Genomic DNA, 57,671 nt, shown 5'->3' with positions numbered 1-57,671 from the left:
CACTGGAATGCAGCTTTTTTATCTTCTTTAACACCATCACCGGTCACATACATTAGGCCAATGTTTCTTTGCGCGATCGCATTTCCTTGTTTTGCTGACTTCATATACCATTTAAATGCTTCTGGAAAATTTTGCTTTACCCCTTGGCCCAGATCATACATAAACCCAAGACTGAGTTGTGCCAAGGCATTATTTTTATCGGCGGATTTTTGATACCAACTCATTGCTTCAGTAAAATTTTTAGTTATACCTTCACCGTATTGGTACATACGACCAATTAAATACATGGCTTCGGGATTTCCATCCCTTGCCGATTTCATTAAATAAGGGTAAGCAGTGGAGTAATCTCCATTTTCATATGCTGCAAAACCAACAATTTCTTCACCTGCAAAAGCAGTATTTACTACCAGCAATGCAGCCAAAATTACCCTGCGCATGCCGCGACTCCAATTTCAATCCCCTTACCTAAAGCGTAGAATAAAGAATCAACAAAGCAAGTTCACTACCTTGATTAAAAGCATGATATTCTTTGAATATTATATAAATAAGCGACTCACAACGATGTTGACCCCCAAAATTCTTGATTATATAAAATACAGCATCAAACGATTCTTACGCTATCTATTAATTGGTACGTTTGCAGGATGTGTCACGTTTTTGCCTCTTTTTTTGACGGTTATCTTGCCCTTTTTGATTCAAGTAAGTTGTGTACTCGCACTGCATGATTTGATCATGGCAAAAGTAACCGGAACGTTTCTACCCTCCTTTACTCCTATGTATGCTTATTTACTCAGTTGGACTTTTACAATCGCGATTGGATTGTTTCTATTGATTTTAATTTATTTAGCAATTACAGGTGCACTATGAAAAATATGCAAATGATTCACTTTGGCTTAAAGAGGTTTTTGCGTTATTTTTTGATCGGACTAATTTGTAGTGTCACACCGATGCAACTGGGTGGTTTGTCAATTGTTTTCCCTGCTTTAATTTTATTCTGTATTATTTTATCAATCGATGATGTGAGCCAATATAAGCAATCAGTGTATCCACCTACTTTTCCATTATCTTATTGGAGCATTTGTATTTTTGCTTTATTTCTGGATTGGATTATCTGGTATTTTAAACTCGTATAGGCTGAGCTTACTAGCCCAGCCTATCCTTCTCCTGCTATGACGCAAAGAGTTTTATTTTCCTTTTACTTCCCAGCGACCATCATTTTTTCGATTAATACGGAGCCGCATCGTGTTGCAATATTTGGATTAATATCGTTACCCACAGCAAGAATAGCTTTGAACATATCTTTTAGATTTCCTGCAATAGTAATACCATCAACTGGATATTGAATTTTGCCCTCTTCAACCCAATAGCCACTGGCACCTCGTGAATAATCACCTGTTACAATATTTACTCCTTGTCCCATCAATTCGGTAACTAATAACCCCTTACCCATTTTTTTTAATAAATCGGCAAGATCACCTGCTGTTGGATCGATCGTTAAATTATGAACCCCATCAGCGTTTGCTGTGGTTTTTAATCCCATTCTTCGAGCGGAATAACTACCTAATACGTATTGTTTCACACGCCCTTTTTCAACCAGGAGATTAGGCCGTGTTGGAACCCCTTCACTATCAAATGCCGAACTACCCAGAGCACCTAATAAGTGTGGTTGTTCATAAATCCGAATAAACTCAGGGAAAATTTGTTGCCCTATAGAGTCCAGCAAGAACGTATTTTTTCTGTAAAGATTTGAACCACTGATTGCACTAATAAAACTTGAAAATAACCCACTAGAAATACGCGATGAAAAAATAACTGGAGTTGCTTGGGTTGCAATCTGCTGTGCACCCAAACGACTTATCGCACGATCAACAGCATTTTTAGCAATGACATGAGGGTCTACTAAATCTTGTGAATCACGAACCGTTGTATAGTCATAATCACGTTGCATTTCCTCACCATCTTTCGCAATTAAAGAGCAACTTAAACCGTGACGTGTGCTATGGATAAATCCAGATCCACCATGTGTATTGGCAAATCCATGGTGTGACTCGTATGAAGATACATTTACTCCATCTGAATTAGTTATTCGTTTATCCAGTGATAATGCATACTTCTCGCATTTTAAAGCCAACTCAATTGCTTGTTGAGGATTTATATCCCAAGGATGAAACAAATCAAGATCTGGATGATTTCGAGACATCAACTCTTTATCAGCTAATCCAAAGCATGGATCTTCAGCACTCACTCGAGCTATATCACATGCTGCTTTTACCATTGCCTCCAACGCAGCAGGCGATGTATCTGTGCTGCTGGCCCCTCCCTTGCGTTGCCCAATATAAACAGTCAAACCAACGCCCTTATCCTCGCTAAATGCAACCGTTTCAACTTCACCCATGCGCACATCCACTGAAAAACCCTTATCATTATTTACTGCGACCATTGCATCAGTTGCGCCTTCTTTTTTGGCGAGTTCAAGTACATCATTCATCAAGCGAGTTAAATCTATTGTTGACTTATGTACTTCACTATTGTTATGTTGCGTTCTAATTTGCATAAGAGATTCCGTGGTATTGAATGATGTACATAAGGATACAATAACATGTCTTCACAAACCAATGTTTATCCTGCAAACAAATCATATTTGTTCCATTTATTATTTGTTTTTTGCATCACCCTTATGCCATTCCATTTTTCCTATGCTGAAGGGTACTGGCGTAAATTAAGTCCCGGTATTGAATATCAGGACCTTTCTGGAGGTATCCTTTCACCCTGGTCACATATTTATGTATTTCGTATCGATCTCAATAAAAATAAACTCGCCTTGGTCAACGCAAAAAAATTATCGTTAAAAAATGCTTCTGCGGATCAATTTGCTGAACACAGCAAAGCACTGTTAAGTATTAATGGAGGTTTTTTTGATCATGAATTTAAGCCATTAGGTCTTAGGATCAATAATAAAAAATTGATCAATCCTTTGAAACGAATTAGTTGGTGGGGAATTTTTTATGTAAAGGATAATAAAGCGTATATTTCCAGCTTAAACCGTTTTAGCCATGACAATGATATTGATTTTGCCATTCAAAGCGGACCCCGATTATTAATTAAAGGAAAAATTCCATCCCTCAAACCAGGTATTGCTGACCGTTCTGCTCTTGGAATCACTGAGGATGGGAGAATAATTATTCTGGTTTCAACTAATGCAGCGATGACTACGAACAAGCTTGCTCAGTTACTCAAATCACCTCCCTTGTCATGCATCGATGCAATTAATCTGGATGGAGGAAGCTCAAGTCAACTTTATGCGCATATTGGCTCGTTTTTGCTAAATGTTCATGGTTTTTCTAATGTCAGTGATGCAATTATTGTAAAAAAACGAACATAGAACGTAGCCTGGGTGCAGCGCAGCGGAACCCGGGTTTGCCTAACACCTTTTTTCCCGGGTTCCGCTGCGCTGCACCCAGGCTACAAAGCTGTTATCGGATACATTTTAGTAAATCCTGGTTGCAAGCAACTAGGCTACGATGCGTTTATAAAGAATAATTGTGTATAAACCCACAACTTATCCACAAAATACTCCCATATTATTCTCTTGACCAATAAGCAAAAACACATTATCTTGTTATTTTACACCCAGAATAACCCAATATATTGTGCTATAATCTGTTTAGTAGTGAATAAATTTAACTGCCTGTTAATAATAAAATAACAATAAAAAAGCGTGGAGGAAAAATGTCCGCAATCCTTGATCCGGTAAATGATGTACCGCAAACGAGTCAACTGGAATTGACCGCTAATGCCCCTGGTTTATTAAAAACCATTAAGCGCAATGGTAAAGTAGTAAATTACGATGATTCGAAAATTAAAGTTGCAATCACTAAGGCATTCATTGCCGACGAAGGGGGTACAGCCTCTACCTCAGATCGTATTCATCAACAAATTGAAGAGCTTACCCGTCAAATATCCCAAGTGTTTAAACGCCGCTTGCCCAGTGGTGGTGCAGTTCATATTGAGGACATTCAGGATCAAGTAGAGTTAGCACTCATGCGCAGTGGTCACTACAAAGTTGCTCGCGCTTATGTGTTGTACCGAGAAGAGCATCGTAAAGCACGCGAAAATGAATTAAAACAACAGGCGAGTGATAGTAAAACCCTATTAATTACGATGCCTGATGGTGAATTAAAGCCATTAGATACTGAGCGTATGAACACGATTGTTAATGAAGCATGTCGTAATTTAGAGCATGTTCAAGCAGATCCTGTGATTAAAGATGCAATGCGTAATCTTTACAATCAAGCGAAATTTGAAGATGTACACAAAGCATTGATTATGGCTGCGCGCACATTAGTTGAGAAGGAACCAAACTATACCTATGTCAGTGCTCGCTTGCTATTAGACAGCTTGCGTATGGAGGCACTAACTAAATTAGAAATCCAAACAGATGCAACCTTTGATGAAATGAGTAAACTCTATCCAGCTTACTTCAAAGTGTATATTGCTCATGGTATCAAACAAGGAATGCTGGATGTGAAAATGGCCGATTTTGATTTAGAAAAACTCGGCAAAGCACTGTTACCCGAACGTGATATGAAGTTTAGCTATTTAAGTTTACAAACCTTATATGATCGTTACTTCATTCATGATCATGGCGTACGTTATGAATTGCCGCAGGCATTCTTTATGCGTGTTGCTATGGGGCTGGCTCTACGCGAACAAGATAAAGATAATAAAGCCATTGAGTTTTATCAATTGCTGTCTTCTTTTGATTACATGTCATCAACACCTACTCTGTTTAATTCAGGTACTGTTAGACCTCAATTATCCAGTTGCTACTTGACCACTGTTCCTGATCATTTGGACGGTATTTACAGTGCCATTAAAGATAATGCCCTGCTTTCCAAATATGCTGGCGGTTTGGGTAATGACTGGACTCCAGTACGTGCAATGGGCTCACATATTAAAGGTACCAATGGAAAGTCACAAGGCGTAGTTCCCTTCTTGAATGTTGCTGATGCAACTGCTGTCGCAGTAAACCAAGGAGGTAAACGCAAAGGGGCAGTCTGCGCTTATCTGGAATGTTGGCATAAAGACGTAGAAGAATTCCTTGAGCTAAGAAAAAATACTGGGGATGATCGACGTCGTACACACGATATGAATACCGCATTGTGGATACCCGATTTATTTATGGCGCGTGTACGTGAAAATGGTGATTGGACTTTATTTTCACCTGATGAAGTGCCTAATTTACATGATCAATATGGTAAAGCTTTTGAAACACTCTATCGCGAGTATGAAGAAAAAGCACGTCAAGGCCTCATCAAAAATGCAAAAACGCTATCTGCAGTCAAACTGTGGCGTAAAATGCTATCCATGCTTTTTGAAACCGGCCATCCATGGATGACCTTTAAAGATCCATGCAATTTACGTTCACCACAACAACATGCGGGTGTAGTTCATAGCTCTAATTTGTGTACTGAGATTACACTAAACACCTCAGAAGAAGAGATCGCTGTATGTAATCTAGGCAGTGTCAATCTTCCTGCACACATCAAAAAAGGCAAACTGGATACTGAAAAATTAAAGCGTACCATTAGAACAGCTATTCGTATGTTGGATAACGTGATTGATATTAACTACTATTCTGTACCACAAGCACGTAATTCCAACTTGAAACATAGACCTATTGGTTTAGGTTTAATGGGCTTTCAAGACGCATTGTATGAATTAAAAATTGATTATGCTTCCCCAGAAGCAGTGGAATTTGCTGACTCATCCATGGAATTAATCAGTTATTATGCAATCGAAGCCTCCTGTGATTTGGCTAAAGAACGAGGCAGTTATTCCAGTTATGAAGGTTCTTTATGGAGTAAAGGCATACTGCCAATTGACTCAATTAACCTGTTACAGCAAGCTCGTAACAAATACTTGGAACAAGATCGTTCACAACGCTTGGATTGGGAAAGTTTGCGCATTAAAGTTCGTACACAAGGAATGCGTAACTCCAATGTGATGGCTATAGCACCTACAGCGACAATTTCTAATATTTGTGGCGTATCACAATCCATTGAACCTACATACCAGAACTTATATGTCAAATCCAACTTGTCAGGCGAATTCACTGTAGTGAATCCTTATTTGGTTGCTGATTTGAAAGCATTAAATCTTTGGGATGAGGTGATGGTCAATGATTTGAAATACTTTAATGGCAGCGTACAACCAATCAGCCGTATTCCTGCTGAATTGAAACAACGTTATGCCACTTCATTTGAAATTGACCCAATCTGGCTGGTTGATGCAGCTTCTCGCCGTCAAAAATGGATTGATCAGGCACAATCGTTGAACATTTATATGGCTCAACCCTCAGGTAAAAAACTGGATCAACTCTACATGCATGCTTGGATACGTGGATTAAAAACCACTTATTACTTACGCAGCTTAGGTGCCTCCAATGCTGAGAAGTCTACTGTAACTGATGGCGCACTCAATGCAGTAAAAATAATAGCTGAGGAACCTAAGGTATGCTCCATTCTCGATCCAGACTGTGAAGCGTGCCAATAATCAGGAGAATTTAAATGTCAGAAAATATAATACAACAACAGGATATAATTCATACTGGTGCAACAGGATATGAACCTCTTGAAATGGGAGCTGCACGTATTCACGTTGATGATAAACGTATCATTAACTGCCGTGCTGACTTAAACCAACTCGTCCCCTTTAAATATAAATGGGCTTGGGATAAGTATTTAACTGCTTGTGCAAACCATTGGATGCCAAATGAAATCAATATGAGCGCTGACGTAGCGCTCTGGAAAGATCCTAAGGGTCTTACAGAAGCCGAGCGTTTGATTATCAAACGTAATTTGGGATTTTTCTCAACAGCAGATTCATTGGTTGCCAATAATTTAGTGCTCGCTGTTTATCGACATATTACGAATCCTGAATGCAGACAATACTTGTTACGTCAAGCCTTTGAGGAAGCATTGCATACTCATGCGTACCAATACGTCATTGAGAGTTTGGGACTTGATGAAGCAGAAGTCTTTAATATGTATCGTGAGATCCCATCTGTAGCGACCAAAGCAGCCTGGGCATTACCCTATACTCAAAGCTTGGGTGACGAAACATTCCATACCGGTACTGTAGAAAATGATCAGCGTTTATTGCGTGACTTAATTGCCTTCTATGTAATATTTGAAGGAATCTTTTTCTATGTTGGTTTCACACAAATTCTCTCTATGGGTCGTCGGAATAAAATGGTAGGAACTTCAGAACAATTCCAATATATTTTACGTGATGAATCCATGCATATGAATTTCGGTATTGATGTCATCAACCAAATTAAAATTGAGAATCCTCATTTGTGGACACCTGAATTTAAAGAAGAAATGATTCAATTGATTCGCCAAGGGGTTGCTCTGGAGTATCAATATGCCAAAGACACCATGCCTCAAGGCATTTTGGGAATGAATGCAGAAATGTTTGAAGAATACTTACACTTCATTGCCAACCGCCGTTTAAATCAAATTGGACTTCCAGATCAGTACCCTGGTGCTGAAAACCCATTCCCTTGGATGAGTGAAATGATGGATTTGAAAAAAGAGAAAAACTTCTTTGAAACGCGCGTCATTGAATATCAAGCAGGTGGAACTCTCAGCTGGGAAGATGAATAAGCGTTTAAGTATGCGATTCGTATGTTGGAATATTAAATCCAACATACGAATCTTCCGACGCACCTTTATAATCAAATAACTCAATTGCATCTCAATTTTTCTTCCCATCCCCTTCCAAAAAATAATCTTAACTAATATATTTTTAGCAAAAATAAACACATGAACCGGCTTCAAATAGATCTTTTTAAATACTTAATGATCAAATAATAAACTAATGGTACAATATTAATGAGAAGAGTTTTTCCTATTGGAGAATGTGATGCCATTGACACTAACTGAATGGTGGAAAAAACTAGACGAGGAGACCCGACACCTTGCAGCAAAATATGGAGACATTAGTTATCCGGCTGCTTTGACAACACCTTACACAAATGTAGATGTAGATACCGACATGACCCCTTGGGAAGCAGTCCATAAAATGGCAAGTCTAGGGGCCGCAATTGAAGGCAATGTCTATAGTGGCCAAGGTATTGCAACTAAGATAGACGCAGCTGGAAAAAAACTTGGGGAGCCCCTACCGAACTCTTCACATTACATTCCCAAAATTACTGATGAACGAAGTTTATTACTCGCTGTGCTCTATTATCGTTCTCAATGCCGGTTTCAAGACATTCAATCAAGTAGCAGCCTTGTCCAAAATGGTGCTTTTGGAAAACCAGGTATTGAACAGAATAAGCCTGGGGTTGCAAACGAAGCAGAAATTTTAAGGACAAAAATTAAAAGCTATTGCTCAACTAACAAAGACATTGCCGCAGCCGCCCAATTAAAATTTGCTGAGCTCTTTCCACATACAAACGAGGTAGGCCATGACCTATTTAAACCAAAAAGTTTCATTGAACAACATAGAGATTTTGCAAGTAGGTTGATAGGTCAACTTGTAGAGAATATGGACGTTGACTCACATGCTGAACTGCACAAAAAAACTTTAGACAAAACAGAGACCATCAAGAGAGCTCTTAAGGATACAGAAAAACAATTAGAAACTTTATATATCTATAAGAGACTAAAGGAATTCATAGCAAACGACGTTAAAGAATATCCTGATGCAACTTTTGAGCGTTTTAAGGTTGGTCTGGATCCCAAATATCAAGAAAATGGAAAAGTCAAAAAAATATGGGATGCAGCGATGCAATTCGCTAATGGAAAAAAATCGAATCTGGAAATAGTGACTGAGGGAGTTAACAATTATACGCCTGGTTTCCTCCAATACATTATGCATGCTCGACTTAACCCAATAGCTTATTTTCCTTGGGCATTAGGTGTGGATGAGAGTTCTAGACTTAAAAAATTTAAAGAACGTGTAAATAAATATGTAACAAGTGAAATAGAAACTTCCAGTCAAACCTTATCCCAAGACACCCAGATCAACGTAGATGATCTCAAGACTGTTAGTCCTGAAGTTATTTTAGACACAATCAAGGAGAGTCATAAATTACGGCTCGAAATAGAGGCTTTAAGAACGTCCGTCCGCTCCTATGTGCAAGAGGTTAGCAAAAATTATATTATTAAATTTTCAACAGCTCCGTTTATTGGATGGTTTACCAAAAAACTCGCAGAGTTTCAACTCACTAAAGGCTTGCTGCATGACAATATTCATTACCTTTACCTAGCCGAAAATTTTACACAACAATTAGAAGCAATAAAAAAAATGCAGGATGATGAAAATCCAGGTGAAGCCCTTAGTGAACTTAAAAAGTCAATGCGTGAGGGTATCGCAAGCGTCAGAAAAAGCAGTCATTATTTACTCTTTCAACGAGAGAGAGATTTAGCGCATAAAAACTTTAGCAACATTGTTGAGGAAGAGGATGAGGGTATTGAACCGGATAAACAAAACCAGGTAAATCCCTAATTCTAAGATTAACATTTGATTTAGAATATAAAGGTGTTCTGTTACTATTAATAAACCTTTTCTCTTTTTCTCTAACCTATAAGTGATGTCATCTTGTTTTATCAAGTAAAAAAATTAGATGATATTTTTCTAGCCTATAGTAAAATCTTAAAGAGTCGAAAATGACATTTCGACAATTGCACTCAATAAAATATCTTTCAATTCCAAGTTTATTTTAATCTGGTACAACACAGGAGGTGACGTATGGCAAAAAATAAGGAAGATGATACCAATTATAGCTTTTTACTTAAATGCATGGCAGCACTAACTGCTGCAGCTATAGTAACCGCAGGAGTTATTGCCGCAGTAACACTAAAATCTGCTGCAGCAACGACAACAGCAATAGCCGCGAAAACATTACTTACATCAGTCCTTATGTTTGCACCTGCCGTATTTCCAATTGCATTTGTCGCGATTGGACTTGTTTTCGTATTGCCCTTTTTATTCAGTTGTAACAATAATACGTACACTACAGTAAGAACGACCACAACTCCTGGGTATAGAGGGTATGGAAACTATAGTTTTTATTCCCCTGCCTACGATGATACCCCTAATCCTTATTATGGTGCCAGTACAGTATATGTCGGTAGCGATCACTCACATGGGCATCCTTCAACTCAAGGTACAGTTCAAGTACATGATAGTGCGCATTCGCATGGACACGATAGCGGCCACAACAGACATGGACATTTTTAATTAATTTTATCCCCCAATCTGGGGGATAAATTGCCTGAGTAAATTCATTTAACCCTTTGATTTGTCTAATATTTTAACTTTTTGTACTATAATTAATAGGGCATCATAATAAGGATAATTTTTTATGAGTCAATGAAGGGAGGGAGGGATCCAAAATGAAAAGCATATTACTTACAGCACTACTGTTAACATTCACTACAGCAGCATTAGCAGATGACAGTGTTATCATCACACAAACTAAATCTTGGCAAAGTGTTCCCGTCACTGTAGATGAACAAGCACATACTTATACCATTGAAAAAGGAGTAACATTACCTGAAGGTGATTATTATTATACTTATCCAGGTTATCGTTGCTTAAAAGAAAAAAAAGATATTGTCGGTGTCAATGCAGTCGTATTCCAAGCGGGCATTCCTGGTGGAAGCGATATATATTGTTATGCAGAGTAGAATCAAGCTCTACAATGTAAGCTGAATATAAAGCGTAATCGAGTGTAACATCTCGATTACCCTTTAATTTAAGTCATTTTCCATTTTATAGAACCATCCCATTAACTTGACTGTCCCAAAGCATTTTGAAATAGCTCTGTTTGTTATTTACTAATTCGTTAAAAGTCCCTTCTTCAATAATCGCCCCACCCTCCATCACTATAATTCGATCCATATGTCGAATGGTAGACAATCGATGAGCAATTGCTATGACCGTGGCTTTATTTTGCTCGAGCATAGCATTAATCGATTGTTGAATTTCTTGTTCTGAGAGCGTATCCAGACTTGAAGTCGCTTCATCCAGAACAACAATTGATGCATTTTTCAAAAAGGCACGTGCAATCGCAATACGCTGGCGCTGTCCCCCAGAAAGCTTTACACCACGCTCACCAACCAGGGTATCGTATTTTTCTGGCAATAATTCAATAAAATCATCTATATTCGCCATAGCAGCAGCGCGCTTAATCTCTTCAAGTGTTGCATTTTCTTTTGCATAGCCAATGTTCTCTCCAATAGAACGATGAAAAAGCATAATATCTTGGGGAATAAGCGCTATTTGCTGACGCAAAGAATCCGAAGTAATCTCGAAAATCGACTTATCATCAATTAAAATTTGCCCCTCAGTAGGCTTAAAATTCTTGAGCAATAAAGAAATTAGAGTTGACTTACCAGCACCCGAATGACCAACCAACCCAATCTTCTCACCAGGTTTGATTAATAAATTAAGATTTTTAAATACAGCTGTTCCTTCGCTGTATGCAAAAGAAAGCTGCCGAAACTCAATTTTACCCTGCTGAATCTGATAAGTTTGAGCATTAGAATCATCAATCTCATCATGCGGCATAGCTAAAATACTAAACGATGATTTGAAATCTCCTATTTCTTTTAAAAAAGTACAGAGGCTGCTCATGAGTGCCCATAAGTCAAAAGAAATAGCAATGGCAGTCAGCATGACAAACAGGAAGTCTCCTGTAGAGATCGCACCATGTGTCCGTAGATAAATCATAAAGATAAAAATGGCAATCAGCATAAACCAATAAAGTAGTGATCCAACGACATTAAATTTAAAATCATACTGATAAAGTGCAATTTGCCGAGGCACGAAATCATCTGACATCAGCTCATTCACACGGCGATGCTCAGCACGTCGTTTTGCAAAATAAAATAAAGAGAAAATATTGGTAATATTATCTGAAAAAGAACCTATAACTTGGTGTTTGCTCTCAGCCATATCATTAGAAAGCTGATTCAATTTAAGCGCCATGGGAAGCATGATGACCATAACTACCACACACCAAGCCAACATGAAACAAAACACGCTGAAATTGACAATCAGCAGGACAAAAACGGAAACAACGACCACGCAAAGATGTTTTCCAACAATATGATGGAGATTAGCGAACACACTATCGTATCCATCCAATAAGCCTTTTAGCTTACTAATTACCGTGCCACTAGGGGTATTTTGAAAATAGTTATAAGAATGGTGTTGCACGTAATTGTATGCAGAAGATAATAATCTTTGCCGAGCATGTGGCTCAGCCTTCCACTCAGCAAAATCACTAATACGCCAAACAACATCCAACACAATTTGTGCTGTGATAAACAGCACAATGGGAAACACCAATTGATAGTACGAAGTGATTGATTCGTTAGAAAACGCATCAACCAGAAGTTTAAAGGTGTAATTATTAGCAAAAATATAAAACGCTGTGAGCACTGGCGCCTGAAACATTAAAACATACCACCATCGATAAGGCTTAATGACTTGCCATAAAAAATTCCAGGCAGAATGAAATGGATATTTTAAATCTAAAGTGTCCATTACGCATACTCAAAATAAAATGGCATTCTAGTATACCATAATAAACACTCATAATGCTCATAATTAACTCATTTTTCATCTTAAATCAAAATGATCACAACATGCTGAAGTTGTTATTTTTCAAGGATAACGGTAGACTTACGCCGTCAATCAAAGTCCCGGTGGCACAGCTGGATAGCGCAGCCCCCTCCTAAGGGGCAGGTCGGAGGTTCAAATCCTCTCCGGGACGCCAATAAATAAGGGTCTATTCCGAAGACAGCGGGGCCGTTCTAGCTCTACGTGCGACAGTCATTTTTTTTGTCAGCTTTTCTGTTTATTTTGGCGAACCGCGGCATGAAATCATAACCAAACAAAGACATCAGAGCCAAAGTAACTCGGTTTATACTATGCATGTCTCCAGATACTGCTGTAATCTTTAAATCGCTGGTATTATTATAAACACTCAACGGGGGATTAGCCCTGAATCACCTCTACACCAACGGTTTTTATTTAACCTCACCTATATTGCATAAGGATATAAATATGAAACGATTATGTTTAACGAATCAAGGATTTAGCTTAGGTGTCTTTTGTATTATCACAACAACAATCCATGCAGGCATTCCTGTATGGAGTTTCAGCCCCAATGGAAGCCCTGTGGTGACCGTGAGCGCTATGGGAACAGCTACGGTAAGCTACACCGTAACCAATAACTCAAAAAAACCACACCAGTTAGTGCTTTCCGCCAAGACCCCAACTGGAATTAGCCAGTCAGGAGGTCCGTGCGTGCTTGCGGCTAAAAGCCCTACAAACCCTAACCCCACGTGCACACTTACCTTAAGCATTAATGGGAGTGCCTTGCCTGCAAATACTGTCTCAGGAGGGCCTATTCTGTGCCAAGCTAATGGCACCCCAAATCCTAATCAATGCTATCAACCAAGCCCCGGTGACACTTTGGTTATTACGCGTACAACCAAACCAGGCGCTACGACATTAAGTACCAGTATTCCGTCTCCATCCATATTGGCACTATCAGTCAATAATCCATCACTCAACTCAGCCCTAACGGGAAATGCACGACAAATTACGATTAAAAACACCGGAACAAATGAGGCTACTGGCTTAACCATTGCCTATCCGACCTGGCCAGGAGGAACACTAACAACTACAGCGACATCCACCTGCGGAACTACTTTAGCTGCAGGTGATGCATGTACTATTACAATTAACCCAGGTAGCAATGCCACATCGAGCTGCAATACAGGGATTGCGCCGACACCAGACACGATTACAGTGAGCGCCACTAATGTTGCCACGGCAGTAACGAGCCATATTGTAGTATTGAGCTATGGCTGTATTTATCAAGGTGGTTATGTCTATGCTTTAGATGACACAACGCCCAGTACAGGCAGTGTGGGCGGTAAAGTCGTCACAACATCCGACCAAGCCCTTCCTTTTCCAAATGGTATTGTATGGACCTCAAATGGAGGCACTGGTGGGGGAAGTGGGGGTTCTGACATTGTTGATGTAAGCTATGATACACTTCCTGGAATTGATCAGACATCCACGTCCTCAACCGGCTCACCCACGTATGCCATATTTGCTTCCTTTTTTGCAAGTACCTACACCAATTCAAACCCTTTTACCGCTGCATTCTTTTCCATGTGCAATGGAAGCACCGATGGTGCCTGTAATACAGGTAATATCCTAACATTTTATAATCAATTCATTACCAATAATACACTAGGAAACGGAGGCTCCGCTCTCTTTATGGCATCTGCAGGACCAACCAATATTGCTTACTATGCCGCAGGATTATGCAAGCAAACGATTGCTAATTATTCCGATTGGTACCTGCCCGCGATTTGTGAGATGGGTTATGGAGTCAGTTTTCCTTCCTGCGGCACTTCAACTACACCGACGTTGCAAAACATCCAATCTAGCTTAATAGATATTAGTGGTTTTAGTACTCCTGTAGGCGTCTACTGGAGCTCCACTGAAGCCGCATTCGGTGCACAGGTCGGTGCATGGTATAACTTATTTGCCTCCGGTGGTGGAAACGATCAGCTCATCACCGGCAAGGACAATCAGAATGGAGTCAGGTGTTCTCGGGCTTTAACATTTTAGCCCTTTATCCTCTTTTTCTTTCGGACTTGTTTTAACTGATCCGCAAAGCAGGTCATTATTTTGGTTTCACAAACACTCAACAGGGGGACGGTCCGGGACGGACCCCTATAAAAAAGAAACAAATTGCTATTAATCCCTACAACAAAAGGGACTGGTTATTACATAAGGACTGGATTTTTCTGATATCCTGCTCAGATTTATTTGATATTTGCTACTTTCTGTAGGGGTCCGTCCCGGACCGTCCCCACCATAGTTTCCTTTTCGATACTTCATCTAAGTAATAGCTATAAATTTATTTATGGCGTGTATAATATTTTTTCTATCTGTCTTTAATTTTACTTTAATGTAAATTTTGTAATCTATTAACACGGATTATTAGATATGTAGTTTTTCACCATGTCTAGAGATTCAGATTACATATTGATATTAAGGGGTGTTAAAGATGAAACTAAAAATGTGGTTGAATCCGGGTAGCTTTTTCGAACGTAGTGCTACTCATAATAGTCTTCGAATTGTTGGAGCAGCTTATGACTCCCATAATGTCTCGGCTTTACGACTTTTTAAACAAAAACATGGTATTCGCTTGATTGCAGAAAACAAGCCCACAATTTTCAGAGGATTCTCAGTAGAACATTGTCTTGGTAGTTTAGACTACCCAGGATTAGGAGTAAGGGCAATGCGCCCTAGTCTTGCTCGCTTTTTGAAAGCTAAAGGACTTACCTGTACTGAAGATTTAAGTCCTGTGCTCAAAAGAGAGCTTATGGATGCGCATGTTAATGGTTTCTCTATAATTAAAGGAAACACAAAAGTAGCCCATTCATTTACCTATTGTCCTAGTGTTGCTCTAGGTTTTGGACTTGATGCAGCAAAAAAATCAAAATTTCCGGGCATTGCATTAATTGGTGCGGCATACAAAGTTTTATGTAACGACGCATGGGATGTTGAATATGATATCGCCTTGGATGGAGAGGAGTATGGTACCTCTATATTTTCATATCAATGTGAAACGATAGTGCCTCATCTAAGTTTTCCGATGAATCATTGTATCATCATAAATCAAAAATCATCCAATATGATTCACGTTGATGATTTAACTCAAGCAAAAAAAATTGATGTCACAGGACAATCCATATTTGAGCTAAGCATTATCCCATCCGAGAAGATGAAACAATATCAGCAACTCGAGATTGATAAAGTAATCGCTTTTGATGATTTTGCCACCTACGTCAGCGAAAATTCCCAAAATATAGATATCTTAAAAGCAGATGAACTGTATGCTAAATATAAAAACATTTTGAAAAAGCAGTCTGAATTATTGGGTTTACCGCTTTATGAAAGAGATTTATGGGTTAGTGTGGCAAATGAGGTAGCTCCTAAAACGTATACTTGTATTTCTGCACATAAAGATGGTTTTACTCTTGAAGTGCCAGCAAAAAGTGGTGGAGTACTTACAATTGCTATCTCGAATGTTCAAGCAACAATCTGTCTTGCTCCATTATTTGAAAAGGATCCGACACTCACTTTAGATCAGATAAAAAATGGGGAGATTCCTTGTGCATTGAATTACCTCACTGAATGCGTTCTTAGGAAAAATAAGGATTTAATTTGTCAAACAGGCTTAGAACAATGTATTGAACAAGACAAGCCAAGAATCCAAGTGTTGTCTTAATAACTTTAATTAAAGCCTTGTGTCTCCTCAAGGCTTTAATTTTTTAATTGGAACAAAATATTTAAATTAAGTTAAAATAACGACCAATTTCATACCAGACAAGGATAAAGTGATGCGCATGATACATAAAAATGTTTCCTCATTAAGGACGAAACTGGGTACAAATCTTCAAATGACCAAAGCTATTCCCAGAAGCGTACAAAAAATATTTCCTTTTTCACCACTACAGCATCCTTTAGCTCCAATCATGCGAAATTCCTTAACAAAACTGGAACTTAAAGACATGAATATTGAGGGAGAAGAATTAAAATTAATTCAACAACTTCATGACTCAAATAGGTTTTATATCCTCGAAGATCATAATGAGGTCCTAAAACGATTTTTTTTAGCGAAGCAGAAGGAAAATTCTCCGCTTGGTAATTTATATAAAGAAATGAAGTACCCTGGTTTTTTATCCCGATTAGTAACCAAAAAATTTAAGGCGATATATTCGGATGGTCGACTCGTAATGCCGCGTGAACATACTACTGAATTCGCTGAAGCATATCAAAAGAGAAAAGAAAAATACAAGTCTGCTCGAAATTTATTAGAATCCATTGGTACAGCTGAGGATGATTTGGTTTATAAAGAGTATTTATCTCTGGAAGAAGCTGCTGTAAGCCCTTTAATTGTACCACATGCATATTTTCTACCTCTTTCAGATGGGAGAAGAACAGAGTTCTCCCCCATTCTTCATGCCCTTAATTTACAAGGAGGAAGTCTATTCGATGAATGGAATAATGCCCATCCCTATCCTGTATCGATAAGTTATCTTGCAGCGCCAGAGTTCCGGAATTGCCTTAGTTTACAATATGATGTATTAGCGTGCGTCCGTTTTGAAAACTCAAAGGGAGAGGCCGCTCATTTCGCATCACGCCAAGCTTTAGCAGTGCAACAACCTGGATTTAACTCTGCACTTTCTGTTATATACGGAGAGGATAATGCCTTATCAGGTTTAGATAAGTCCCAATCGAATACAATAGCTTTTTATAGTCCCGTATTTGGTAAAGGTCTTTTTTATGTTGATGCTTATAAAACCCGTTTAAAACATAACCTGCGTCAATTATTACTTCTTGCTGATATCAATTTAAGCGAAGAAGGAACACTTGCAGTTAAAGGGATGAGTTTGGGTGCATTTGCCATTCAAGAGTTATTATATCCTATGGAGCGTGCATTTTATGAAGCATTGGAAGAAACACTCACCGAACTTGATTTACCAAAAATTAAAAAAATTAATCTAATGAATTTTCCTTCCGCACTTGATAAATTCAGTGATCCTGCAGATCGCGAATATGCTTTATTAATAGGACATAGAAGTAAAACCAAAACGATTAATGTGCATGGAAGGACCATAGAAGTTAACACCTGTATTGGTGCTCCCTTAGCCGCACAACCCGAAAAAAATTTAGCAACACATATTTGTGGGGATTCTTTATCTTTTCCGGGGAATGAGGTGCATGCGGGTATTCCTCCAAAAGTAAGTAGCGATGATTCAGTCATGCATTATGCAGGAGGTTGTTTTTCGATGACTAAAGACATTGAATTGCCCACTTCAGAAGATGTTCTCAAAAAAATACATGTGATTAGTGGAAATAGAGCAACATTATTTAATCGTTACGAGTCCGAAAGAAATCGTCAAGCTTCAGAGGAACGAAGCGATTTTAATCTTTCACTTGAATAAAAATAAGCAGTAATGAGATGGGGACGGTCCGGGTCCGTCCCTGTTGATCCAGTTGGTATTTATGGATTAAAAGCCCCTCACACAGCGAACACCGTAGTGAACGTTCTTAAAGTCGCCGCGCTGGGTACCACCACTGAAGTTGAAAATTTGGAGAAACGCGCCGGTCTGAGGGATGCTCGAGAACTCGGTAGAGCTCCAGTAACTGCCAGAAAGCAAGTGTAGATTATTAAAATCCACAAGATTGGATTGCATATTTTGCAGCGTAGGATTAGTGCTGAAACCACAGAAACCATACCCCATCTCACAAATCGCTGGCAAATACCAATCGGCATAACCATTGATCGCTTCCTTGCATAACCCTGCAGCATAATATGAGAGATTAATTGGCGCATTGGTTGCATCATTTTGATAATACACATATATATTATTGGTATCACAGGAGCCATCCGTTTTGCCAGCACAGTTCAATTGACCGGTGTATTGTGTGGCAGTTTGGCCTACTGGGGAAGTTGCATTAGGAGACGGACTTGTTGCAGTAGAATTATCCGCTATACCCCAAATACTGATGCCACCATCATAAGTTCCAGAGCTGTTTGAGCTCCAGATGATACTACTGGCCTGGTCCACAAGAGAAGCCACCTTACCACTAATGCTTCCTGTATCAGGAGTTGTATCATCTACAGAAAAAACATACCCTCCCTGATACACACTAGCATAAGTCAGTATGTTGATTTGAGGTGTTAGCGTATTGGTATTACCCCCGGAAACGGTCAGTGTTATTGAAGCGACGGTGGGCATGCTGCCAGGAGTAATAGTGAGCTCACAGGTACCCCTAGCTGGAATATCGCCACACTCTAGAGGAGATATACTACTACCCATAGGCAATGCTGATGATAGGCTGTAGGTCACATTAATTGCAGGGCTAAACCCTGAATTAATAATGAATATCCTTCTTGGCGTGCCCGTTAACGCGGCAGCATTTGTCGAATCGTTTACTGAAAGTGTTAAAGAGGTGATACTTGAGGTCAAGGTTGTTAAGGGAGCTGCCACGACGGTTAATCCCGTATTCCCAGAAACCGCGCCCATGGTTGCTGTGATGGTTATTGCCGTCGAACTAACGGATACTCCCGTTGCAAGACCATTACTCCCTGGTGCATTGGAAATCGTCGCAATTGAATTATTAGACGAAGACCAGGTCACAGAACTTGTAATGTTTTGCATGGTGCCATCAGAATAAGCCCCGGTTGCAATAAACTGTTTTGTTGTGCCTTGACTAATCGATGGATTAGCTGGGGTGACTGCAATCGAAACCAAAGTGGCATTCGTCACGTTTAAATAAGCAGTACCCGAGACAGAGCCCGAAATTGCTGTGATGGTCGCGGTACCCGAGGTAATGCCGTTGGCCAGTCCGTTGCTTCCTGAAGTATTGGAAACCGTCGCAATTGAATTATTAGATGAGGACCAGGTTACCGAAGAAGTTAAATCCCGAGAACTGGCATCAGAAAAAATACCCATAGCAGTAAATTGCTGAGTTGTTCCTTGCACGACTTGTGCATTAGGCGGATTCACTGTAAGCGAAACCAAGGTCGCAGTTGAAATTGTAATATTCAAGCTATTCGCCAAGCTTGGTTGATAGCACTGACTGGGATTGGGTGTCCCATCAGGATTGGTTTGACAAAGAACAGGGCCACCTGAAATACCATGAGAAGGCAATGCGCTTCCCGTAATGGTCAAGGTAAGCGTGCATGAGGAGTTTGAAGAGCCCTTGGGCTCAAGTTGACAGGGCTGAGTTTGACTGACTCCTTCTTGAGGTTGTATCACTAAAGTGTGCTTTTTCTTTGATTTGTTTGTCACTGTGTATTTCACCGTGGCAGTACCTGTTGAGCTCACAGATACCTTAGGAGGAAATTGTGGATCCGGTGTAAATGTCCATAAAGGAGTACCTGCATAGGCTACTGCCATCATCAAAAACGCCACTACCCCCGTCAGTAATTTATTGATAAACATTCGACTCTTCATATCCATATCCTCATGCAAGATAAGTAAGGTTAAATAACACACCATTGGTATAGAGGTGACTCAAAGTCAGTCCATTATTTAATGTTTGCCCGGCAGCGCGACCAAAATTGCTCTTACCCCAGTCTGCAAATTCATAACCTACCCCAAGCTGCCAATGGACATTAAGGGCTTTTTGCACGCCTGCACCTACCGTATAGGTACACGTCGTTTCTGTATGAGATGCGAAATTAGGATTGGGTAGCGCCTCAAAAATCGTTGGGGTGTTATCAAAGGAGTAAGCTCGGTTAAAACCAACGCCGATACTGCCACTTATCCAGGGAATGAGCCAATAACCTTGGTCGAATAAAAGCTTTGCTTTGGCTGCAACATGAGTGTGCTGGATTTTATAGCTGTAAGCAAAATTGTCAAACTCAGGATCTGCGTCATCCCAAATCATGCCAGAAAAGTTCGCATTGCTGGTGGCAGCAATTGCTAAACCAAGCTGCCCCTGGGCCATTGGAGATAGTTTTTTTTGTAAACCGAGAAAAAACTCACCATCAAACAACACATGTGTTGACTTATTTGCTGCATAAGTCTTTTCAATCTCAGGTGTAAGATAGAACGTTTGCGTTTTACCCCCGCTTTCCCAAACAGGTCCCGCGCTGAGCGTGCCTACCCAAAACCATCTAGGCTCTTGGACTAAAGGACCCATAGCACCTGCAAATGCACCAGCAGTTGCAAGACTTGTGGATAACGCAAGTACTAAAGAACTCTTGCTGTTCATAAGACTCCTTTCATTATAAAAAACAAATTTATAAAAATAACGAATTGTTAAAATAAAAAAACATAAAAGAACAAACTACTTAATGCCTAAATGCATGAATAACCTCAACAGAGAAGGTAGAGACGACAAAAAAAGCGAAAAACCTATGAGCCTTGAGATAAGCTGAGTAGAAGACTATACATTGATTATAAACAGCAGCTAAATGATGAAAATACGGTATAAAATACCCTGTTTTTTTCATAGATAAGAATTTAAATTAGAGAAAAAATGAACCCATGAGACGTAATAAATGGCAGTACAAAAAAATAAACAAGAATATCCCTGCTCTAATTGAACTATTAACTCAGAGATTCAGAACGAACCAGTACGTCTGAGCCTAATATTTTCTTAAGTTTAAATCAGTATAATTTTTACACAAACATAAGTCTGACAAATTTTTATGAAAAATACCGAAAATCCACCCAATATTAGTCGAGAAATGATCATCCAACGTTTTTCTACAGGGGTAAAATTAGTTTCTCAAGAAAATGTACACCCGATGAGATACTTATATAAAGGTCCGACCTTATCAGATCTCTTCTCTCAATCTCATTTTAATGTATTTCTCTTAGATAAAAATAGTTTGTTAATAGATGGCAACGAGCCTACTCTAGAACTATTAGGACATAATTCATTGAACGAAGCGATCGGCAAAGCACCATTTGAATCTATGACACATGAATGTGCTTGTGAATTACGAGCAAATGATTGTGAAGTTTTAACAAAGAAAAATTTTAAAATTTTTGATGAGGATGTTTTACGACAAGATGGAGCCATCTTCCAATCACTTACATTTATATTTCCTCTTTTCGAAGGTACGAATGAAGTGAGTGCACTATTCGGTTTTTCAGTTATATTAAACAAACAATCTCTTTCTATGGCAATGAATCATATCGCGCAATTTCGTCTGTTGGACTTGTTAGCCCCGAGCATGAATATTCCTGGCATAGAAATTGAAAATATCTATTTATCTAGACGCGAGAAAGAATGCTTACAGTTTTTAATCCGTGGTAAAAATACACGTGAAGTTGCACAAATATTAGGTCTTTCAAAAAGAACGGTTGAACATTATTTAGAAAACATAAAAAATAAAATGTCTGTGAATACAAAATCAGAGTTAATAGAAAAAGCAATTAATCTTCTATTATAAAAATTTCATAAACTGCACTATGATTGTTCTATTCCCAATGGAGTTCCCCCAACATACGGCTTACTGCATTAATCAAATAGAGCAAGTACAACTATGGAGTATTGCTGGAAGAACATTAGTTGATGTAAAGCAATTTGCTACACATTTTGACGCAAAAGCTTCTTAACCTAATTTTATAGATATCTCGGGAAGGCCAGCTGCCCCAAAGCTTGATGAAATTATCATTCCTGCTCCAGGCAGGCTGCCTACGCAAAATATATTGACGATTAACTTTTGCCAATAGGGTTTACTTACATCCCTTTTTTGTTATGGGCAAAAGTAGCAGCCATATTCTCATCTGTTAAGTATTCCTCTGATACTTCCATACCATTAGACTTTGAAAAAAACTTGAGGGGAGTTGCTTCAATTTTTTGCTTTATGTGATGTGCGGACGATCTATTTACTGTTTCTTCTTCGATTTTTTCTTCTAGCAATTGCATGTGTCGATTGATTGCATAGGCTATTAAAGCATCACCAGCAGCATTTCTTCCGCTTTTAGTTCCAATCTGAACAAATCGAGAATCATTCATTATATTTTTTATAGCACATACAATTTCACTTCGATCTGCCCCCGGCTGCAAAAAGAAAAAAACCATATCCGCACCTCGATTGTACTCTCCACAATCATTAATAATGTCTATCTTATATTTATCTATAATATTTTGTAGTTTTGGCTCTAATTTAAAGTATAAACTTGGCATTTTTAAATCCTCTTTGTTAAAATTAAATTGCAAGTACGTTGTAAAACAGAAATATATTGTATTTTTTTCCTCCCCACTGTCATTTATTGCATCTCATTGGTTTATTTCTCGCCTAGCTTAGATTCTTTTCTATGAAAAAAATAGGGTATTTTATACCGTATTATAATAATCCAAATTGATTTTATAATGACCTATTGGGGTAAGTATTGGATATTTTACTGCTTTATAAAACTCAGTCATTTCCTAATTCTTGGTAATCAAGGTGAAATTGTGCAAAAAAAAATTGAAATCTTAAATCGTATTAAGCCAGTCTCAGAGATTAAACTCAGGACTAAATCTGGCAGAGTATTCTCTTTTTATATTAGTGCTGAGGCAACCAAACAATTGGGGATTCATTTTTTAGATAGAATCATGACACCTAGAGGAGAACTCGCGACAGTTATTGGGGTCCATAATGGGCAAATATGGTATTGGGTTGACGAGGATTCAGGTGTAACTCATTGGGATGATATCCATACAAACCTACTCAATCCTGAGATTGGATTTAGTAAAAGTGAAGATACCAATTATCCTGAAGCAGTAAAAAAAACACTCAGTCAAGCGCTTGGATTTGCTATCCCCTTTGAGGAACTGAATCTATCTGTTGATTTATTCATGTTACTAAAGCAACTAGATGAGCATAAACACCCTCCTGAGTTTCTGGTAAATCTGTTAAAGCGAGCCTTAAAGTTATACCCCGACAAGATGAATAAGCAACTTGAGTTGCTAATTCAAGAATTTGAGACTTTATCTGTTTTGGATCTAGAGTCTGTTGTCGAACTTACTGACTCAGTCCAGACCCAAAAACTACAACTGGATAATTTTATAAAAGATACAAAGATAAATGGAGCAACAAAGGAGCAAGCGAATACTATCAGTACGATGGTGGGGAATTTGCAAACCCAAATTGAAACCCTTGAAGAGCAACTGAAACAGGCACAGCAAGAAAGCCAACCTTTGCTTTGTAATAAGCTTTGTGCGCTGAAATTAAGTCTAGAAGAAAGCCGGAATAATTTACTCAAATCGGTCGAGGCATTGAATACTGTAGCCTCCGAAGTAACCTATCTAAAAAAAATAAGTCCGTACAAGTCCTTTCATACGCTTATAAGTGCTCTCATTGAGACATATTCTGAGTTTCCAATCAATCAAAATGCTCCCTCGGATTTAGAGCATTATCTTGCAGGAGCAGCTAAAATCACGCGATTTTTATATGATCATGGCCATCATTTCTTTGATGAGAAAGCAGAGCCCATTTCCAATAATAACAATAAACAAGAGCAGTCTGAGTCATTAAGTCAACTTGAGCTGATGTATCTTTTCTTACTGTTGAGCGGTGGGGCTGCGATGTCAAAAACGTTACAGGCACGTGTATACTTTAAGATTTTTGATGCACTGAACGATTTACTAAAAATCGAGCCCAATAATGATGAGAACATGCCTGAGACGTTTAATTTATTCCATTTTGTTGCAAACAAACCCGATGACTTTATAAAGCTTTACCGATATTTCTTTGTGAATGAAGGGCCATGCAGACAAAAGGCTAAGGAGCTTATTGTAAAGGAACACCCTGTTTTTCTAGCTGAATTAGGCAAATTAACTTACTATTACGCTACCGCTTTGAACGCCAAAGCCAAGCAGCCTGATGCGAAACCTGGAGCCCAACAAGAGGCAAATTATTATTTTAAACAGGGGATCAATTATCTCGTACAGTCATTAAAGCAAGGTACGCCTCAGGCAATTGAAGCGTTTGATACCCTGTTAGCCACAAAAGACGATAAAGAGCAGCAAATAGAGGGGATTGGTGAAATCGCAAAAGAGCTGATTGCATATTTTACTCATACCAAGAACTTTGTTAAAGCACACCATTATTTAAAGATTGCTTTAGAGTCCCAGGATAAGGGATCTAAGGAATTGCAAAAAGTATTACACCTGCTGCAAGTCAAACTCACCCTTGTAGAGACCAGTGGTGATGAGCAAAAAGCAGCGCTTGCGATATTAATGCAAGAGGTAAAAGAAGGCGATCGATCTGCTCTTGCTTTACTTGAAGAATTAAGCACCCAAGTGCCTGCAGTTGCTTTTGCTGCAGTAGTTTATTGGCATGATGAAGACATCACGAAACTGTCACTTACATTGTTGGAGGTTGCAGCAAAAGAGAATCCTGACCTTGTTGCCTGGTATCAAAATCGCTATCGAGTAGTGTGCCAAGCACAAGAACCTGAACTTGTCTTAATCCTTAAAGCAATAAAAGTTGGTTTTGTTCCAGCGATTGTCGAGCTTAATGAATTACTCACCACCACTCCAGATTTTGCAAAAGAAAACAAAACCACGCTTCTATCGATTATTTCAGACTTTGATGTCTTGCAATACATTTACCCCAAAATTTTCATGGCTCTTCTTGTAAACTATTACATTCAAAAAGATTTATCGAAAGAAGCTCTGAATAAGTTCATAGAATCACTAGCTCATACTTCATTTAAGCAACCTGAAAGCCATTTTGAACTTCTATTCCTCGTACTGCGTGATTTAAGAACTTTAATAGGTTCTGAGGAATTGATTGCTGTTTTTCACACAATCAAAAGAATAGGATTACTGTCTTCGGAACACCATGACTTATTGAAAACAATAGCGACTCTATTGATTGAACGAGAAGCAAGTGAGGATAAGTTGATGTTTCATTTCTTTGCTCAGGAATATCTCTCCAATTACTCCCTGTTAGCTCAGGCACTCTATAAAGATGCGAAAGCATGGGCTATTTTAAAAAATAATGATCAAATAGCCAGTCTTATTAAAAGAGTCATCGAAGATAAGAACCATCTTAAGGGAAAAAGCCCTCTCAGTGAATTGTCTTTATTTAATGAGCAAAATAATAAAGAAGAGCTGGCAAACTCATCAAAAAAAGAAAAAAAATTTAGTATAAAGGCAGATTCCAAGGGGTGTTGTTTATGCCAATAAGAATGATTTATTTATAGGAGTTCTCTAGCCACAACCAAGTTGCGGCTTTTTCCCTAATTACATAAGAATTATAAAATTTGAAATAACCAATAAATTCTAGTTATCTTCCAGTTTTCTAATTACAAAGGCCGCAAAAGGTACTGATATCAATACTACTACCACAAAAAATAATCCCTACCCTTTTCCCATAAAGCTCGTTTTTTAAAGGGTTAAGACATGCAGCAATACCCACTGCACACGCTGGCCCAATCATCATTAGCAAATCAATTTGAATATTTTATAACCATTGCACATAATTAATGTGTGTCACTATTGCATAGGATGGAACATTGATGAGCACAATAAACAATGAATTTAATATGCCAGCTCCCAGATGGATTAATACTTATCCGTGTGGCCCTTATCGATTTATTAACCGGGAATTCTTCATTATTAGCTATGAAACAGATACAGACTTACTAAAAGAGGTTTTACCTCCAGGATTAGAACTATTAGAACCTATTATTAAATTTGAATTTATCCGCATGCCAGACTCAACAGGATTTGGCGATTATACTGAGTCTGGACAAGTCATTCCCGTCCGCTATAAGGGTGAAGAAGGAACTTTTACTATTTCAATGTTTCTTGATTGCCATGCACCTATAGCAGGAGGAAGAGAAATATGGGGATTCCCAAAAAAATTAGCGAAACCAAAACTATTTGTTGAAGAAGATGTTTTGATTGGCATACTTGATTATGGGAGCATTCGCATTGCCACAGCAACCATGGGTTATAAGCACCATGCGCTGGATCAACAACTTGTTCTTCAATCGATGAAAAAACCTATCTTTCTGCTTAAAAATATCCCTGGTGTTGATGGAACGCCAGAGATTAATCAATTAACCAGGACTTATTTGCAAGACATTACTGTAAAAGGGGCATGGAAGGGACCAGGAAGTTTAGAATTACATCCTCATTGTTTAGCACCAATTGCCAATTTTCCAGTGAAAAAAATTGTTTCTGTAGCTCATTTTATCACTGACTTGACGTTACCTTATGGTGAGGTCGTAGAAAATTATTTAAGTTAAATAGTGGAAATAAATTATTCAGGAGCTCTTCAAAGTCCATATTTAGGCCTATGAATGAGCTCTTAGCCACTGCTCAGAATTAAAAAAAGAATACACTTGGAGCCCTGTTATTGCTTAACAATTTAGAGAAATTCTTTATAGATATCAACTGAAGATTCTTTGCCAATTTTAGAAAAGTTTTGTTTCAGCCACTTTTTAGTATGCAGACGCCCTCTATCCCGTAAGTAGCAGAGGAAATCCCAATCTACATTATGTTTCGAAGAAACCCCATAATGTGCCATTTCCTTATCAGCTCGAATGGAATGTATACGCATTTTTTTTAGTTTCAGATTTTTATCCTTTTTTAAATCAAGTAGCTTTGAAACAAATGCAATAGCGCGCATTTCACGCAATAAGGTTGAATTAAAACTAATTTCATTAATACGGTTAAGAACTTCTGATGCAGTGTGTGGAACTCCTCGTCTATATATTGGATTTAGATGTACAATCACAATATCCTGACTGCCACAATTATATATTAAAGGGAAAATAGCTGGGTTACCAATGTATCCGCCATTCCAATATTTTTGACCATCTATTTCAATTGATTGAGATAGATTCGGTAAGCAAGAAGAGGCAAGAATAGTTTCTACCGATAATTCAGGATTAGTAAAAATGCGAACTTTACATGTCTCTTCATTGGTTGCACAGATAAAAAGTTTAACTTTTGATTTTTTTCTAATGGCATCAAAATCAATGTTTTTTTCAATAATTGATTTCATTGGATTGATATTGAATGGATTGAATTGATAAGGGGAGAACATTTGCGTTATCAATTCAAAGTAGTGATAAAATGGCGAGCCTTCTAGGCTATACTCATGAGTCCGCATCCACGGTATATCAAACCATGAATGGAGAGAAAAAAAACCCTGGCTGCAGCTAATATCATACCAAAAATCAAGTAGTGCTTGGCGTGCTTCATCACGATCATTATTTAATAAGCCTTGTGCAAGAACTACCGCATTCATTGAACCAACACTTGTGGCACTCAACCCTTCTATATCTAAACGGCCATCTTCGAGTAAATAATCTATAACCCCCCATGTAAACGCACCATGGGCGCCGCCTCCTTGAAGTCCAAGATTAATAAGTTTATGTGCCTGCCTCATTTTTATTCCATAAATCATGCAGTTATAAAACTTTAAATAATTATAGCAGAAATTAAAAGGCACGTGCCCTGACGTAGTATGAGGTTAGGTAAATTCAGACATCAACTAAAGAAATTCCTTCCGAATATCCACCGAAGACTCTTTACCTATTTTAGAAAAATTATCATGAAACCATTTTTTAGCAATAAGTCGTCCCCGATCACGTAAATAGACTAAAAAGTCCCAATCAGCATTAAGTTTTGTAGAAACATCATGTTTCGTCATTTCATCATCTGCACGAATAGAATGCATATGCATTCTTTTAAGATCAAGTCCTTCTGTTTGTTTGCTATCAATCAAATCAGTCACAAAAGCTATTGCCCTCATTTCGCGCATTAGCGAGGAATTGAAACTTACTTCATTTACACGATTAAGAATCTCACCTACATGATAAAGTGGACCTGAGCGGATTATAGGATTTATATGTACAATCACAACATCTTGACATGTACAATTGTAAATTAGTGGATAAATTGCTGGATTACCGATATACCCACCATCCCAGTAATATTGATCTTTAATTTTGACCGATTGAAATAGAAATGGAAGACATCCTGAAGCAAGTAAAGTATCTACAGTTATCTCAGGGTTAGTAAAAATACGAACTTTACCTGTTTCCACATTAGTAGCACAAACGAATAGCTTTACAGTAGACCTTTTTCTTAACGCCTCAAAATCGATGCTTTTCTCAAGAATAGTACGCATTGGATTTAAATTAAAAGGATTGAATTGGTATGGCGACATCAAGTGGGTAATAATCTCAAACCAAAAATAAAATGGTGAATGATCCAAACTAAATTGATCTAAAGAAAACCAAGAGTCACCAAACCAGTGTTTAAAAGACATTAGACTGTTAACTTTACTAATTTCTTCCCAAAAATTATACAATGCTTGCCGAGCTTCATCACGATCATTATTTAAAAGACCCTGCGCCAATATTGCTGCATTCATTGTTCCCGCACTAGTGGAGCTCAACCCCTCTATATCTAAACGCCCATCTTCTAATAAATAATCCAAAACACCCCATGTAAAAGCACCATGAGCGCCACCACCTTGAAGCCCTAAGTTAATGGTTTTATGTGTTTTTTTCATTTTTATTCTATTATGCAATATTATGAATATTTTGAACATTTTGTAGGTAAAGTATAGCAGCTTTTTTATGTACTGTTCGAATTGATGCAGCAACCATCCTCTGCATGTATCATATGTTTTTACCAATTTATAGTTCGATTAAGCGGTAATATCCTCCTAAAAGATAGGTCAGAGATTCAAATCCTCAATAGACTTCTATCTATGCCCAATGCAAGGTCAAAAGTACACTTTTTTAAATCCTCCAAAGCAGTGAGCCAGGAAATTTCATTTGGCCATACGTTCATAGCATAAACCCTATGTGATTGATTTTTTATCTATTTGATGTTATAATAATCATTCTTTTTAAGCTCCAGATTGCTTTAAAAAGCTTGTCCACTTTAAAAATAATAAGAAAAATCTGTTTCTCAGGAGTTAATCATGTGGTTCACATTTGCTATTTTTGCTGCCATTTTATGGGGTTTTAATTATGCCTTGGCTGAAAAAATATTAAACAGTATCTCACCCGTTACTCTATTGGCTTTGGAAATGACAATAGGTGCTGTATTGTTTACCTGCATTTCTTTTTTCACTACTATGAAAAAAGACGTTGAACTATTAACAACAGATTCTTGTTTACTATTATTAACTATAGCCGAGATAGCAATCGTGCTCATCGCCAGTTATTTTATCGCCGCTTCCATCAATCTTAAAAATGCTACCATTGCAGGTATCGTCGAATTAACTTATCCCATATTTACCATTATTTTTACTTGGTTTTTATTTAATCAAGCTCACGTGAATCTTTCAGTCATCATTGGTGGACTTTTAATTTTCATCGGCATATTAGTAATAGGCTTGGCATAAAAACCTCCCCCTCACCCTACCCGATCCTCTTAGGGTTAGGATAAGGGGAAAATTACCACATATCTTTCTTAATCTGATAACTATATCCACATAGACTAGGTTGCTTGCAGCAAATTCAAGCTCACAAAATTTCCTTATCTTTTTTTTCTATTTATTTGTTTGTTGCTACAGTATTATTATTTTAGGTGTAACAGGAGTGAACAACAAAAGGAATTGAGATGAAAGCAGAAACCATAAAAAACCAAATTAACTACTATGATCAAAACAAAGGACACTTTAGAATACTCAAAGATGAGCCACATATTAAAGAGTTGCGCGAATTCTGTAATAACAAACTTCAAGGTGTCAATACTTTATCCCCCCCTTTGCTTCTAGAATTAGCAGCCATTCTTCTAGGTAAAAATGATAGGGATGGAGAGGCATTGAGTAGTCATATTTTTAGAGACCTTGTTCAGGGTCTAGGTGGTTATGAGACATTAGAAAGCTTAAAAAAATACAAACAACTGTCTGCAGAAAATATTGTATTTATTGAGAAAAATCATAAGCAAGCCAATCTATTAACACCATTACTGATTTCTATTGGCAGTAAACTTTCGCCTTCGACTATGACTATCATGTTTCATGCTGCAGAAATGATGTCAGATCAGGAACGATTAATAGAGATGTTCAACTGTTTTGAGAAATTTGCGCTCTCTGAGAATGCTGGCCTTTATTTTGAATTAATAAATTTTCTTAACCGTTACGGAATTAATACAGATGATGTTGTTCTGTTATTAAGTGAAGCAAAACAACTTGTTTCTATAAAAAAGACATTAGACGTGTTGGAAAGGACTAACTCGCAATTACTCAATCGAGATAATATTATTGCGATCCTGAAATTGCAAAATCCCTATTATTTTTATAAAGTTTTGGAGCTTCTTCCTGATACACAAGAGAGCTTGAATCGGTTATTTGCCGTCGATAACATACTCGATAAATGCTCTCGAGCAGAAGAGATTATCAAAAATTTCAAAAAAGCTGGCTGGGAACTAGAGCCCTACTTGAAATACATTTTAAGTGCCGATAGAAATGGAGTTGATTTAGAAAGTGCTACAAGTATGTTGATGGAAATAAAATTCAAACCTGAATTACTTCCATTTGTATTAGAAACACTATTTGCCCGATCTAATGAAAGTATTGCTTTAGTCAAAGCAGTGGGGCTTTTAAATGATGAACACTTAAAAGAGGATATGGATTTAGCTTTTGCCTCTAAATACCCTGATAGAGTTGCTGCAGCGATAGTAGAACTCAGAAAGGAACAGTGTTTCAATAAGCAAACACGCCGTATTATTCGTTCACATCCTGAACATGCTGTTGAATTAGCTCAGGCATTGATTCAGTTAAACCGTTTAAACCATGCAGGTCGCGCAGCCTATGATGGAATAGTTAAATATCCCCAAAATGCGGACAAGGTAGCACAAGTTCTTGAGTATTTACAAAAAAATTTCCTCTTGCATAATTTAAATGGTAAACCTGATGCCTATAAAGGGATAGTGAAACAATCTTCTCATTCAATTATTACTGAAGTGTGTAAAGCTGAGCTCACGGATGATTCTTTGATTAAACTATTCGAAGCTATGAAAGCAGCAAACCTCTTAGATATACCCAATCTTAATAAGTTAATGCCAAAATTGAAGTACGTCAAAACCCTGGCCACTGCAGCTACATGTTTGGCCAATTCAAATAAATTAAATCAAACGAATTTTAATAGCATAATTGGTGCTCCTTTCGATGCAATGGTTATAGCAGAGAGTTTAGGAGGAACCCCTAGATCGCCTTCATTACCTGAGAGGATAGACGAAGGTGCTAAAGATTTTGTAGAAATTAGAAAAGCTGCAAAAATCTTAGCACAAGGACAACAGCAAGGACTTTTTTTTGCTAAGCAAGATCCAGAAAAAATCGGCACTTTTGAAAAAGTAACGCATAAAAAAATGGCAGCCGTACAAAATGAAGCAATGATGAAAATTGCTGAGCATACAAGCGAGCATCATCTGGAAGATGTTACAGAACATCATACAGCAAATAGCTCCTATTTTTCTGTATTAAAAACGTAGTAAGAAATAAAACAGAGATAAGCAAGTCGGGCTTTGGCCCGACATTTTAATGTTCTCAAAAAGCAAAAAGCCGCTCAACTGATAATGAGAAACTATGAACAATCAACTATCTTATTTTCTTCATCTTTCCAGCATCATCGAATCAATGCCAGATGCTTTGGTTATTATTGATAATAAAGGCCGTATCGTTTTAGTTAACGGCCAAACTGAACATTTATTTGGGTATGCGCGTACTGAGTTATTGGGTGAGTATGTAGAGCGATTAATGCCCGAGCGATATCGCAAAAAACACGTACATCATCGTGATGATTATTTTGTTATGCCCAAGACACGTTCTATGGGTACAGAATTAGAATTATTTGGCATAAAAAAAAATGGCACTGAGTTTCCCGTAGAAATAAGCTTAAGTCCACTTAAAACAGATGAAGGCACTTTTGCTCTCGCCGCCGTACGAGACATCACCATCCGTAAAAAAGCCGAAGCAAAATTTAAATCCATTTTAGAAGCCACCCCTGACTGTTTAGTTGTTATTAATAATGAGGGGAAAATTGTCTTGGTTAATAATCGTACTGAAAATTTGTTTGGGCACAAACCCAATGAAGTAATCGGCCAATATGTGGAATGTTTAATACCTAAACGGTTTCATAAGAATCATATCGGTCATCGTACTAATTATTTTTCTGAACCACGAGTAAGACCTATGGGCGCAGGCTTGGAGTTATATGGGCAGCATAAAATGGGGCATGAATTTCCTGTTGAGATTAGTTTAAGTCCATTGGAAACCGAGGAAGGTTTGTTGGCATTAGCCGCAGTACGTGATATTTCAGAACAAAAACAGCTTGAAGAACAATTATTTAGCAAAAATAAAGAGCTCGAGCTACAAAATCGTTTAAAAACTGAATTCCTGGCCAATATGAGTCATGACATCAGAACCCCCCTAACAGGGCTTATAGGAATGTCTCAATTGCTGGAGAACCTAGTCCAGGATCCGCAGCAAAAACAATACGCTCAATGGTTAAGCGATAGCGGAAAACAACTTCTAAATATGTTGAACGTAATATTGGATACCGTTTCAGCAGAAAATGTAAATGAATCAGCAGTACACGAAGAACTTTTTGAACTAAATCAAGTTACTCAAGAAGTCTTACAACTCGTACGCCCCTCTACTATAACAAAAGGAATTGATTTAAAAGCCCATATCGATGAGAACACTCCTCCTTATTTGGTAAGTGACCACCTGAAACTTCGTCGTATTTTATTAAACTTACTTGGTAACGCAATTAAATTTACTCAGGCAGGTCAAATTACGATTGAGGTAAAACTCCTCAAGCGCATGAAAACACATGCTTTACTTCACTTTAGTGTCAGCGACACGGGTGCAGGTATTCCCTACACTCTTCAAGGTAAAGTATTCGATAAATTTTTTCGCGGTACCCCTTCACGTAAAGGGGTATATAGGGGGCACGGCCTGGGTTTACACATCGCACAATCTTATGCAAATTTATTAGGTGGAAAAATCCTATTAACGAGCGAGCCTGGTGTGGGGACGACGTTCTATTTTGATCTTTTAATAAAAATTGGCGACAGCATTCCTAAGCAAATGCTATCAAATAACAAGAGAAAGTTAAAAATTACTCGTTCCGAAGCAAAAAATAAACGCCCATCAAATGCACCGAAGTTATTGCTTATTGAAGACAACCACATTGCGTTGCTCTCCCTTGAAAATATTGTTAACCAAGCAGGTTTTCGCTATAGCAGTGCTGGTGATGGGGAAAGTGCGCTGGATTTAGTAAAAGCAGAAACATTTGATTTAATTATTACAGATCTAGGACTTCCAGGGTTATCAGGTATTGAGCTAACGCGAAGAATAAGAAAGTATGAAAAAGAGCATCACAGAATACCTGTTCTGATTATTGGACTAACAGGTCATGATGAACATAAAATAAAAAATAAGTGCATTCAAGCAGGAATGAATGCCGCCTTTACCAAGCCATTAAATTCAGAAACTCTAGAAAAAATTAAATCAAGCTATCTGACATCAACTCAATCAACGACAATGCAAGCAAAAAGATCTACCCCCAAAAACAAAACAAAAAAACTTGGTCTTGATTTGTCAGATACTGAAGAAGAACTATTTAAACTAGATGCTTTTCCATTATTTGATGCTCATAGCGCACTTACCAGTTTGGGTAATAATGCAGTCTTATTCAATAAGACTTTAAAGTTTATGATAGAACAAGAAATACCCAATACTCTTAAAGCACTGGAAAAGGCATATGCTGCAGGAGAATGGGAAACAATCGAAAAACTTGCCCATAAAATGAAGGGTGGTTTAGTTTATTGTGGTGCTTTTAAATTAGTCCATGCATGCCAATATCTCGAACTATATCATAAAGCTGGCTATGTCAAATTTCTTGAACCACTCTATAAACAGTTAGTTGATGTAATTGATGAAACTAAAGAGGCGATTAACCAATGGCTTTTGAGATAATTCAAGGTCGGGCCAAGGCCCGACGAAGCTGAACAGTGCCAGAACGAGTTATTCACCGATTGCATCTATCAAACAAGATTAAAATAGAATACAACTTGGCTGAGGTGTATGGAACTGGTTTTCAAGTATAGAAGCACATTGATTCATCAAGCGTAAAATCATCCGCTCTTTACTTTCAGGAGCGGTAAAGCTAAAAAAACGTAAATTACAGTCCGATAGATTATCGAATGCGTGCTTTATGCCTGTTTTGAAATCGTGCATCATTCCTGTAACAATTTCATTAAAATGATCTGTTTTGATTTTTTTTTCTGAGTTTGCGCCAGTAAGAAAAGCCAGCATATCACTTACATCGTCTTTGATCTTATCAATGTCTTGTTCTGTAATAGAGGTTCTTAGCGAATCACTCTCATCATTAGAAGTAATAAAAAAAGAAACTGCCAATGCTGAACTTGCTAGTACGTCCGGTTCGCGTGGAAGTGTGAATTTAAGCTGATTGTTGTTGGTATAGAAATACAGCACTTCATACAATTGCAATAATAAGATACCGATACTGGCCATTTTTTCGACTGAATCAGATATTTTGGGTAATTCATTAAGCGCAAAAACAGTTATAAAATGTATTATTCTTAGAGGACTTACTGAGCCAAAGTCTATCGTTCGTGTTATTAGGTAGTCGTTGAATGACTCTTGCGCTTCATTTTTGGTTGCTTCTCTATCAGCCTCCATAAAGCGTTTGCATACTAACATGCCTTGATGATTGGTAAAGCGGAGCAAATATTGCAGTATTTCATTCGGCAAACTATCAAAAGGATTTATGGGGTCAGATGGGAACATTTAGTTGTTGTTATTTGTCCCCTATTCAGGAACAGTTATAATTTTATAAGTGCGAATGTTATCATGATGTTCCATAATTGTACATCACTTGCCAAGGTACTTACTCAGGTAATAAATCGACTCCATCTTATGATACACCCTAAATGAGTTTCATTTGCGATGATTTCTAACCTAATCATTAACATTCGTGATATAATTGCCCTGAAAGCAAGCACATTGGGCAACAAAATCAACATCATTTTCCCCTTTGCACCTACCAATAAATAAAGGAAACAGCATGAGTTTTAAGTCATTAGGTTTAATCGAGCCATTACTTCAATCCATTAACGAATTAGGCTATAAAGAACCTTCCCCTATTCAAACTCAAGCTATTCCGCAGATAGTGTCAGGTAAAGACGTTCTTGCTTCAGCACAAACCGGAACAGGTAAAACTGCAAGCTTTGTATTACCTATTTTGCAAAAACTTGCCTCAAAACCCCGAGCTAAAAGCAACAGAACACACGCCCTCATTCTCACGCCAACACGTGAATTAGCGAATCAAGTACATGAGAGTATTCTTCAATATGGACGCTATCTATCACTGCGTTCTACAGTAGTCTTTGGCGGAGTAAAAATTAATCCTCAAATGATGAGATTACGCTCTGGTGTTGAGATATTAGTTGCTACACCTGGACGTTTATTGGATTTGCATCAGCAACGTGCCATACAATTCGATCAAGTTGATACTCTTGTTTTGGATGAGGCCGATAGAATGCTGGATATGGGATTCATTCATGATATGAAACGAATCATTAATTGGTTACCCAGAAACCGACAAAATTTGCTGTTCTCAGCCACCTTTAATGATGGGGTTCGCAGTCTTGTAAAAACCATTTTTAACCAACCTGTAGAAATTGATGTTACGCCTCGAAATACTACTGTAGTTAAAATCAAACAAACAATACATCCGGTTGATAAAAGTCAAAAAGCAGCTTTGCTCAGTCATCTGATTCATAAAAATAAATGGGGCCAGACTTTAGTGTTTTCAAAGACCAAACATGGTGCAAATAAATTAGTGAAACAATTGGCCGAAGCACAAATTCATGCTGCCGCCATCCATGGCAATAAATCGCAATCCCAACGCACTAAGGTTTTAGAAGAGTTTAAATCCGGTGAATTACATATATTAGTGGCCACAGACATTGCTGCACGAGGAATAGATATTGATCAATTGCCTTGTGTGGTTAATTTTGATTTACCGCAGGTTGCTGAAGATTATGTTCACCGTATCGGTCGAACTGGTCGCGCAGGCGCAACAGGATTTGCCGTTTCATTAGTAAGTGCTGATGAGATAAATCAATTGCAAGCTATAGAAAAACTGATTCAACGCAAATTAGATCGTATCGAAATAGAAGATTTTGAACCCAAACACAACGTACCCCAAACCAATATCGCTTCAAAACCTAAAAAACAGTTCTCCGCTAAAATGAAAACAACATCAACATTCGGTAAATCCAATAAAAAACCATTCACAAAAAAATCAGAAAGAACACGTTCTAAGTCATAGTATATTTTTGATATTTTTTATTTAATCAACGGACTTGTTGGATCAAGGCCCATAACCATCAAGCTAAGAGCTGGTTTTAGTCATAACTCGGTTTTACCTGCACGCTACGTCCTACGATTGTCCTCAGGATCCAGTCTGGTACTGAATTTCTGGATGTCCGGAAAACGTCGCGGCATGTAGGCTTGGGAAAAAATGAACTTGAATCTATGGATAATGTATGGGCAATAATCTCCACTTATATCTCAATTTGGCTTTGCTTGACTTCGGAGTCCTTATTTTCTTGTATTTTGGCCCACTCTAAAAAGCTTCCTTTTATTTTCTGAAATAGAGTTAAAGCGCTTGTAAAAGTGTCTCTTTCCTCGGTATTTGATTTTGATAAGAGGGTTGTCGTGTCAACATTGGGCGTTACCATTTCATCACTTGCAATATATTGAGGATTATCTAGGATTTTCTCCATTTCTTTTTCTGCTCGTAAATACTCATTTACAAGCTCTTTTACGGAAACACCTGGAATCACGTTTGAATTAAGAATTAAAACCGGCGAAAGATTTTCACGCATTAATAAATATTGGAATAAAACCATGGAATACGTACGGCCAACCCCATCTTGGAAGGGATGATGTAAAACGGTGTGTTTTAAATAGGTAAATAGAGCAGTCAACTTCTCTTCTTTTGTTATAGCATTATCTAATGCTTTTTCTAATTGTTGAATATGATCTGAACACACTTCATGTAGAAATTGACTGGAGTCAACCTCTTTTTCTCGAGAATTATAATAAATGACAGCACCATTATTTAAGTTGGTCCATATTTTACTGGCTAAGGAATGAGTGTCCTCAGTAAGAAATTTTGATATGCATTCCTTACCGTCCTTAGTTTCTATTGTAATATCAAGGCCAGAGGTCCCCATTTTTGCCTCGACTGATTTTAGGTAATCAATCGTTTCGATTAATCCCTCTAGTGAATCACAACCGTCTTTACTATTCATTTGCCATGAGGCTCCTCCACTACGAAACTCACCTGGAGTTTGTTTCAGCATTTTCTGCACACCCTGGGTGCACGTTTTATGGAGCTCTTTAATAAAATCCAATGTAAGGGGTTTGCCCGATAATAGATGCTCTATAGCGAAGCAAAGCCCTTTGGTAACATTGAGTAAATAGCCTGGTTCATTATCTTCAAATCCCAACCAACCTTGGTGTTTATTAAAAAGTGCAACAATGCGCTCTTCTTGTCTATCGCGAGCATGCAATAAATTGTCGAGACCATGTAAAGATTCTTGGTCATCCAATTGTTTTGCAAGCTCGTATACTTGCCCTACAGTGACATCTTTTACCATCTCTTCAATTAGAGAAACCGGGACCTTTTTTGCTTCTTCTTCGGATACATTGTTTAATTTTGAATACAATTTTCGATATAATTCCTGTCTAAAGTCGTAGCGCGTTCTCTCCACAAAAAACCGCCAAAATTCATTTTCTGGGAATTTATTAAAAAATCGTTTTAGATTATTTTCTTCAGAAGTCCCGAAAGCTTTCGTGCCAAAAAATTTGAGACGCATGATATTCCATAATTTTAAAAGAAACTAAGATAATTATAGAATAAGTATTAATCAACCTGATTATTCGTAAACCTTTTATTGAGGCAATCCTTAACTGATAAGAAAGGTGTTTTAAATTCAGTGTCTTTATTTACCACCGAATCAAATTTATTTACTTAATTTAACCGGCTGATATGATGCTATTTTTTCAGCAAATAGGGATGTTAATTAACCATGACACCAGAAATACAAGTAATTATTGAGAAGCTAATCCAAGAATATCCCAGCGATTACACAGAAATGCATGCGAAAAAAGCACAATGGGGTGCGTTAAGAGAAAAGTTACATACAGCGGAAGAGTGCATCAAATTGTTACAAGTTGAGGAAGAAGAATCTTCAATAATCCTGTTAGGAACGTTAGCGCATAACTTAGGTGTGTTTTATACACATGTAGTGGCTGATTATCCCAAAGCTCTTGAGTATTTTCAGATTGCTTTAAACGCCAAACAAACAATTGGCTCTCCCCCTGAATCGCTTGCATTAACCCATGCTCATTTGGCTGACTGTGCCTATCGTAATGGTAATACTGTTCTAGGAATCACACATTTTGAGAAGGCAAATCAGATATACAAACAAGCGAAAGGCCATAAAGATACTGACTTGGCTCGTGCTTTTGTACTTCATGCTTGTGGAAACGCATACTACAATATTGGGGCCTACCTTAAAGCATTAGCACTTTTTTCCGAAGCTCGGGAATTACGCTTAAAACATTTACCAGAAGATAATATAGACTTCGGATATCTGGAGCATGATGAAGCAGACGTGTTCGCAGCTCTTGGAGAGCATGAACATGCTGAAAAACTCTTCAATTCATCTCTGAAAAAAAAGAAAAAGTATTTTGAGGAAGAACATACTAATATTGCCCTGCTTTATCAATGCCAGGCACTACTTTATATTAAGAACAATCAATTACAGGAAGCAGAAACGAATCTAAAATGGGCATATGCCATTTATGCCAAACATGTCGAACATTCTGCCACAGAAATTCAACCTGATTTATTGCGTAATTACTTTTACGGTATTCTTCTCCAACTTGCTGCAGATAATTTTGCCCAAGCAAAAGATGAAATCGAACATTTCAAATCACAAGTTGAGACCATTAAAGATAAAACTCATTCTGCATACGTAAGATTGGCTCAGGTGAACAATCGATTACTTCAATCTCAAAATAAGCCCAAAGAAGCTTTAAAACAACTAGAGGAAACTATTTCTTATTTTGTTCCAAGGCTCGATTTCAACTCAGCAGGTGAGTTACTCACTGTAGATAATAAATTTGATGTCGCTCCTTTAATTAGCGAATATGCAATTGAATTATTCATCCAAAGTGGATACCAAAATTTTGATGAATCTTTAAAGATGATCCAACTTGCTTTGAAATTGAAAGAAGATTTTTATCAAAGTTTACCTATGTTCAATCCTCCATTAGGAACGATTAGTTATGCGTTTAGCGATTATGACTTCGGTTTACTTTATTATCTAGGTGCTTTAGCGTCAGATAATAGTAAAGAGCGACAGGAAAAATTAATCACTGCATCACACTATATTCAAAATGCACGAAATAAATTGATACAGGCAGGCTTAGACAAAAATCACATTAATGTGCTTGCTTGTACCGTTCAATTAAACAAAATTGAAGAAACTCTAAAGTCAAGTAAACAAGAAACGGAACATGTCAAACAGACGCTTCAGTATCGTATCCTGTTTTTCACTAGTGCTAAGAAAATGGAAAATGCTCAGGAAGAATTTGTTCCTTATTTGGATACGATCCTTAGAGACTATCCATGACCTTTTTTTGTCATTATTATTGCCTGATTGCCTTGTAGGTTGGGCCTTGGTGTTTAGAGAACTAGAGTATTTTCCCTAAACACCGAGGTCCAACCTACGACTACAATTCAACTCGTTCAGTTACAGTAAGTGATATTTGAGGCAGGTATCGAATTGTTGAGACATTGTTGGATTGCTTCGAGACGTGCTGTCTTAATTTTATTAGTAATTTCATGCCCAACATATTTCGAAGCGAATTCTTTAGTATTAATGGATTTAGCTGCTTGAAAGACGTTGCGTACTTGCTCTACATAGGTCGGTTCTTGAGTGCATAATTCAAAAATATGTAAGCATTCGTTCAAACGTTCTTTACTGTAGAATGCACCGATGTTCATCAATAAATCCAGTAACCCTTCTGCATCCAATTTAGGAACACATCGAAATTGCGCCAAATTTTGATTAATTAATAACGCCAGATCACGGTATTGGTTTGGTACGTTAAATTGCTTGCAAAACTTGATTATTTCTTCTTTACTCAGATCATGCATCAATACAGCGAAACGTACAGGTGCAGAATCTTTATAAGTAGCAGATTGTTGCAACGCTTTGATTCCAGCCCCTGATATTTTTAGATAAGGAAATAAAATACAATCTGCCCCACATTGTTTAAGTACATCGAAAAAATTTTCTGGATGTGGGCCCATGAGTGCGCGTTCCAGCTCCTTCCAGATACGCTCGTTACTCAGTTCACTGACTTTGCCTTCATCAACCATCTGCTTCATGAGCGTCATCGTTTCTGCGGCTACCTGAAAACCTAAGCAGGCGGCAAAACGCGCTGTGCGTATTAATCGAAGAGGATCCTCAACAAATTCAGGCGATACATGCCGTAATAGATGACTCTCCAAATCATCTTTTCCGTTGAAAGGGTCAATCAATTCACCAAAATTGCCCTCTTCAAATGGCAGTGCCATAGCGTTGATAGTCAAGTCTCGTCGTCTTAAATCGTCAATTAAAGTAATTGTAGGAGAGACATCGAATTCAAAACCAGTATGCCCAGGCCCTATTCGCTTTTCACGACGAGCAAGAGCATGTTCTTCTTTGGTTTCAGGATGCAAAAATACAGGAAAATTCTTTGCTTCTTGGCTTTGTATTGGCTTATAACCTAGTTTTAACATTTCCTCAGGGGATGAGCCTACGACAACCCAATCATTGTCATGAGGATGATCGCCTCGTAATTTGTCACGTACTGAGCCACCTACTAAATGAATTTTCATAATACTAACATATAAAATTACTCGCAACATGAGCATTTTATATTCATTTAGGAAAATTATCAATTATATTGATAATGCATTTATCAACTGCCTAAATGGAGCTTTTTAGTAAATTTCTTTTGTTCGTTAAATCAAAGCGCACTCTTGAGTTGATAACAAAATCTGTTTCCCAAGTTGAGTAAGAACAGCCTGCCGAGAAACCGTATCGAAAGAAGCCTTATATTTTTTTGTTAAATTGCCAATAGATTGATTAAGAATTCTCTCATTATCATACAGCTTTAGTTGTTGTATTTGTTTGAAAACTCTTAACACTCTACTTAAGACAAATGCAGCATGATAAACACCCAACATAGGACGCAAATCGGTTCTAATAGGAGAAATAAATCGTTCATTAGACTCATTTAAAACTAAAGGATCGTGAGCAATTACCGCATTGAGGTAGATATGAGATGTTTCATGAACTAAATGCTCTACTAAAAAAATGTTATGGAGTTGCTCTAAGTTATTCGGCAACGACAAATAAATTGCACCAAAGAATTTTGGGGAAGTAGCGCCCACGTTTACATTACTTTTTACCAAATTAATTGTGGAAACAAGGGAGTTTATTTCATCAATAAAATAACTATCTGCCTCAGCAATCCATTTCAATACCTCAGAAGTAGCGATTTTAAACTTCTTTAACTCTTCTTCAGTAGATGAACATGCTTGCATGCAGTCTGAACCAAATGCGACATTAACCTCTTCCACAAAAACCTGTTTTTCCCACTCTTCTTGAAGGCCTGAAGCAATCACTCTTTCGTGAATCAGCCAACGACTGCTATCGGTTAAGCTTTGTATTGTTTGCTCAACAGCAAAGACATCATCATTTTTCATTGATTCCAGAAGTTTAAAATATTGACTATAAAGCCAGGGAGAAATAAAACTGGGAGAATCTATATCCAATTGGTCTAATTCAGCAAGAATTAGATGATAATCTTTACGTAATATGTGCTGGGCATAATTGATTAACTGGATAAAACTATGAATAAACCTCTGCTTATATGCTTTATGCAGCATCGCTGCACTATGTTCCTTAGGTACAGCAGAAATTTGCTCAAATAACAGATCAGAAGTTTTCATGAGAAACCTATAGAGAAGGTGTCATTCTATGAGAACTATCTGCCCTACTCTCTTCTTCTTGTTCATCCTGTTTGTCTAAAAGAACAATTATATTTCTCATAGTAGGAAGTGTATCTTGAAGAAGGCCTTCAGGTATATTTTTAAAAAATTTGTTTTGATTTGTATTATTTTTTTTATTAATAGTCATAAACTACTCCTTGTTTTTCGTGGTAATGCTATCAGCCTAAAAGTCAAAATTCAAATATTATCGCTCAAGCAAAAAATCGATTAAATCATTCTATTGGGATTAGAAAAATAACATTCCATCTGTTAGCGGGGACAGACAAATTGAACTATAATTAAACAACACAATTTTTTTTGCAGGAGATCCTCATGTTAAGCTCATCAATTAGAAAGTATATGAAGGATCATGATATATCCTATAAAACAATCAATCATCCTAGAGCCTATACCGCTTCGCAATGTGCACAAGGAGCTCATATTAAAGGAACCTATTTTGCTAAATCGGTCATTGTCAAATTAGATGGTAAATTTGTACTTATCGCAATTCCTGCGAATACTCGTCTTGATTTAGAACAATTTAAAAATCAAACTCATGCAAAACATGTGGAAATTGCTAAGGAATTTGAATTTCAAGACCGATTTACTGATTGTGAAGTGGGCGCTATACCTCTTTTTGGTGAACTCTATGGTATGGATGTCTATCTTGCAGATAGCCTCGCACATAAAGAATGGCTAGTCTTTAATGCAGGTAATCATACTCAATTGATAAAAATTAAATGTACCGACTTTTTAAACTTAGTACATCCAAAAACTTTATCACGATGTTAGGATATGTTTATAACCCTTGGTCAACAAGCTAACGAATTGTAAACAGCCCCTAAAGGTTTAAGTCAATCTGTTCGTTACCACATTACTTGCTATTTCTTCTTCAAAAAATTGAAGAGGAATGTTTTTCATCTTTGATTCATCTAAAGACAACTCTAACCGAGATTGAAGCAATTCGTTAATAACCAGGGTCATTAGTGTCAAAACAATAGTGGTTAGGAAAAAATAGGTATAGTCCATATCAAACGTGAAAGCCAAAAGAGATGCCAGGAGCAAACTCAAGCCGGTAGCTATTGCTTTTCTAAGAGTCTTATTCCAATAAAATGAGCCGCCTTTCTCATTTCTAACTCGTTGCTCATACCTCAATTGCCTCAATTGCCTTTCTTTATAGTCATGATAATCTGAAGCTTTTTCGCGAATATCTTTGTACTCATGGGGAAAAAAAATGCAATTGGCATTCAAACTTATCGAGTTAAACCGCTGGCAACTTAAAGCAACAGAAGCCATATCCTTTGGGTTAAGGATATAATTCTCATCTTGATGGCGTGCGTTAAGAACCTCCAGTAACATTTCACTGGCAAGTTCATCAAAAGGATTTTGATTCTGTTGTTTGGTATTGCGCATCACTATTCCTTGATATTCAGCATCTATCCTGTAAAAAAAATCACATTAGATGTTACTTATTTAAATAAAGTAGAAGCATTAGAAAATTAAGATAATGAATATGGATTATTCTTTTCAAAAGATCAAAATTTTTTTGGGATATCTTTCGAAATTAGCTCTTATTCATCCTAGAATTGTAAAGCAATTCTTTGGCGATTTTTATTTATTCTTATGTTTATGTTAAGGTAAAGAAAATAATGAGTTGCTGATTATTAGCATTTAGACTACTAGTTTGCAGCTAACAAATAACTAACTTAAATGGGTTCCTAAGCAGGCGGCATTCTAATGGACGGTAATGAACTAACCTATGCAGTTAATGATAAACCTCCTATCGTAAAATTAATTTTACTTGGACTTCAACATACCCTGCTTATGTCAGTCTATTTGGTTCTCATTATTATTGTAGTAAGAGCTTCAAAGTTACCCGATCAAATAGCTCTTGATGCGGTAAGAGTAGGTATGATTGCCCTTGCAATAGCAACCAGTCTACAAGCCTTAAAACCACCCATTGGCTCGGGCTTTTTAGCAGCGCCTGTAGTATCCGCTATTTATTTCAAGGCCTCTTTATTAGCGGCTGATGTAGGAGGATTGCCGTTAGTCTTGGGAATGACCATGTTCGCAGGTTTTTTAGAAATTCTCTTTTCCCGCCTGTTGTACCATTTACGCGTGATTTTCCCACCAGGAATTTCTGGTTTTATCATTGTAATTGTTGGTATTGAATTGGGACTTGAAGGCATTAGGCAATTTCTTGGAGTAGCAAAATCTGCAACGCATCATTTTGAAATCGATTTTTTTGTTGGTCTATTTACTTTAGCCATGATGGTGGGATTAAGCATTTGGTGGCGCGGTATTATTAAACTCATCTGCTCTTTTATAGGATTAGTCTCTGGCTTTATCGTCGCTTTTTTATTTGGAGCCATTGAGCCTCAAAAAATTGCACTTCTGAAAACCATACCCTATGTTGCTTTACCTAACTTTTCGTTTATCTCTTATCAGTTTTCGTTCGACCTTATTTTGCCCTTTTTTATAGCCAGCATCGCAGCAGCTTTGCGCACGATTGGAGTTGTGACAACATGTCAAAAAATTAATGATCCTGATTGGAAAAGTCCCGATTTGGAAACAATTAAAAGTGGCGTATTTGCCGACGGGATGGGTTCCGTGGTTGCAGGATTATTAGGCATTCCCGGCATTAGTACAGGTCCAAGTTTAGTAGGTATATCAAGTGCTTCTGGAGCAACAAGTCGCTACATTGCTTTTGCAACAAGTTGTATCCTAGTGATTATTGCCTTGTTCCCCAAAATAGTTTCTATTCTATTGATTATTCCCATGTCAGTTATAGGTCCCGCATTGATGTTTACTGCAAGCTTTATGATCGTTGGGGGTGTTCAGGTTATGACATCACGAAATATTGATGCTAGGATGACTTATGTTATTGGCTTTGCATTTTTATTTGGACTGAGTAAAGAAATATATCCTACATTCTATGAGTCATTACCCCATTCTTTACAGTCTATTACGAGTACATCGCTTTCACTTTCAGTTTTTGTTGCTCTTTTTCTGCATATGATTTTTCGTTTAGGCATACGCAAAGATGCAGTGATAACTTTTGAAAAGGAAAAAGAGTTATCCAAAGATGAACTGAATTATTTCATCCTTGAGAATGGTAAAAAGTGGAGCGTCAACACGACCATAATGGACAGAGTAGCGCTCACCACAGGAGAGGTTATGCAACATCTTCGTCGCACTCAACTGGCTGAGGGTGATGTCGATGTTAAATTAAGTTATAACCAAGTAGACTTTGTTGTGCATATCAAATACGTTGGCGACTTATTATTGCTACCCTTTGTTAACCAAGGGAAAAAAGTTTTTCTCGAAGAGGAAGCGTTTTCCTATGGGCTAACTGATTTCTTAACAGGCGTTTACCCTGACAAATTTGAGCGATTTATGATTAACAATGAGGCGCATATCAAGCTCTACTTTATTGTGTAAAAATACTTCTGTAAATTAGCTGCAACGAGCATTCGCAGATGGAACTTCTATTTCAAATTCAGGTCTTTTTTCTTTAACACCAAAGCATTCTTTTATTTGGCTCCAAAGTTCGCTCCAGAAACTATAATCTTCAGAAGCACATTTAAAAACTTGTTTTGCAATTTCGCTATCACTGGTCTTAGAATAAGTCATCTTGTTAAAGTAAATAGCATTCGTTGTAATGCTAATCTCACAACCAAAATTTCCTATTTCCTCAATATCCCCTCTTTTTGATATGGTTTGGATTGGCGCTTCAATTGTTAGTCGAACTTCATCTTTATTTTTAACAGCAAGGCTTGTTTTCATTTTATCTGTTACTGTCGAAACAGTAAGACCAGCTTCTTCTGAAATAAGCGCCTGGAAAGGAGTTGGCGCACCAAACTGTATGGCTCCGCGGCATTGAAGTATGAGATTAAGAACCAAATGTTGCAAGTTACAATCCATAACTCCACGTTGTATCAAACTTTCTCTAAGAGCAAAAATATCAACTGCCTTTCCTTCCAACTCGGAAAATACCGCATAACTCTCACCACGTTGTGCTTCAAACAAAGCCCGCTCATCATAACAATTACTAAGAATCCCAGAATTTAAAGGTTCTTCATCAAAGACTAACTCGGTAGGTTTCTCAAAATTTATCTTATTATCAATAAGTATTAGTGTTCCTAAAAAATCTTGGAGAGGTTTTTTAAACTCAGTCAATTTTTCTTTAAAAAATTTTGAGTTATATTTTAAATTGACAGTTTTTGTCATTGTAAAAAATCCAATTGGTCGATATTTATACATTATAGTTTTTTACTGTTAAGAAAATATTAACTACTTTACAGAAAAGTTACAGAAATTGACTATAGTTATTATATCCTAATCAATTTGTTCGATACTCATGAATATTAATTCACTTCTAAAAAAAGATGCTCAATATTGTTCTTTCGGTGATACAGTCCACTATGCTAACCCTCCAAAATTTTTCTGTAACTGCCAAGGAAGTTATCTATATGATGATAAAGGGATTCCTTATTTGGATCTGCAAATGTGGTATTCAGCTGTTAACTTCGGATACAAAAACCAACGTCTCAGTAATGCATTAAAGCAGCAACTGGATAACTTACCCCAGCTTGCCTGCCAATATCTGCATAAAGAAAAAGTAGAATTAGCAGAAGCCATTTGTACTAACATCGAGCAAAGAACCGGTCTTAAAGGGCGTGTTCAGTTTAATGTGGGAGGCTCTCAAGCCATTGAAGATGCGCTCAAACTGGTTCGTAATGAAAAGAAAAAAAATTTGATGTTCGCTTTTATGGGAGGATATCATGGCCGAACTCTAGGTGCCTCCTCCATCACTTCAAGCTACCGTTATCGACGAAGATTTGGTCATTTCTCTGATAAAGCATCCTTTCAACCCTTCCCTTATTGTTACCGTTGCCCTTATGAAATGAAACGCGAAACGTGTGGTCTTTATTGTTTGAATCAATTCAAAAAATTATTTGAAACAGAATATTATGCGGTCTGGGACGACAAATCCAAGGAAGCAGAATATGCTGCATTTTTTGTCGAATTCATACAAGGTACTGGAGGTTATGTAATCCCCCCACCTCAGTATTTCCAAGAGCTAGCACAATTTTTGAAGGAAAAAGAAATTTTATTAGTTGCTGATGAAATCCAAATGGGTTTCTATCGTACAGGTAAATTTTGGTCCTTTGAACATTACGGTGTCGCTCCAGATATCGTAGTCTTCGGCAAAGCCTTAACGAATGGTTTAAACCCCATTGCTGGAATTTGGGCTAGAGAAGAGCTTATTTCCCCAGAAAAATTTCCTCCAGGTTCTACTCATTCTACCTATTCCTCAAATCCATTAGGAACTGCAATCGGCCTTGAACTAATGCACATGTTGGCAGAAAAAAATTATGAACAAGAGGTCAACGAGAAAGGAAGCTACTTTTTAAATAAATTAACCGAACTAAAAAAACGCTGGAAAATGATAGGAAATGTTGATGGGATTGGCTTAGCCCTGCGTATTGAGCTGTGTCAAGAAGACGGTATTACACCCAATCGAGAATTAGCAGATGCAATCTTTAATGCAGGCTTACGAGGCGATCTTCAGGTCAATGGGCAAGCTTATGGTCTAGTACTGGACATTGGCGGTTATTATAAAAATACCTTTACTTTGGCGCCTTCCTTAGAAATTAGTAAAGAGGAAATCGACTTGGGTATCATTCTTTTAGAGCAACTATTAACTCAATGCAAAGCTGTTTAACTGAATCACTTGGTAGTTAATTTATTAAAGAAAAAGATCAAGTTGTTCTCATTTAAATAAATTGATCAGATCCCAAAAGTCATTAAATTCTGAATGCCTTATTTGGTGTTGTTGACAATACGTTAATAAATATTCCTTAGCAAACACGAAGTCAACCTGGTGGGCCACACACACATCTGATTTGCCATTGCCTATTAAAATCGACTTCCCCGCATCATTAAATTGTTGTTCATGGAATATATGGCATTTACATAAACCACACTTTGATGTGCACTGCTTCACCTCAAACGGAAAGCTAATCGCAACACCCTCTTTAAGAAAGGAGAGATGATTTGAGTAATATGGGATTGAAAGCAATCCATGTTTTTTTAGAAGATACTCAATGGGATAATCAATGCCATCGCTAACGATAATAAGCTTTGCCCTGTTTTGCATCAACTTGCAGAAATCAATAAAACCAGGATCAATTTCAATATGTTCTAATTCATCTCTAATTTCATGTTCCATTCCACGAATCATGGCATATTGAGTTTGCATGCATTCTTTTGAGCTAATACGCCCACAAACCCAATCTTGCTCTACCTGATTAAAATCATCCTTTGCGAACTTTTCTAATAAGCTATCCGTAGTGTCCGTTTTAGTAATCGTTCCATCAAAATCAATAAAAATATTCAAGATACATACCTGGCCTTTCTTGATTTGCTGTTTTGCTTGATAAAGCGAATTAAATTAAGGGCAACAAGTTCTTTTTCATTATCCAAAGTAATAATATGGTATGAATTGTTTAAATAAACAATTTCTATTAATTCTGAACCAATATGATTTTTAACGTATTCAGCATTTTTGTAACTTGCCATATCATCGTCTAGCGAATGAACTACTAAAGTTGGACTCTTAATGCAAGACAATTTACCTTGAATATATTTAATCAACTTATCCACTTCATATAACCCAAGTGCTGGTACTATCATATTGCCGGTTTTAGCAATATTTTTTTCTTTCCCATTTACCAATAGGGAAGCTATTGCTTCTCGTATTGTTTCATTTTTAATCCCATAAGGCGCTTTATCCCGAACTTTATAGATATAACGCAAATAACTGTGAATCATTAATGAATTAAAAGCACGCTGCCACTTTGAAATATTCCAACCATCGTAGAAAAATACAGGACTTAATAAGATCACCCCTGCTATATGCTCTGGATTTTCCAAAGCTAAGTTCAAAGCAAGCAAACTACCCGCAGAAAGGCCCGCAACAAATATCTTTTCGCAATGTTGCGATAATAAATCAAAAGCCTTTTTAACGGAGGTATACCAATCTTGCCAGTTGGTATTTTTGAGATCACTATAACTGGAGCAATGGCCTGCTAATTGAGGAACAGCAACGGTTATGTCTGACTTAGCTAATTGAAATGCCAATTCACTTACTTCACCTGGGGTACCACTATAACCATGTACTAATAAAACGCCGACCTCTTTACGCTTCAGCAAAAAACCATGAGGGCCTAGTTCGTCATGATAAGGATTAAAATTAAAAATTTGACCTTCCGTCGATACCTTATTATTCATGATACTTTTACAAATTGAATTAATTGATGGATACGTTTCAATTAAGCTTAGATCTGCACGACAATTAAATGTTTGCTCCAATTCTGCTAATAGCTCAAAATAACCCATTGAATCGATCCCTAGCTCAATTAAAGACTTATCTAATAAGAGTTTGTGTTGCGGTATCGAGGTCTTCAATGCAATGTGCTCTAACAACCAAGATCGGAGCTCTTTCTCCGTAAGACCATTAAATGCTTTTGAATCAGTACTTGATAAATTGGATGACAGTTTAGATTTTAAACGTTCAAAATCTGACTTTTCTTTTTTATACTCATACAGAATGGGTAAGCTTTGATTAACATAAGACTCCTTCATGGCATTACGTTGCAACTTTCCACTCGTCGTTTTAAGGGTTGCACGCGCAGGTAATAAAACAATTGAATAAGGAGTTATGGAAAAAATTTGGGCAATTGATTTTCTAACCGCCAAACAAATGTTGTGATACTCTTTTTTATCTGTCTCTAACTTTAGTTCAGCTAAAATTACTAGTTTCTCCTCATAGTCTTTAAAAATGGAAAACGCAGTGCAACAACCTGGTTTAATCGAGGCATGTGCTGCACATGCCTTATACTCGATATCATGGGGATAGAAATTTTTACCATGAATCACAATGAGTTGCTTAATTCGTCCAGTAACATATAACTCGCCTTGATGAAGAAAACCTAAATCTCCAGTCTTAAGAAAAGCCCTCTGACCAGATCCATTGAGATCAGCATGATGAAAGAGCGCCTTATTCGATTCTTCATTCTGCCAATATCCTGGAGAAACGCTAGAACCGGCAACCAATATCTCACCTACTTCATTTTCATTATTAAATTGTTTTGTACTAAGATTAAGAATTTTTACATCTAAACTGGGGTTGCCATGACTCAGTAAAATCTTGCTATCTGTGTCGCTTTTTTTAGTAAGAGTTACTTGGTTTAGACTTAAATCCGACTGGGAAACAATTAACTTATGCAAATGCCCTTGGGGTTGTTGCACGGAGACCATTACGGTGGACTCAGCCAAGCCATATGAAGGCGAAAAACTGTTTTTTTTAAATCCACAGGACTTAAAGGCCTGATAAAAACGTTCGAGAGTCTCATAATGTATTGGCTCTGCTCCATTCACCGCCACCCGCCAGCAACTTAAATCCAAAGCTTTCTTTTGAGGTTCCGTAATTTTTCTCAAACAGTATTCATAGGCAAAATTAGGTCCTCCACTCACATCAGCTCGAGATGAATTAATCTCCTGCAACCAAGAATAAGGATTTTTAAGAAACTTCAGTGGTGACATTAAGATGCAAGGTACACCATAAATAACCGGTAAAATGATATGCCCAATCAAACCCATATCATGATAAGGAGGTAACCAAGAAACACCTCGACTATCCTGATGAATTCTATAGGCTTTAATAATTAATTGTATGTTATGCAACAAATTCAGATGAGTATTTATCACCCCTTTCGGAAGGCCAGTAGATCCCGAAGTATACTGTAGAAAAACTATGGAATTCGGATCGATTGAATTGGACTCTAAGCGAGAAAATGAGTTCATGTGATTAGAGGAGCAACTAATTAGCTTAAGCTTTTCAACCTCCCAATTTAATTGCTCGGACTGTCTTCCTAAAATATAAATTAATAATTTTTTAATCGGTAAAAATTGCATAACTTTTTTAAGAATCTGCAAATTGTATAATTTCTTATAAAGCTCTTGTGACGTTAGAAGAATACTTGGTTGTGCATCAACAATAATACCTTGTAACTTTTCAATTAATCCTTGATTAAATGGCGGGTAGCTTGGAACGCTAATTACTCCAGCATACATACAAGCAAAAAAAGCGATAACAAACTCCAATCCTGGTGGATAAATCAACAAAACGCGATCACCTTTCTGGGTCTTACTCATAATTAATCGTGCTAAGGAGCGAGCCTCAGATTGCAACTTACTGTAACTTAATTGCTCTCTAACGCCATCCTCATTGAGGTAATATAATGCAATAGAATCTGGTGTTCTTTGCGCGTGAAGATCTAAAGCTTCTGTTAAAAGCTTTAATTGACTTAACTCTGATTCTGATAAAGACATAGGACAACCCGCTTCAACTGGAAGTATTTTTGACACATTTTAAATAATTCTAGACCATTTTTAACCAAATTGTGGGGTAGGTTATGATTAAATAATTATCAATCGGTCCATCACCTGATAAATGAAGGCCACTTTGAAAAGTGACCATTCTTGTTCTTGTATTCCAATATATCGAAGTGTTCTATAATCCTGCTGAAATATGAACCGTTTTATATGAAGAGTTGATTGTGCTTGTCATGAAATTGTTTTACCTAAGGAGTAAACATGAAACAAAACCTTATTATAGTTCCTGGCTGGGGAGGCACAGAAAAATTGTGGACGCATCAATGCCAGCATCTTGCCGATATCGCTGATATTACAGTCAAATATTTTTTTGACGTAGGAACAATGGAAAATATGGCAGAACAGCTACTTGCTGAAGCACCGGAAAAATTTATTATTTGCGGACATTCTTTAGGTGGATGGGTAGCACAGCTTGTCGCCATAAAAGCCCCTCACAGAGTATCTCACCTGATCATCATGGGAAGTTGGACGGGGGATTTAGATCACGAAAAACGCCAATATTTTGAACGATGGCAACACGAAATTGAAAATGACCGTCTTGAGAGTTTACTCAATGAAGTCAATGCGTCCAGTGTTCACCCTTCTCGCTGCAATGACAAAATCTTAATGCACACCCTTATCGAAGGGCAAACAAAGTTTCCTAAACAAGGCTTTTTGAATCAAACTAAAGCGATGCTCAATAGCCAATCAACTACTGCGCAGCTTCACAAAATTGTTTGTCCAACATTAATTATTTACGGGAGACAAGACAGTGCTTTTACTTTAGAGTCGCAGCAATCAATGGCAGCAGCGATTCCTTCGGCAAAATTAGCAATTATTGAAGATTGTGGGCATATGCTCCATGTTGAGCAACCTCAAGCAGTAACCGCTTTATTGAAATTTTGGTTGGAAGACCAAATTAAGTAAGTGTGGACAAACCCCGAAAGACCCCCACAAAATTTGAATGCGCACGGTACGTTCGTTACGTGAAGCGTGCGTTTTTCCTAAGGTGCGGCTATGGCTCTCATGATCCTCCAATCATTTCTTTGATCCCTGAACAGCACTTTGGAAAATGATCTGTCACCCATTTAATTTCTAAATTTCACAAAGGGTTTGACAGACTATAAACAGACTTATCCACAGAAAATGTGAATAACTCGGAGATGGATGTTGTACTTTAGCAATAGAGCCATGCTTTTTTGGAACAGCCTTTGGGTCAATAAAATAGCCTTAAAGATAAATAATTTTAAAAGAATACTCGTAACGAACAAGCTAAATGGTGTAAAATTGATCAAATATTAATAAATATGTGGGATATCTTTTTGAAATCAGTTGATATTGAAAAAAGCTTACAAGCACTGGACACTCGAGTATCCACAGTTGAAAAAATTATTGGCAGCGTATCGCCAATCCCGCCAATAAAACAGCCTAAATTAATTAAAAGTAAAAAAAGTGTAGATGGATCAAAGGCAACACCGAAGCCCATGTCAGGGAATTGGTTAGGATTTGTTGCCTCAGTTTGCTTTATTTTAGCAGCGTGTTTCATTGTTAAATTATCAATTGAATCCGGATGGCTAACTCATGAAAAACAGCTTGGAGTAGCTACCCTATTTGGAATGGCATTATTTGCAGCCGGTCTTGTTATTTCAAGTGCGGATAGAATATATGCGTGTTTTTTACCTGCAGCAGGTGCTGTAGTACTTTATTTTACCGGCTTTGCTGCACATCAGTATTATCTTCTTGTTTCATTTCAAACGGTTATTGCCATCACAGCCGTGGTCTCTGGAATTACTATCTGGTTTTATTTACGGTTTAAGCATGATATTTATGCGATTATAGCTACCTTAGGGGCTTACATTGCTCCAATTGTTTCAGGTGTTGAAAATAATACTTTATTTTCATTGTATTACTTTACAATTTGTTCATTGAATTTTGCAACACTTGCTATTTGGGTGGGGTCTCGTACATTAACTATGATTTCAGCTTATTTAGCGATATCAATAACGGCAGTGATTGGGCTAAAACTCCATCAAGACATATTGATTGCTGCTGTACTTGCTATTAATTTTCTTATCTACTCAATTGGTACTCTGTTTCATACGCAATTGACCAAACAACAACTCACTGAGAAAGAATCTTGGAGCCTTTTCCCTGTATTACTTATTTTCTATGCAATGGAATATTATTATCTCAGTCGTATTAATCAGACTATAGCCTCATGCGTTTCCTTAGCTGCAGCAGCACTTCTAATTGGACTTTATTATTCAGCGAAAAGATGGTTTCCTGAACGTCGCTTTAATAGCCGCAACGTATTATTAACCTTTGTAACGCTTGTTTGTTTCCATTCTATTTATCTGGGCCTTTTACCATTAAATATTAGACCTTGGCTTTTTCCAGTGATTGTTTTTGGATCTACCTTTTTATATGGAAGAATTCGTTCGATTAAATGGGGTATTCCTCTTTTTATCCCGCTTATAGCGCTCTCTGCAATTATAGGTATTGAATACTTAAGTATGGTAAGTCACTTACTTAACAGCAAAGAATTATCCTGGACTGTAGTGACTTGGGTTTCTTGTGCCAGTATTTGGTCCCTATTAATTCATTATCGTGAAGAATTAGGTCATAAGGAAGAATATTGTTATGTTTTATTAGCAGCTGCACATCTTCTTGCGATCATGAGTCTTTACCAGCTTACCACAGAATATGGAACTTTGGCGGTATCCGCCTCCTGGCTTGCCTATGTACTCGTTATATTGCGTGTTTCAACATTGAGAAACGATATACTCATTGCAAAATCAGTACTCATTGTTTTATTTTTTGCTGCAAGCAAGGCACTACTTTATGACGCATCATCAACGCCAACAATTATTCGAACATTGTCACTAATTCTTACCGGGGTTGTGTTATATGCTTCAGGACTGGTAATTAGGAAAAAAACGAATTGGCAAAGTAAGTTCATTAAGAAGTATTCTTCAGAAAATTAAAAATTAATTATTTATCAATCAGTTATAAAATTTAAATTAGGAAATCAAATGCAAGCAGACTCGTGAATTAATTAGCAAAACATAGTCAATAGTACCTAAATTAACACAACTATGTTTTTGCTCAAAAAAAGCAACAACAAATTTGCACATCCAGTTTGGACATAATATAATCATATTGATGTATTTTGCATCTTATTAAGATAAGGAGTTCCAAATGAAGATCAAATCAGCAACAGCTGGATTAATTGCTATTGGTATGATTGCAGTTTTTGGATCAGCCCAAGCAACTACATGCTATAAACATCAGCCAGGATGGCATATGGTTTCTAAAAAATGTAATATCAAACCTGCCGAAAACTGGCAACAATATGAAAGTGGAGTCTATACTCAGCCACTAACAGGAAAAGGCCTATTCTGAACAAGTAAATAGAATCGCATTATTTCCAAATAAATCAATGGGTTCTTTATACTCGGAATCCATTGATTTTTTCTAGGATGTCTTTTTCTATTCAACGATTTCATTCGAATTAATTTCCACCATGGTGATTCTCTTAGTGCAATTTATTGCTTTTTAAAGGCAATTATTTGTAATATTAAAAACCATGGTTTTCATTTTTTGCCATTTCTTCGTTTTAGTGAATTTTAATATAGAGAATAAATATGCTTATCGATTTTAGCTCACTAAGGCTTTTACATCTTACTGAATATTTAAAACCCAAAGGAGAGCAATGTCCTCTTGATCAATTTCGAAAAACAATTAACCCGATTGAAATTTCAACGTGTATGCGCCATCTCTATCTGTTTACAACCCAACAAGTAGAACCCCATGGCGAACATTACAATCAAACACTGTTGAAATTAAAACAACCACGTTTGCATGAGAAATTGCCTCAAATAGATGCATTAGAAGGTATCGAAGCGTATCAATTTCTTTTATTTTGGGTTATTGGTGGGTTGAATAAAAAGAAACCATTTAATGACGAACGTATTTTAGGTGACCTGAGAAAAATTTGTAGAAGCTATGAAGTGTCACCATCATCATCTAAAAGAGAAACGTGGAAACAAAATCAAGCAACCATGCAAGCGTTACTTGTAGATGCAAAATATTTATTAAGAGAAACCAAACAAATTGAATTAGCCATAGAAGAAAAGAAAAAAAATCTAAATAAAGCCTGCTATCATTGTGCTTGGGCTAGAGAACAAGGTTTTTTTGAAATCACTCCTTCCATTGACTATTCGTGTTTTCTTGATGAAAAAAGGATGATTACTCATCTCTATGAAAGGCTTGAAGCGTCACGTAAAAAAACCAAAGCTGAGCTTGATAAAATCGATCCAGACAAAACCTCTATCTGTTTTATATTTTCTGAATCAGCCTCTCACTTACAAAGCAAGATAACGCAGATTGAAAAATTGCAAACTCTTTTAGTACAAAAAGAGCCCTCATTAACTGTTGCTCAAGATGAAAGCAATATAGGTACAATAACTATTTAATCAATATTATGGCGCTTTGATTGATTTGACATAATAAAATGTCATAATAACACGCTCAGTTTTTGCAAGGTCACTTCGAAATTTATCACTTCACTTTGTAATAAAACAAAACTGACAATCCAAAAATCAACTTAAATATGACAGGATGTTTATTATGAAAAAATTGTTTTGTACCCTTGGATTAAGTTTAAGTCTTATTTCCAGCGCTCTAGCTGGCGATACGCCTCTTGACTTATTAAACACAGAAATTGCAAATATCCTTATACCCTTTCAAAATCAAACCACTGCTGCAAAACTCAAATTCGATGCGGTAGAAATCAATAATGAGCGAGCCCTAAAAGTTGCCGTAAATGGTCTTTATAGCAAAATAGGCTCAAAAAATAGTTTTACCCTTAAAGTTGATAATCTAGGCTATGACTATAAGGATGGTACATCGCCAACCACTACACTCAAGGGTTCTTTAGGCTTGGATCTCACAAAACTGTTGACTCGTGAGCAGAGCAATGAAATGGTTCCCCAAGCGATTGAGCTTTTGGAAGAAACGGTAAAAAGCTATATCGAAGAGTATGACGATGCTGTTTTTATTAAAGGAGAAGTCACTTCAACAACTAAAGATGATAATGGCAATTACACCGGTTTATCTGCGTTGGTTGCAATAAAAATTGATCTCGACAAACTTCCTGAATATATATCCCGCGAAGACATTATGGCTACTGACGCCTTTTTTGCGGTTACATTGAATCTGAAGACCGGTATCACTATAGATGCCTTTGTTGTGAGCAATCCTGAATATTTGAGGTTCAAAGAAGACCAGATGGGCTTGAAAGAAGTACTGGAGGAACTTCTTACTCGTGGTAAAGAAACAAGAGCAATTATTGAAACTTTATTTATTGGTTTAGATGCTACAGCTTCGGGTATCGTAGAAGTAGATAATTCCACATTCTGGAATCTCATCTCGAATAACAAGAAGTTATCCAATATCTTAAAATAAAACTCGGTTTACACATATTAGAATCCCCTCTCCCACTTGTGGGGTAGAGGTGAGGGT

45 protein-coding genes and 1 tRNA gene (1 of these 46 only partly in view) are annotated in these 57,671 nt (G+C 37.3%); 28 read left to right on the top strand and 18 right to left on the bottom strand.

The window, feature by feature from the left end; translation table 11 throughout:
* Positions 1–437, bottom strand: partial view of a tetratricopeptide repeat protein gene (locus tag Lstg_RS09615; protein WP_058477446.1) — the beginning only. It extends 700 nt beyond the left edge of the window; 437 of the gene's 1,137 nt are visible here — the first part of the coding sequence; it begins with the start codon at positions 435–437; its stop codon lies beyond the left edge, outside the window.
* An 82-nt stretch (positions 438–519) separates the two neighbouring features.
* Between Lstg_RS09615 and Lstg_RS09610 the strand changes: the two genes are divergently transcribed.
* Together Lstg_RS09610 and Lstg_RS09605 are read left to right on the top strand one after the other, a co-directional pair.
* The gene (locus Lstg_RS09610; RefSeq protein ID WP_133129169.1) at positions 520–867 is read left to right on the top strand and encodes a hypothetical protein; all 348 of its coding nucleotides are present in this window, start codon (positions 520–522) and stop codon (positions 865–867) included.
* On the top strand, positions 864–1,133 hold the full coding sequence (locus Lstg_RS09605; protein ID WP_058477444.1) for a hypothetical protein: 270 nt from the start codon (positions 864–866) through the stop codon (positions 1,131–1,133). The genes Lstg_RS09610 and Lstg_RS09605 overlap by 4 nt, the downstream gene beginning before the upstream one ends.
* 62 nt (positions 1,134–1,195) lie before the next feature.
* Here the strand turns inward: Lstg_RS09605 and pmbA are convergent, their stop codons facing one another.
* The gene (gene pmbA / locus Lstg_RS09600) at positions 1,196–2,554 is read right to left on the bottom strand and encodes a metalloprotease PmbA (protein WP_058477443.1); all 1,359 of its coding nucleotides are present in this window, start codon (positions 2,552–2,554) and stop codon (positions 1,196–1,198) included.
* A gap of 45 nt (positions 2,555–2,599) precedes the next feature.
* Between pmbA and Lstg_RS09595 the strand changes: the two genes are divergently transcribed.
* The 6 genes from Lstg_RS09595 to Lstg_RS09570 all read left to right on the top strand — a co-directional run bounded on the left by Lstg_RS09595 (position 2,600) and on the right by Lstg_RS09570 (position 10,703).
* A complete protein-coding gene (locus tag Lstg_RS09595; protein WP_058477442.1) occupies positions 2,600–3,382 on the top strand; it encodes a phosphodiester glycosidase family protein in 783 nt (260 codons plus the stop codon).
* A gap of 347 nt (positions 3,383–3,729) precedes the next feature.
* Positions 3,730–6,555, top strand: a complete 2,826-nt coding sequence (locus tag Lstg_RS09590; protein WP_058477441.1) for a ribonucleoside-diphosphate reductase subunit alpha — start codon at positions 3,730–3,732, stop codon at positions 6,553–6,555.
* Between the two features lie 14 nt (positions 6,556–6,569).
* The gene (locus Lstg_RS09585) at positions 6,570–7,670 is read left to right on the top strand and encodes a ribonucleotide-diphosphate reductase subunit beta (protein WP_058477440.1); all 1,101 of its coding nucleotides are present in this window, start codon (positions 6,570–6,572) and stop codon (positions 7,668–7,670) included.
* 259 nt (positions 7,671–7,929) lie between these two features.
* A complete protein-coding gene (locus tag Lstg_RS09580; RefSeq protein ID WP_058477439.1) occupies positions 7,930–9,519 on the top strand; it encodes a hypothetical protein in 1,590 nt (529 codons plus the stop codon).
* Positions 9,520–9,762: 243 nt separating this feature from the next.
* A complete protein-coding gene (locus Lstg_RS09575) occupies positions 9,763–10,254 on the top strand; it encodes a hypothetical protein (RefSeq protein ID WP_058477438.1) in 492 nt (163 codons plus the stop codon).
* A 155-nt stretch (positions 10,255–10,409) separates the two neighbouring features.
* Positions 10,410–10,703, top strand: coding sequence for a hypothetical protein (locus Lstg_RS09570; protein WP_058477437.1), 294 nt, complete (start codon positions 10,410–10,412; stop codon positions 10,701–10,703).
* 85 nt (positions 10,704–10,788) lie between these two features.
* On the opposite strand, the gene Lstg_RS09565 is transcribed toward Lstg_RS09570, so the two are convergent.
* Positions 10,789–12,567, bottom strand: a complete 1,779-nt coding sequence (locus tag Lstg_RS09565) for an ABC transporter ATP-binding protein (RefSeq protein WP_058477436.1) — start codon at positions 12,565–12,567, stop codon at positions 10,789–10,791.
* A 155-nt stretch (positions 12,568–12,722) separates the two neighbouring features.
* On the opposite strand from Lstg_RS09565, the gene Lstg_RS09560 reads away from it, so the two are divergent.
* Positions 12,723–12,799, top strand: a tRNA-Arg gene (locus Lstg_RS09560).
* A gap of 43 nt (positions 12,800–12,842) precedes the next feature.
* Here Lstg_RS09560 and Lstg_RS18175 read toward each other — a convergent pair.
* Positions 12,843–13,013 carry a Tn3 family transposase gene (locus Lstg_RS18175; RefSeq protein WP_082650823.1) on the bottom strand — a complete coding sequence of 57 codons (171 nt, stop codon included), beginning with the start codon at positions 13,011–13,013 and terminating at the stop codon, positions 12,843–12,845.
* A 76-nt stretch (positions 13,014–13,089) separates the two neighbouring features.
* Here Lstg_RS18175 and Lstg_RS09555 point away from each other — a divergent pair, with 76 nt between their 5' ends.
* The 3 genes from Lstg_RS09555 (at position 13,090) to Lstg_RS09545 (ending at position 18,062) form a co-directional block, all read left to right on the top strand.
* Positions 13,090–14,673 (top strand): Lcl C-terminal domain-containing protein, encoded by a 1,584-nt coding sequence (locus tag Lstg_RS09555; protein ID WP_058477435.1) that lies wholly within the window; start codon positions 13,090–13,092, stop codon positions 14,671–14,673.
* 442 nt (positions 14,674–15,115) lie between these two features.
* The gene (locus Lstg_RS09550) at positions 15,116–16,342 is read left to right on the top strand and encodes a hypothetical protein (RefSeq protein ID WP_058477434.1); all 1,227 of its coding nucleotides are present in this window, start codon (positions 15,116–15,118) and stop codon (positions 16,340–16,342) included.
* A 112-nt stretch (positions 16,343–16,454) separates the two neighbouring features.
* Positions 16,455–18,062, top strand: a complete 1,608-nt coding sequence (locus Lstg_RS09545; protein ID WP_058477433.1) for a hypothetical protein — start codon at positions 16,455–16,457, stop codon at positions 18,060–18,062.
* A 66-nt stretch (positions 18,063–18,128) separates the two neighbouring features.
* On the opposite strand, the gene Lstg_RS09540 is transcribed toward Lstg_RS09545, so the two are convergent.
* Both Lstg_RS09540 and Lstg_RS09535 read right to left on the bottom strand, forming a co-directional pair.
* Entirely contained in the window at positions 18,129–20,081 is a 1,953-nt protein-coding gene (locus tag Lstg_RS09540; protein ID WP_058477432.1) for an Ig-like domain-containing protein, read from the bottom strand.
* A gap of 10 nt (positions 20,082–20,091) precedes the next feature.
* Positions 20,092–20,844, bottom strand: coding sequence for an outer membrane protein (locus tag Lstg_RS09535; RefSeq protein ID WP_058477431.1), 753 nt, complete (start codon positions 20,842–20,844; stop codon positions 20,092–20,094).
* Between the two features lie 439 nt (positions 20,845–21,283).
* On the opposite strand from Lstg_RS09535, the gene Lstg_RS09530 reads away from it, so the two are divergent.
* Positions 21,284–22,033 (top strand): PAS and helix-turn-helix domain-containing protein, encoded by a 750-nt coding sequence (locus Lstg_RS09530; RefSeq protein WP_058477430.1) that lies wholly within the window; start codon positions 21,284–21,286, stop codon positions 22,031–22,033.
* 290 nt (positions 22,034–22,323) lie between these two features.
* Here Lstg_RS09530 and Lstg_RS09525 read toward each other — a convergent pair whose 3' ends face one another.
* The gene (locus tag Lstg_RS09525) at positions 22,324–22,773 is read right to left on the bottom strand and encodes a hypothetical protein (RefSeq protein ID WP_058477429.1); all 450 of its coding nucleotides are present in this window, start codon (positions 22,771–22,773) and stop codon (positions 22,324–22,326) included.
* Positions 22,774–23,043: 270 nt separating this feature from the next.
* Between Lstg_RS09525 and Lstg_RS09520 the strand changes: the two genes are divergently transcribed.
* Both Lstg_RS09520 and Lstg_RS09515 read left to right on the top strand, forming a co-directional pair.
* Positions 23,044–25,764 (top strand): hypothetical protein, encoded by a 2,721-nt coding sequence (locus Lstg_RS09520; protein WP_133129168.1) that lies wholly within the window; start codon positions 23,044–23,046, stop codon positions 25,762–25,764.
* Positions 25,765–26,096: 332 nt separating this feature from the next.
* Positions 26,097–26,831, top strand: a complete 735-nt coding sequence (locus tag Lstg_RS09515; RefSeq protein ID WP_058477427.1) for an acetoacetate decarboxylase — start codon at positions 26,097–26,099, stop codon at positions 26,829–26,831.
* Between the two features lie 122 nt (positions 26,832–26,953).
* Here the strand turns inward: Lstg_RS09515 and Lstg_RS09510 are convergent, their stop codons facing one another.
* Positions 26,954–27,979 carry a patatin-like phospholipase family protein gene (locus Lstg_RS09510; protein WP_058477426.1) on the bottom strand — a complete coding sequence of 342 codons (1,026 nt, stop codon included), beginning with the start codon at positions 27,977–27,979 and terminating at the stop codon, positions 26,954–26,956.
* A 105-nt stretch (positions 27,980–28,084) separates the two neighbouring features.
* Positions 28,085–29,110, bottom strand: a complete 1,026-nt coding sequence (locus Lstg_RS09505) for a patatin-like phospholipase family protein (protein ID WP_058477425.1) — start codon at positions 29,108–29,110, stop codon at positions 28,085–28,087.
* Between the two features lie 417 nt (positions 29,111–29,527).
* Between Lstg_RS09505 and Lstg_RS09500 the strand changes: the two genes are divergently transcribed.
* The 3 genes from Lstg_RS09500 (at position 29,528) to Lstg_RS09490 (ending at position 34,537) form a co-directional block, all read left to right on the top strand.
* A complete protein-coding gene (locus Lstg_RS09500) occupies positions 29,528–29,953 on the top strand; it encodes a DMT family transporter (RefSeq protein ID WP_058477424.1) in 426 nt (141 codons plus the stop codon).
* Positions 29,954–30,171: 218 nt separating this feature from the next.
* Positions 30,172–32,046: a hypothetical protein gene (locus Lstg_RS09495; RefSeq protein WP_058477423.1), complete on the top strand. Its 1,875-nt coding sequence runs from the start codon at positions 30,172–30,174 to the stop codon at positions 32,044–32,046.
* 94 nt (positions 32,047–32,140) lie between these two features.
* Entirely contained in the window at positions 32,141–34,537 is a 2,397-nt protein-coding gene (locus Lstg_RS09490; RefSeq protein WP_058477422.1) for a PAS domain S-box protein, read from the top strand.
* Positions 34,538–34,615: 78 nt separating this feature from the next.
* Here Lstg_RS09490 and Lstg_RS09485 read toward each other — a convergent pair whose 3' ends face one another.
* A complete protein-coding gene (locus tag Lstg_RS09485; protein ID WP_238585407.1) occupies positions 34,616–35,284 on the bottom strand; it encodes a hypothetical protein in 669 nt (222 codons plus the stop codon).
* A 364-nt stretch (positions 35,285–35,648) separates the two neighbouring features.
* On the opposite strand from Lstg_RS09485, the gene Lstg_RS09480 reads away from it, so the two are divergent.
* Positions 35,649–36,917, top strand: a complete 1,269-nt coding sequence (locus Lstg_RS09480) for a DEAD/DEAH box helicase (RefSeq protein ID WP_058477420.1) — start codon at positions 35,649–35,651, stop codon at positions 36,915–36,917.
* Positions 36,918–37,152: 235 nt separating this feature from the next.
* Here the strand turns inward: Lstg_RS09480 and Lstg_RS09475 are convergent, their stop codons facing one another.
* Entirely contained in the window at positions 37,153–38,472 is a 1,320-nt protein-coding gene (locus Lstg_RS09475) for a hypothetical protein (protein ID WP_058477419.1), read from the bottom strand.
* A 213-nt stretch (positions 38,473–38,685) separates the two neighbouring features.
* Here Lstg_RS09475 and Lstg_RS09470 point away from each other — a divergent pair, with 213 nt between their 5' ends.
* Complete coding sequence (locus Lstg_RS09470; protein ID WP_058477418.1) at positions 38,686–40,296, top strand: tetratricopeptide repeat protein; 1,611 nt, start codon at positions 38,686–38,688, stop codon at positions 40,294–40,296.
* A gap of 116 nt (positions 40,297–40,412) precedes the next feature.
* Here Lstg_RS09470 and Lstg_RS09465 read toward each other — a convergent pair whose 3' ends face one another.
* The 3 genes from Lstg_RS09465 to Lstg_RS09455 all read right to left on the bottom strand — a co-directional run bounded on the left by Lstg_RS09465 (position 40,413) and on the right by Lstg_RS09455 (position 42,855).
* Complete coding sequence (locus Lstg_RS09465) at positions 40,413–41,549, bottom strand: tRNA nucleotidyltransferase/poly(A) polymerase-related protein (protein ID WP_058477685.1); 1,137 nt, start codon at positions 41,547–41,549, stop codon at positions 40,413–40,415.
* A 126-nt stretch (positions 41,550–41,675) separates the two neighbouring features.
* Positions 41,676–42,668, bottom strand: coding sequence for an aKG-HExxH-type peptide beta-hydroxylase (locus Lstg_RS09460; RefSeq protein WP_058477417.1), 993 nt, complete (start codon positions 42,666–42,668; stop codon positions 41,676–41,678).
* Positions 42,669–42,675: 7 nt separating this feature from the next.
* Entirely contained in the window at positions 42,676–42,855 is a 180-nt protein-coding gene (locus Lstg_RS09455) for a hypothetical protein (RefSeq protein WP_058477416.1), read from the bottom strand.
* Between the two features lie 185 nt (positions 42,856–43,040).
* Between Lstg_RS09455 and Lstg_RS09450 the strand changes: the two genes are divergently transcribed.
* Positions 43,041–43,499: an aminoacyl-tRNA deacylase gene (locus Lstg_RS09450; protein ID WP_058477415.1), complete on the top strand. Its 459-nt coding sequence runs from the start codon at positions 43,041–43,043 to the stop codon at positions 43,497–43,499.
* A 57-nt stretch (positions 43,500–43,556) separates the two neighbouring features.
* Here the strand turns inward: Lstg_RS09450 and Lstg_RS09445 are convergent, their stop codons facing one another.
* Complete coding sequence (locus Lstg_RS09445; protein ID WP_058477414.1) at positions 43,557–44,120, bottom strand: hypothetical protein; 564 nt, start codon at positions 44,118–44,120, stop codon at positions 43,557–43,559.
* Between the two features lie 324 nt (positions 44,121–44,444).
* On the opposite strand from Lstg_RS09445, the gene Lstg_RS09440 reads away from it, so the two are divergent.
* On the top strand, positions 44,445–46,148 hold the full coding sequence (locus Lstg_RS09440) for a uracil-xanthine permease family protein (protein WP_058477413.1): 1,704 nt from the start codon (positions 44,445–44,447) through the stop codon (positions 46,146–46,148).
* Between the two features lie 15 nt (positions 46,149–46,163).
* On the opposite strand, the gene Lstg_RS09435 is transcribed toward Lstg_RS09440, so the two are convergent.
* Positions 46,164–46,937 carry a hypothetical protein gene (locus Lstg_RS09435; RefSeq protein WP_058477412.1) on the bottom strand — a complete coding sequence of 258 codons (774 nt, stop codon included), beginning with the start codon at positions 46,935–46,937 and terminating at the stop codon, positions 46,164–46,166.
* A 130-nt stretch (positions 46,938–47,067) separates the two neighbouring features.
* Between Lstg_RS09435 and Lstg_RS09430 the strand changes: the two genes are divergently transcribed.
* Positions 47,068–48,435 carry an aspartate aminotransferase family protein gene (locus Lstg_RS09430; RefSeq protein WP_058477411.1) on the top strand — a complete coding sequence of 456 codons (1,368 nt, stop codon included), beginning with the start codon at positions 47,068–47,070 and terminating at the stop codon, positions 48,433–48,435.
* Positions 48,436–48,483: 48 nt separating this feature from the next.
* Here Lstg_RS09430 and Lstg_RS09425 read toward each other — a convergent pair whose 3' ends face one another.
* Together Lstg_RS09425 and Lstg_RS09420 are read right to left on the bottom strand one after the other, a co-directional pair.
* Positions 48,484–49,110, bottom strand: coding sequence for an MtnX-like HAD-IB family phosphatase (locus tag Lstg_RS09425; RefSeq protein ID WP_058477410.1), 627 nt, complete (start codon positions 49,108–49,110; stop codon positions 48,484–48,486).
* Positions 49,107–52,106, bottom strand: coding sequence for an alpha/beta fold hydrolase (locus Lstg_RS09420; RefSeq protein ID WP_058477409.1), 3,000 nt, complete (start codon positions 52,104–52,106; stop codon positions 49,107–49,109). Before Lstg_RS09420 ends, Lstg_RS09425 begins: the two co-directional genes overlap by 4 nt.
* A gap of 264 nt (positions 52,107–52,370) precedes the next feature.
* Between Lstg_RS09420 and Lstg_RS09415 the strand changes: the two genes are divergently transcribed.
* The 5 genes from Lstg_RS09415 (at position 52,371) to Lstg_RS09395 (ending at position 57,614) form a co-directional block, all read left to right on the top strand.
* Positions 52,371–53,075 carry an alpha/beta fold hydrolase gene (locus Lstg_RS09415; protein WP_058477408.1) on the top strand — a complete coding sequence of 235 codons (705 nt, stop codon included), beginning with the start codon at positions 52,371–52,373 and terminating at the stop codon, positions 53,073–53,075.
* 395 nt (positions 53,076–53,470) lie between these two features.
* Complete coding sequence (locus tag Lstg_RS09410; protein ID WP_058477684.1) at positions 53,471–55,132, top strand: DUF2339 domain-containing protein; 1,662 nt, start codon at positions 53,471–53,473, stop codon at positions 55,130–55,132.
* Positions 55,133–55,346: 214 nt separating this feature from the next.
* On the top strand, positions 55,347–55,550 hold the full coding sequence (locus Lstg_RS09405; RefSeq protein WP_058477407.1) for a hypothetical protein: 204 nt from the start codon (positions 55,347–55,349) through the stop codon (positions 55,548–55,550).
* Between the two features lie 242 nt (positions 55,551–55,792).
* On the top strand, positions 55,793–56,623 hold the full coding sequence (locus Lstg_RS09400) for a hypothetical protein (protein WP_058477406.1): 831 nt from the start codon (positions 55,793–55,795) through the stop codon (positions 56,621–56,623).
* Positions 56,624–56,777: 154 nt separating this feature from the next.
* Entirely contained in the window at positions 56,778–57,614 is an 837-nt protein-coding gene (locus tag Lstg_RS09395) for a hypothetical protein (RefSeq protein WP_058477405.1), read from the top strand.
* The last annotated feature ends 57 nt before the right edge of the window (positions 57,615–57,671 follow it).

This window comes from Legionella steigerwaltii (assembly GCF_001468065.1).
GTDB lineage: Bacteria > Pseudomonadota > Gammaproteobacteria > Legionellales > Legionellaceae > Legionella > Legionella steigerwaltii.
This window is presented reverse-complemented; position numbering and strand designations above follow the sequence as displayed.

Bases quoted from the DNA above. Each gene is read 5' to 3' on its own strand.
- Lstg_RS09460 (WP_058477417.1), bottom strand. From the start codon at position 42,668: ATGAAAACTTCTGATCTGTTATTTGAGCAAATTTCTGCTGTACCTAAG.
- Lstg_RS09430 (WP_058477411.1), top strand. From the start codon at position 47,068: ATGAATATTAATTCACTTCTAAAAAAAGATGCTCAATATTGTTCTTTC.
- Lstg_RS09590 (WP_058477441.1), top strand. From the start codon at position 3,730: ATGTCCGCAATCCTTGATCCGGTAAATGATGTACCGCAAACGAGTCAA.
- Lstg_RS09485 (WP_238585407.1), bottom strand. From the start codon at position 35,284: ATGTTAGTATGCAAACGCTTTATGGAGGCTGATAGAGAAGCAACCAAA.
- Lstg_RS09445 (WP_058477414.1), bottom strand. From the start codon at position 44,120: ATGCGCAATACCAAACAACAGAATCAAAATCCTTTTGATGAACTTGCC.
- Lstg_RS09605 (WP_058477444.1), top strand. From the start codon at position 864: ATGAAAAATATGCAAATGATTCACTTTGGCTTAAAGAGGTTTTTGCGT.
- Lstg_RS09580 (WP_058477439.1), top strand. From the start codon at position 7,930: ATGCCATTGACACTAACTGAATGGTGGAAAAAACTAGACGAGGAGACC.
- Lstg_RS09440 (WP_058477413.1), top strand. From the start codon at position 44,445: ATGGACGGTAATGAACTAACCTATGCAGTTAATGATAAACCTCCTATC.
- Lstg_RS09555 (WP_058477435.1), top strand. From the start codon at position 13,090: ATGAAACGATTATGTTTAACGAATCAAGGATTTAGCTTAGGTGTCTTT.
- Lstg_RS09435 (WP_058477412.1), bottom strand. From the start codon at position 46,937: ATGACAAAAACTGTCAATTTAAAATATAACTCAAAATTTTTTAAAGAA.
- Lstg_RS09470 (WP_058477418.1), top strand. From the start codon at position 38,686: ATGACACCAGAAATACAAGTAATTATTGAGAAGCTAATCCAAGAATAT.
- Lstg_RS09415 (WP_058477408.1), top strand. From the start codon at position 52,371: ATGAAACAAAACCTTATTATAGTTCCTGGCTGGGGAGGCACAGAAAAA.
- Lstg_RS09570 (WP_058477437.1), top strand. From the start codon at position 10,410: ATGAAAAGCATATTACTTACAGCACTACTGTTAACATTCACTACAGCA.
- Lstg_RS09455 (WP_058477416.1), bottom strand. From the start codon at position 42,855: ATGACTATTAATAAAAAAAATAATACAAATCAAAACAAATTTTTTAAA.
- Lstg_RS09420 (WP_058477409.1), bottom strand. From the start codon at position 52,106: ATGTCTTTATCAGAATCAGAGTTAAGTCAATTAAAGCTTTTAACAGAA.
- Lstg_RS09395 (WP_058477405.1), top strand. From the start codon at position 56,778: ATGAAAAAATTGTTTTGTACCCTTGGATTAAGTTTAAGTCTTATTTCC.
- Lstg_RS09505 (WP_058477425.1), bottom strand. From the start codon at position 29,110: ATGAAAAAAACACATAAAACCATTAACTTAGGGCTTCAAGGTGGTGGC.
- Lstg_RS09475 (WP_058477419.1), bottom strand. From the start codon at position 38,472: ATGCGTCTCAAATTTTTTGGCACGAAAGCTTTCGGGACTTCTGAAGAA.
- Lstg_RS09610 (WP_133129169.1), top strand. From the start codon at position 520: ATGATATTCTTTGAATATTATATAAATAAGCGACTCACAACGATGTTG.
- Lstg_RS09525 (WP_058477429.1), bottom strand. From the start codon at position 22,773: ATGCCAAGTTTATACTTTAAATTAGAGCCAAAACTACAAAATATTATA.
- pmbA (WP_058477443.1), bottom strand. From the start codon at position 2,554: ATGCAAATTAGAACGCAACATAACAATAGTGAAGTACATAAGTCAACA.
- Lstg_RS09530 (WP_058477430.1), top strand. From the start codon at position 21,284: ATGAAAAATACCGAAAATCCACCCAATATTAGTCGAGAAATGATCATC.
- Lstg_RS09540 (WP_058477432.1), bottom strand. From the start codon at position 20,081: ATGAAGAGTCGAATGTTTATCAATAAATTACTGACGGGGGTAGTGGCG.
- Lstg_RS09515 (WP_058477427.1), top strand. From the start codon at position 26,097: ATGAGCACAATAAACAATGAATTTAATATGCCAGCTCCCAGATGGATT.
- Lstg_RS09585 (WP_058477440.1), top strand. From the start codon at position 6,570: ATGTCAGAAAATATAATACAACAACAGGATATAATTCATACTGGTGCA.
- Lstg_RS09565 (WP_058477436.1), bottom strand. From the start codon at position 12,567: ATGGACACTTTAGATTTAAAATATCCATTTCATTCTGCCTGGAATTTT.
- Lstg_RS09550 (WP_058477434.1), top strand. From the start codon at position 15,116: ATGAAACTAAAAATGTGGTTGAATCCGGGTAGCTTTTTCGAACGTAGT.
- Lstg_RS09495 (WP_058477423.1), top strand. From the start codon at position 30,172: ATGAAAGCAGAAACCATAAAAAACCAAATTAACTACTATGATCAAAAC.
- Lstg_RS09465 (WP_058477685.1), bottom strand. From the start codon at position 41,549: ATGAAAATTCATTTAGTAGGTGGCTCAGTACGTGACAAATTACGAGGC.
- Lstg_RS09545 (WP_058477433.1), top strand. From the start codon at position 16,455: ATGCGCATGATACATAAAAATGTTTCCTCATTAAGGACGAAACTGGGT.
- Lstg_RS09405 (WP_058477407.1), top strand. From the start codon at position 55,347: ATGAAGATCAAATCAGCAACAGCTGGATTAATTGCTATTGGTATGATT.
- Lstg_RS09480 (WP_058477420.1), top strand. From the start codon at position 35,649: ATGAGTTTTAAGTCATTAGGTTTAATCGAGCCATTACTTCAATCCATT.
- Lstg_RS09450 (WP_058477415.1), top strand. From the start codon at position 43,041: ATGTTAAGCTCATCAATTAGAAAGTATATGAAGGATCATGATATATCC.
- Lstg_RS09510 (WP_058477426.1), bottom strand. From the start codon at position 27,979: ATGAGGCAGGCACATAAACTTATTAATCTTGGACTTCAAGGAGGCGGC.
- Lstg_RS09400 (WP_058477406.1), top strand. From the start codon at position 55,793: ATGCTTATCGATTTTAGCTCACTAAGGCTTTTACATCTTACTGAATAT.
- Lstg_RS09500 (WP_058477424.1), top strand. From the start codon at position 29,528: ATGTGGTTCACATTTGCTATTTTTGCTGCCATTTTATGGGGTTTTAAT.
- Lstg_RS09575 (WP_058477438.1), top strand. From the start codon at position 9,763: ATGGCAAAAAATAAGGAAGATGATACCAATTATAGCTTTTTACTTAAA.
- Lstg_RS09490 (WP_058477422.1), top strand. From the start codon at position 32,141: ATGAACAATCAACTATCTTATTTTCTTCATCTTTCCAGCATCATCGAA.
- Lstg_RS09595 (WP_058477442.1), top strand. From the start codon at position 2,600: ATGTCTTCACAAACCAATGTTTATCCTGCAAACAAATCATATTTGTTC.
- Lstg_RS09535 (WP_058477431.1), bottom strand. From the start codon at position 20,844: ATGAACAGCAAGAGTTCTTTAGTACTTGCGTTATCCACAAGTCTTGCA.